This window comes from Microbispora sp. CL1-1 (assembly GCF_012034195.1).
Taxonomy (GTDB): domain Bacteria; phylum Actinomycetota; class Actinomycetes; order Streptosporangiales; family Streptosporangiaceae; genus Microbispora.
In genome coordinates, this window is the sequence record NZ_JAATEK010000051.1 from 1 (window position 1) to 50,165 (window position 50,165).

General features: G+C 71.7%; 51 protein-coding genes. 24 read left to right on the top strand and 27 right to left on the bottom strand.

From position 1 onward, the window contains the following. The 8 genes from HCK04_RS35570 to HCK04_RS35605 form a co-directional block, all read right to left on the bottom strand. The coding region (locus tag HCK04_RS35570; protein ID WP_168066532.1) for a hypothetical protein at positions 1 to 390 on the bottom strand (390 nt) is incomplete at its 3' end. 1,139 nt (positions 391 to 1,529) lie between these two features. Continuing rightward, positions 1,530 to 2,669, bottom strand: coding sequence for a cysteine--tRNA ligase (locus HCK04_RS35575; RefSeq protein WP_142651743.1), 1,140 nt, complete (start codon positions 2,667 to 2,669; stop codon positions 1,530 to 1,532). A gap of 153 nt (positions 2,670 to 2,822) precedes the next feature. Continuing rightward, entirely contained in the window at positions 2,823 to 4,688 is a 1,866-nt protein-coding gene (locus tag HCK04_RS35580; protein WP_142651744.1) for a sigma factor-like helix-turn-helix DNA-binding protein, read from the bottom strand. 55 nt (positions 4,689 to 4,743) lie between these two features. After that, positions 4,744 to 6,804 (bottom strand): UvrD-helicase domain-containing protein, encoded by a 2,061-nt coding sequence (locus tag HCK04_RS35585; protein WP_142651745.1) that lies wholly within the window; start codon positions 6,802 to 6,804, stop codon positions 4,744 to 4,746. Positions 6,805 to 6,807: 3 nt separating this feature from the next. Next, positions 6,808 to 8,490: a hypothetical protein gene (locus HCK04_RS35590; protein ID WP_142651746.1), complete on the bottom strand. Its 1,683-nt coding sequence runs from the start codon at positions 8,488 to 8,490 to the stop codon at positions 6,808 to 6,810. A 47-nt stretch (positions 8,491 to 8,537) separates the two neighbouring features. Next, a complete protein-coding gene (locus HCK04_RS35595) occupies positions 8,538 to 9,314 on the bottom strand; it encodes a class I SAM-dependent methyltransferase (RefSeq protein WP_142651747.1) in 777 nt (258 codons plus the stop codon). A gap of 136 nt (positions 9,315 to 9,450) precedes the next feature. After that, on the bottom strand, positions 9,451 to 10,548 hold the full coding sequence (locus HCK04_RS35600; protein ID WP_260617526.1) for an ABC transporter substrate-binding protein: 1,098 nt from the start codon (positions 10,546 to 10,548) through the stop codon (positions 9,451 to 9,453). 86 nt (positions 10,549 to 10,634) lie between these two features. Beyond that, entirely contained in the window at positions 10,635 to 10,862 is a 228-nt protein-coding gene (locus tag HCK04_RS35605; RefSeq protein WP_142651749.1) for a hypothetical protein, read from the bottom strand. Positions 10,863 to 10,959: 97 nt separating this feature from the next. Here HCK04_RS35605 and fdxA point away from each other — a divergent pair, with 97 nt between their 5' ends. The 7 genes from fdxA to HCK04_RS35640 all read left to right on the top strand — a co-directional run bounded on the left by fdxA (position 10,960) and on the right by HCK04_RS35640 (position 16,574). Then, complete coding sequence (gene fdxA / locus HCK04_RS35610; RefSeq protein WP_030507471.1) at positions 10,960 to 11,286, top strand: ferredoxin; 327 nt, start codon at positions 10,960 to 10,962, stop codon at positions 11,284 to 11,286. Between the two features lie 71 nt (positions 11,287 to 11,357). Further along, on the top strand, positions 11,358 to 12,437 hold the full coding sequence (gene dapC / locus HCK04_RS35615) for a succinyldiaminopimelate transaminase (RefSeq protein ID WP_142651750.1): 1,080 nt from the start codon (positions 11,358 to 11,360) through the stop codon (positions 12,435 to 12,437). A gap of 11 nt (positions 12,438 to 12,448) precedes the next feature. After that, entirely contained in the window at positions 12,449 to 13,096 is a 648-nt protein-coding gene (locus HCK04_RS35620; protein ID WP_142651751.1) for a DUF4178 domain-containing protein, read from the top strand. A 48-nt stretch (positions 13,097 to 13,144) separates the two neighbouring features. After that, a complete protein-coding gene (locus tag HCK04_RS35625; protein WP_142651752.1) occupies positions 13,145 to 13,918 on the top strand; it encodes a hypothetical protein in 774 nt (257 codons plus the stop codon). Positions 13,919 to 13,942: 24 nt separating this feature from the next. Next, the gene (dapE, locus tag HCK04_RS35630; protein WP_142651753.1) at positions 13,943 to 14,998 is read left to right on the top strand and encodes a succinyl-diaminopimelate desuccinylase; all 1,056 of its coding nucleotides are present in this window, start codon (positions 13,943 to 13,945) and stop codon (positions 14,996 to 14,998) included. Between the two features lie 241 nt (positions 14,999 to 15,239). Further along, on the top strand, positions 15,240 to 15,986 hold the full coding sequence (locus HCK04_RS35635; protein ID WP_142651754.1) for a TIGR00730 family Rossman fold protein: 747 nt from the start codon (positions 15,240 to 15,242) through the stop codon (positions 15,984 to 15,986). 9 nt (positions 15,987 to 15,995) lie between these two features. Then, a complete protein-coding gene (locus tag HCK04_RS35640; protein WP_142651755.1) occupies positions 15,996 to 16,574 on the top strand; it encodes a TIGR00730 family Rossman fold protein in 579 nt (192 codons plus the stop codon). A gap of 10 nt (positions 16,575 to 16,584) precedes the next feature. Here the strand turns inward: HCK04_RS35640 and HCK04_RS35645 are convergent, their stop codons facing one another. Next, on the bottom strand, positions 16,585 to 16,857 hold the full coding sequence (locus HCK04_RS35645) for a hypothetical protein (RefSeq protein ID WP_142651756.1): 273 nt from the start codon (positions 16,855 to 16,857) through the stop codon (positions 16,585 to 16,587). A 43-nt stretch (positions 16,858 to 16,900) separates the two neighbouring features. Here HCK04_RS35645 and HCK04_RS35650 point away from each other — a divergent pair, with 43 nt between their 5' ends. Beyond that, positions 16,901 to 17,338, top strand: a complete 438-nt coding sequence (locus HCK04_RS35650) for a hypothetical protein (RefSeq protein ID WP_142651757.1) — start codon at positions 16,901 to 16,903, stop codon at positions 17,336 to 17,338. Next, on the top strand, positions 17,332 to 17,916 hold the full coding sequence (locus HCK04_RS35655) for a DNA-3-methyladenine glycosylase I (RefSeq protein WP_142651758.1): 585 nt from the start codon (positions 17,332 to 17,334) through the stop codon (positions 17,914 to 17,916). Before HCK04_RS35650 ends, HCK04_RS35655 begins: the two co-directional genes overlap by 7 nt. 50 nt (positions 17,917 to 17,966) lie before the next feature. Here the strand turns inward: HCK04_RS35655 and HCK04_RS35660 are convergent, their stop codons facing one another. Beyond that, positions 17,967 to 18,761, bottom strand: coding sequence for an enoyl-CoA hydratase-related protein (locus tag HCK04_RS35660; RefSeq protein ID WP_142651759.1), 795 nt, complete (start codon positions 18,759 to 18,761; stop codon positions 17,967 to 17,969). Continuing rightward, the gene (locus HCK04_RS35665; protein ID WP_142651760.1) at positions 18,748 to 19,521 is read right to left on the bottom strand and encodes a PaaX family transcriptional regulator C-terminal domain-containing protein; all 774 of its coding nucleotides are present in this window, start codon (positions 19,519 to 19,521) and stop codon (positions 18,748 to 18,750) included. Before HCK04_RS35665 ends, HCK04_RS35660 begins: the two co-directional genes overlap by 14 nt. A 180-nt stretch (positions 19,522 to 19,701) precedes the next feature. Here HCK04_RS35665 and HCK04_RS35670 point away from each other — a divergent pair, with 180 nt between their 5' ends. Beyond that, positions 19,702 to 19,869: a DUF3117 domain-containing protein gene (locus HCK04_RS35670; protein ID WP_076433904.1), complete on the top strand. Its 168-nt coding sequence runs from the start codon at positions 19,702 to 19,704 to the stop codon at positions 19,867 to 19,869. 79 nt (positions 19,870 to 19,948) lie between these two features. Then, the gene (locus HCK04_RS35675) at positions 19,949 to 21,385 is read left to right on the top strand and encodes a leucyl aminopeptidase (RefSeq protein ID WP_142651761.1); all 1,437 of its coding nucleotides are present in this window, start codon (positions 19,949 to 19,951) and stop codon (positions 21,383 to 21,385) included. 39 nt (positions 21,386 to 21,424) lie between these two features. Here the strand turns inward: HCK04_RS35675 and HCK04_RS35680 are convergent, their stop codons facing one another. After that, on the bottom strand, positions 21,425 to 22,054 hold the full coding sequence (locus HCK04_RS35680; protein ID WP_142651762.1) for an O-methyltransferase: 630 nt from the start codon (positions 22,052 to 22,054) through the stop codon (positions 21,425 to 21,427). A gap of 185 nt (positions 22,055 to 22,239) precedes the next feature. Here HCK04_RS35680 and sigE point away from each other — a divergent pair, with 185 nt between their 5' ends. The 4 genes from sigE to HCK04_RS35700 all read left to right on the top strand — a co-directional run bounded on the left by sigE (position 22,240) and on the right by HCK04_RS35700 (position 25,244). Continuing rightward, positions 22,240 to 22,848, top strand: a complete 609-nt coding sequence (gene sigE, locus HCK04_RS35685; protein ID WP_142651787.1) for an RNA polymerase sigma factor SigE — start codon at positions 22,240 to 22,242, stop codon at positions 22,846 to 22,848. Continuing rightward, a complete protein-coding gene (locus HCK04_RS35690) occupies positions 22,845 to 23,408 on the top strand; it encodes a zf-HC2 domain-containing protein (RefSeq protein ID WP_142651763.1) in 564 nt (187 codons plus the stop codon). The genes sigE and HCK04_RS35690 overlap by 4 nt, the downstream gene beginning before the upstream one ends. Before the next feature lie 106 nt (positions 23,409 to 23,514). Continuing rightward, complete coding sequence (locus HCK04_RS35695) at positions 23,515 to 24,804, top strand: trypsin-like peptidase domain-containing protein (protein ID WP_142651764.1); 1,290 nt, start codon at positions 23,515 to 23,517, stop codon at positions 24,802 to 24,804. A gap of 89 nt (positions 24,805 to 24,893) precedes the next feature. Then, positions 24,894 to 25,244, top strand: coding sequence for a sec-independent translocase (locus tag HCK04_RS35700; protein ID WP_142651765.1), 351 nt, complete (start codon positions 24,894 to 24,896; stop codon positions 25,242 to 25,244). Positions 25,245 to 25,265: 21 nt separating this feature from the next. Here the strand turns inward: HCK04_RS35700 and HCK04_RS35705 are convergent, their stop codons facing one another. The 3 genes from HCK04_RS35705 to HCK04_RS35715 are packed head-to-tail and all read right to left on the bottom strand — an operon-like array spanning position 25,266 to position 28,119. Next, entirely contained in the window at positions 25,266 to 26,405 is a 1,140-nt protein-coding gene (locus tag HCK04_RS35705) for a P-loop NTPase (protein ID WP_030507453.1), read from the bottom strand. Between the two features lie 17 nt (positions 26,406 to 26,422). Then, entirely contained in the window at positions 26,423 to 26,917 is a 495-nt protein-coding gene (locus HCK04_RS35710; RefSeq protein ID WP_142651766.1) for a DUF1003 domain-containing protein, read from the bottom strand. Then, entirely contained in the window at positions 26,914 to 28,119 is a 1,206-nt protein-coding gene (locus HCK04_RS35715; RefSeq protein WP_142651767.1) for a CBS domain-containing protein, read from the bottom strand. The genes HCK04_RS35710 and HCK04_RS35715 overlap by 4 nt, the downstream gene beginning before the upstream one ends. 85 nt (positions 28,120 to 28,204) lie before the next feature. On the opposite strand from HCK04_RS35715, the gene HCK04_RS35720 reads away from it, so the two are divergent. Then, complete coding sequence (locus HCK04_RS35720; protein WP_142651768.1) at positions 28,205 to 29,149, top strand: DMT family transporter; 945 nt, start codon at positions 28,205 to 28,207, stop codon at positions 29,147 to 29,149. Here the strand turns inward: HCK04_RS35720 and HCK04_RS35725 are convergent, their stop codons facing one another. After that, entirely contained in the window at positions 29,150 to 29,539 is a 390-nt protein-coding gene (locus HCK04_RS35725; protein WP_240972136.1) for a hypothetical protein, read from the bottom strand. It abuts the gene before it with no gap. A 49-nt stretch (positions 29,540 to 29,588) separates the two neighbouring features. On the opposite strand from HCK04_RS35725, the gene HCK04_RS35730 reads away from it, so the two are divergent. The 3 genes from HCK04_RS35730 to HCK04_RS35740 all read left to right on the top strand — a co-directional run bounded on the left by HCK04_RS35730 (position 29,589) and on the right by HCK04_RS35740 (position 35,223). Then, complete coding sequence (locus HCK04_RS35730; protein ID WP_142651769.1) at positions 29,589 to 30,527, top strand: CoA ester lyase; 939 nt, start codon at positions 29,589 to 29,591, stop codon at positions 30,525 to 30,527. Positions 30,528 to 30,555: 28 nt separating this feature from the next. Continuing rightward, entirely contained in the window at positions 30,556 to 31,665 is a 1,110-nt protein-coding gene (locus tag HCK04_RS35735; protein ID WP_142651770.1) for a type II CAAX endopeptidase family protein, read from the top strand. A 135-nt stretch (positions 31,666 to 31,800) separates the two neighbouring features. Beyond that, entirely contained in the window at positions 31,801 to 35,223 is a 3,423-nt protein-coding gene (locus HCK04_RS35740) for a sialidase family protein (protein ID WP_142651771.1), read from the top strand. Positions 35,224 to 35,321: 98 nt separating this feature from the next. Here the strand turns inward: HCK04_RS35740 and HCK04_RS35745 are convergent, their stop codons facing one another. Then, positions 35,322 to 35,729, bottom strand: coding sequence for an NUDIX domain-containing protein (locus HCK04_RS35745; protein WP_142651772.1), 408 nt, complete (start codon positions 35,727 to 35,729; stop codon positions 35,322 to 35,324). 72 nt (positions 35,730 to 35,801) lie between these two features. Between HCK04_RS35745 and HCK04_RS35750 the strand changes: the two genes are divergently transcribed. Genes HCK04_RS35750 through HCK04_RS35760 form a run of 3 tightly spaced genes read left to right on the top strand, consistent with a single transcriptional unit; the run spans position 35,802 to position 38,198 of the window. Beyond that, positions 35,802 to 36,446: a DUF6758 family protein gene (locus HCK04_RS35750; protein ID WP_142651773.1), complete on the top strand. Its 645-nt coding sequence runs from the start codon at positions 35,802 to 35,804 to the stop codon at positions 36,444 to 36,446. A 41-nt stretch (positions 36,447 to 36,487) separates the two neighbouring features. Beyond that, on the top strand, positions 36,488 to 37,201 hold the full coding sequence (locus tag HCK04_RS35755) for an MBL fold metallo-hydrolase (RefSeq protein ID WP_142651774.1): 714 nt from the start codon (positions 36,488 to 36,490) through the stop codon (positions 37,199 to 37,201). A 4-nt stretch (positions 37,202 to 37,205) separates the two neighbouring features. Beyond that, positions 37,206 to 38,198 (top strand): PD-(D/E)XK nuclease family protein, encoded by a 993-nt coding sequence (locus tag HCK04_RS35760; RefSeq protein WP_142651775.1) that lies wholly within the window; start codon positions 37,206 to 37,208, stop codon positions 38,196 to 38,198. Here the strand turns inward: HCK04_RS35760 and HCK04_RS35765 are convergent. The 3 genes from HCK04_RS35765 to HCK04_RS35775 form a co-directional block, all read right to left on the bottom strand. Continuing rightward, complete coding sequence (locus tag HCK04_RS35765; protein WP_142651776.1) at positions 38,146 to 39,060, bottom strand: oxygenase MpaB family protein; 915 nt, start codon at positions 39,058 to 39,060, stop codon at positions 38,146 to 38,148. The genes HCK04_RS35760 and HCK04_RS35765 overlap by 53 nt on opposite strands. 10 nt (positions 39,061 to 39,070) lie before the next feature. Further along, entirely contained in the window at positions 39,071 to 39,955 is an 885-nt protein-coding gene (locus HCK04_RS35770; protein WP_142651777.1) for an alpha/beta hydrolase, read from the bottom strand. 303 nt (positions 39,956 to 40,258) lie between these two features. After that, positions 40,259 to 42,298 (bottom strand): DEAD/DEAH box helicase, encoded by a 2,040-nt coding sequence (locus HCK04_RS35775; protein WP_205831123.1) that lies wholly within the window; start codon positions 42,296 to 42,298, stop codon positions 40,259 to 40,261. A gap of 434 nt (positions 42,299 to 42,732) precedes the next feature. Between HCK04_RS35775 and HCK04_RS35780 the strand changes: the two genes are divergently transcribed. Next, the gene (locus tag HCK04_RS35780) at positions 42,733 to 43,392 is read left to right on the top strand and encodes a ferritin-like fold-containing protein (protein WP_142651779.1); all 660 of its coding nucleotides are present in this window, start codon (positions 42,733 to 42,735) and stop codon (positions 43,390 to 43,392) included. A gap of 458 nt (positions 43,393 to 43,850) precedes the next feature. Here HCK04_RS35780 and HCK04_RS35785 read toward each other — a convergent pair whose 3' ends face one another. From HCK04_RS35785 to ligD (HCK04_RS35805), 5 genes are all read right to left on the bottom strand, one after another. Further along, the gene (locus HCK04_RS35785; protein ID WP_142651780.1) at positions 43,851 to 44,081 is read right to left on the bottom strand and encodes a DUF3107 domain-containing protein; all 231 of its coding nucleotides are present in this window, start codon (positions 44,079 to 44,081) and stop codon (positions 43,851 to 43,853) included. A gap of 94 nt (positions 44,082 to 44,175) precedes the next feature. Next, positions 44,176 to 44,796, bottom strand: a complete 621-nt coding sequence (locus tag HCK04_RS35790; protein ID WP_142620227.1) for a TetR/AcrR family transcriptional regulator — start codon at positions 44,794 to 44,796, stop codon at positions 44,176 to 44,178. A 72-nt stretch (positions 44,797 to 44,868) separates the two neighbouring features. Next, the gene (locus HCK04_RS35795; RefSeq protein WP_142651781.1) at positions 44,869 to 45,069 is read right to left on the bottom strand and encodes a hypothetical protein; all 201 of its coding nucleotides are present in this window, start codon (positions 45,067 to 45,069) and stop codon (positions 44,869 to 44,871) included. 66 nt (positions 45,070 to 45,135) lie between these two features. Next, complete coding sequence (gene ligD / locus HCK04_RS35800) at positions 45,136 to 46,017, bottom strand: non-homologous end-joining DNA ligase (RefSeq protein ID WP_142651782.1); 882 nt, start codon at positions 46,015 to 46,017, stop codon at positions 45,136 to 45,138. Continuing rightward, positions 46,014 to 46,970, bottom strand: coding sequence for a non-homologous end-joining DNA ligase (ligD, locus tag HCK04_RS35805; protein WP_142651783.1), 957 nt, complete (start codon positions 46,968 to 46,970; stop codon positions 46,014 to 46,016). The genes ligD (HCK04_RS35800) and ligD (HCK04_RS35805) overlap by 4 nt, the downstream gene beginning before the upstream one ends. Positions 46,971 to 47,047: 77 nt before the next feature. Between ligD (HCK04_RS35805) and HCK04_RS35810 the strand changes: the two genes are divergently transcribed. Then, on the top strand, positions 47,048 to 47,938 hold the full coding sequence (locus HCK04_RS35810; RefSeq protein ID WP_142651784.1) for a Ku protein: 891 nt from the start codon (positions 47,048 to 47,050) through the stop codon (positions 47,936 to 47,938). Positions 47,939 to 48,219: 281 nt separating this feature from the next. Here HCK04_RS35810 and HCK04_RS35815 read toward each other — a convergent pair whose 3' ends face one another. Continuing rightward, positions 48,220 to 48,516, bottom strand: a complete 297-nt coding sequence (locus HCK04_RS35815; RefSeq protein ID WP_142651785.1) for a hypothetical protein — start codon at positions 48,514 to 48,516, stop codon at positions 48,220 to 48,222. Between the two features lie 689 nt (positions 48,517 to 49,205). After that, on the bottom strand, positions 49,206 to 49,748 hold the full coding sequence (locus HCK04_RS35820) for a hypothetical protein (protein WP_142651786.1): 543 nt from the start codon (positions 49,746 to 49,748) through the stop codon (positions 49,206 to 49,208). Positions 49,749 to 50,165 lie beyond the last annotated feature (417 nt).

A 50,165-nucleotide genomic window follows, 5' to 3' on the forward strand; every position in this document is an offset into this window, starting at 1 on the left:
GACCCCGACCACGACCACGGCCACGATCACGACCGCCCACACCATCGGAAGCACCCCCACCCGCACCCGCACCAGCACTCGGGCCGGCCGCGCCAGGGTCATTCGCGCCAGTGCCGTTTGTGCCAGCAGCGTCCGCGCCGTCGGCAGCCCCCTGCGCGCCATTCGCGCCAGAGCCATTCGCACCGGCGGCAGCCGCGCCATCGGCAGCCTCACGGGCGGCACCCGCGTCAGATCCCGCGCTGTCGGCGGCGCAACGCGCGGCATTCGTGCCAGCGGCATCCGCTCCAGCGCCGTCCACGCCAGCAGCAGCCGCACGATCGGCAGCTCCACTCGCGGCATTTGCGCCAGCGCCGTTCGTGCCGGCGGCATTCGCATCGACGGCAGCTCCACGCGTGGCATCCGCGCCGTCGCTATCTGCCCTGTCGGTATGCGTGCCTGGGGCGTCCGCGCCCGGGGCGTCCACGCTCTCGACAACGGGTGCGTCGGCGCGCTGCCGGGGCCCGAAGTTGATGATCGGGAAGGGCTCGCGGGCGGACGAGCCGTCGGACGACCACAGCGGCGAATTGGCGATCAGACGATCCCACCAGCCGTCGTCAGGGCCATTCGAGTGGTGAGGGCGCTCAGGATCGAAGTCGAACAGATCCATCACACCCTCCTCACTTGATTCGAACTGATGTATGGATTCTCTCACACTCTGTGAGCGAGTGACAACTGTGCGAAGCGAGTGGTTGGAGCCTCAGGTAAACCCCAGAAGGGCGTGCCAGTCGCTGGAGGGGTTGCCCAGAAGGCAGCGAAGGGGGCCGTTCGGAAAGCGCGAAAGGCGCTGCCGGGAAAGTGGCGATGGGGCTGCTCGGAAAGCGGCGACAGGGCTGCTCCACAAGGCGGCATCGGCGCGCAGGACGCGGCCGAGCTGGACGGCATGGTCGGCGATCACGCCCTGAATGGGATCACCGGCGCGGATCCTGTCGGTGCCGGCGACGTACGCGGCGCAGGAACCGAGGCGCAGGAGCCGAGGTGTGGCGGCGGGGGCGGCGGGGTGTGGCAGCGCAGTGTGTTGGTGCGGAGCACGGTGGCGCAATGGGCGGTGGCGTGGCGGGCGAACTCGCGGGCAAGCAGCCGACGGCCTGAGGCTCAACCGATGCGGCCCAGCCGGATGTGGACTGGCCTGTAACGCGCGAAATCTGTGCCAGAACAAGGCTTCAGGACCCGCCGACAGCCTGACGCGCGCTGGCTGTCAGTCGGCCGTCAGTTTTCCGGAACGGGGCCCGTTCACGTGGGGAGGCGCTGGTCATGGCGGGCGTTGGGGTGGTGCTGGAAGGGGGCCCGTTCACGAGGAGAAACGCCGTCCATGGCGAACGTCAGGGCGGTGCCGGTGGAAGGGGGGGCTGTTCGTGTGGGGAGGCGCTGGTCGTGGCGGGTGTTGGGGTGGTGCTGGTGGAAGGGGGCCCGTTCACGAGGAGAAACGCCGTCCATGGCGAACGCCAGGGCGCGACCGCGGAACAGGGCCCGTTCGCACAGGAGAACGCTCGTCAGATGCGGCCGATGTCGGCGGGCAGGTCGAGGGCGAGCACGTGGTCGAAATGGAGGAAGGTCTCGAACTTGGACCCGGGCTCGATCGACTCGTCGGCCTCCAGTTCGCGCAGGAGGCGTAGCGCCGCAGGAGTGTCGAGGTCGTCGTCCAATGCCTGCTGGACGCGCTCGGCGTGGGCGCCGTTGATCGGGCGGCTCGGTGACTCCGCCCATTCGGCCACCCGACGCCGAAGCCGCCGCAGCTCCTCGTCGGCGGCGCGCAGGGCGTCCCAGGTGAGGTCGACCGGCCGCCGATAGTGGTGCTCCAGCAGGGCCAGCCGTACGGCGAGGGGATCGAGACCTGCGGCGATGACCCCGGAGAGCGGCACGACGTCGCCGGTGCCGGCTGGGCGGCCCTCGAACAGCAGGTGTCCGGAGTGCGCCCAGTGGACGGCGGCCTCCTGGCCTGTGGCGGCGTTCGACTGGGCCCGTGCCCTCTCGTGGTGGGGGAAGCACAGGTCGGCGCGGCCCACGTACAGGTCGAAGCGAGGGCCGAGGAACCGCAGGGGCGTGGCCGAGCACTCCAGGTCGTGGCCGGGGAGCCCACGGCCCCAGGGCCCGTTCCAGACCGGTCCGGCGTCGTCGCCGGCCGAACCCTGCGGCGGTTCCTGCGCCGGCTCCCAGAGAGGCCAGTCGGACGCCGAGCCCGGCTTTCCGGAGATCTCGCCGTACGTGGGGAAGGACGCCGCGTCGAAGAACACGGCCCCCTCCGGGGTGGCGTACGCGTGGCCGCGCTCGATGAGCCGCCCGATGAGCTCGATCACCAGGCCCATGGTCTCGCTGGTCCTGGGGGAGTGCTCGGGAGCGCGCATGTTGAGCGCGAGCGCGTCGGCGTCGAAGGACGCGCTCTCGCTGTCACGGTCGCCGTTGACACCGCGACCGCCGTTCCTGCGGGCGAGGTCGGAGACGCTGCGGCAGGCGAGCACCCGCAACCCGGCGCGTTCGGCGACGCGGCGGACGAGGTCGGCGAGCAGGGCGGGGCGCAGGTCGGCGAGGCCGGAGGGCTCGTGTGCGGTGCAGGTGTACATCCGCAGGATTCGCGAACCGGCCGGGGCGACGGGCACGACCTGCCGGGTCAGGGTGTCGTGGAGCCGCAACATGCTCCGAGCCTACGTGCTGCCACCGACATCCCCGCCCGGCCCTTGAACCGGCCCGGCCCTTGAACCGGCCCGGCCCTTGAACCGCTGAACCGCCCCTGAACCGGTCCGGCCCTGAGCACCCGCTCCGGTCTCGGACCCCGACGGAAGCCGGAATCAGGTGAGGAAGGTCAGGATGTCGCGGTCGCCGCGGTCGCGCAGGCGGTCGAGGACCTCCTCGCGACCTGCCCCCTCGGGCAGGCCGATGCGGGCGCCGATGAGCCGCAGGCCCTCGGCTTCCGACGCCACCGGGGCGGTGTAGCCGATCAGGTGCAGCGCATGGTTGATGGCGGGCAGCCCGGCCACCGCCGCGGGCAGGAAGCGCGTCAGCAGCTCGCCGCCGTCGGAGACGGTGAGGAAGACGTGGTCGCCCTCGGAGGCGTTGTATTCGGCGAGAACGTTCCTGATCGAGCCGATGGTCGGCTGGTTGTGCCAGCTGATCACCACCTCGCCGGACGCGGTGGAGGCGGTGAGCTGCCCCCCGGGCGCCATGCCGAGGTGGGCGGCGAAGCCGGTCGGCAGCGGGGAGCCCGAGCCGCGCAGGTGCTCGGCGTTCACGTCGACGCGGTGCCACCAGCGGCCGTCCCTGCTGCGGAAGCAGCGGCGGGTCATCGACACGTCCCGGCGCGGCTGGTAGGCCTCGGCCTGCTCGGGGACGGCCACCCTGATGTAGCCGCGCTGGGTCCGCTCGAACCCGGGCCCTCCGGCGTACGCCCTGATGGAGCTCTCGCTGACGTCGTAGCGGGAGGTCAGGTTGTCCACGACCGTGCTCACGGACGCCTCGCCGCCCGCGCGCTCGATCTCCCGGATGATCATCTCCCGGATGCCGAGGTATTCGTCGCCGCCCCAGCGCCGCAGGCCGTACTTGCTGCGGTCGAGCCGGATGAACCGCTCGTCGGAGGCGAGCTGGTTGCGGATGCCGACGAGGCTGTAGTCCTCGCCGATGCGCGACTGGATGTCCTCGGGGGTGAGCGGGGCGTGGGCGACGGCCAGCACGGCCTCCGCCTTGTCGCCCATGCTGCGCGGCCAGAGGACGACGTGGCCGTCCATGACCCGAAGCTGCGGCACCGACGCCAGCCAGCGCTCGGCGACGTCCTCCCGGATGCCGAGCTGGGCGACGAGGGTGACCGCCTCCTCCAGCGGCCGGGGGCCGTCGGCGAACAGCTGCCGGGTCTTCTCCCTGAGCTCGTCGGCGCCGCCCGCGATCATCCAGCCGTCCACCTGCTCATAGCCGGTCAGGAGCGTACGGACGAACCGCCAGGCGGGGATGGCGAGCGTGATCAGCTCGGTGCGGTGCCACGGCACGGCGGCGGCGAGGTCGTCGGCGGGTACGGCCGAGCCCAGCCGGGTCCGCAGCCAGGCGAGGTGGGCGTTCAGCGGCGCGGCGGACGGGCCGTTCAGCCACTCCATCACGTGGTCGCGCAGGTCGCGCTCGATCTGCCGGATGCGCTCGCGGGTGACCGAGAAGCGCTGGGCCAGCTCGTCCAGCGTGGCCCGCTGGGCCTGGCCCGGGTGCTGCGAGGCGTCGAAGTAGAGCCGGTCGCGGGCGATGGCCCGCTGGCGGTCGTCCAGCCGGGCGAAGATCCCGTCGATGATCTCGGGCATCGGCCGCTCGGGGAGGGCCGGCGGAACGGCCGCCCCGGCCGGTTCGCTCGCGGGCTCCGTGGCGAGCAGCTTGTCGATCACGTCGACGTACAGCTCGTGGACGTTCTCCCGGGGGCCGGGCGTCTGCAGGCTCTCCTCGGGGTGCGTGAACCTGAGCAGCGGGAGGATGTCGCCGAGAACCAGGTGCGCCCAGCACGCGGTGGTGAGGTCGGCGAGCCGGGAGGCGACCTGGCCGGTTCCCACCGCCGCGCAGGCCCGGTCGAGAGGGAGCGCCTGCCACCACGCGTCGGGAAGACCGGGGTCGCTCGCGATCGGCTCTACCTGGCTGGGCGCGGTCCAGCGCAGCGGAGGCACGATGTCGCTAAGGCTGAGGTTCATGCAGGTCCAACCGGCAAGGGGAATATATCCGCAGTTCAGACTAGGGGATCGGACGTCAGGCCGGGATGAATGGACTGGCGCGCCCCGAATAGGACACGTAGAGGACTTCCCCCGCCCGCGTACATGCCACGTAGAGCAGCCCCCGTTCGCGTTGCAGATCGTGCGCCCGGGCCGTCGGGTCCTCGTCGGCCGGGGTCAGCGCGTCCGGCGCCGGCACGATTCCGTCAGCCACGCCTATCACGGCCACCCGACGGAATTCCAGCCCTTTCATTCCATGGAGAGAGGTGACCTTGACCGTGATGCCCGCTTCGCGTAGTGCGGTGCGCGCGGTACGCACGAGGTCCGAGGTACGCGCGGCCACCGCTATCTGGGCGGTCGGCACACCCTCTTCCAGCCATTCGGCCACGGTGGAGACGAGCCCGGCGATCTCCGCCTCCGCGTCCACGTATCCGCGCACCATCGGGCGCAGGCCGTTGTCCAGCGCGCGATAGCCGTACATCGCGGCATTGCCCGCGACGAGCCCGTCGGCGGGGCCACCGCCGCGCAGGCGCACTCCCCACGACAGGATCTCGGCCGGCAGCCGGTGGGAGATCTTCAGACGGAAGTGGCGGGCGGGGATGCCGAGGTCCGTCAGCGCCACCCGCGTGTCGAACATGCGCTGGTGCGGATCTCCCACGATGAACAGGTCGTTCGGGGCGACGGGGACCGCCGCCCGCAGCAGCCGCCACTGGGCCGGGTGCAGGTCCTGCGCCTCGTCCACCACGATGTGCCGGTACGGCTCCCGCCCCGGCGCCTCGTCGCCGAGCAGGTCGCCCACGGCCCGCCCGAGCAGGCCCGCCGCCTCCGAGGCGAGCTGGAGAAGGGTCCGCCGCCCGGACTCGCGCAGGCGCCGTACGACGTGCTGGACGGCCTCCCACACCAGCGTCCTGGCCTCGGGGTCGAGCCGCACGCCACGGCCCGGCCTGCGCGCGGCCTGATACTCCTCCAGCGTCCGCAGGTCCTGCGCGAGGATCACCTGCTCCCACTCGCGCAGCAGGAACGCGCTGCCGAAGCGTCCGGCGGCCGCCTCCTGCCACAGCTCGGACAGATCGTCGGAGGAGACGAGGGCGGGTGCGCGGCCCTCCGCCTCGGCGACGATGCGGTGCGCGAGCCTGTCGACGTTGCCCACCTCGACGCGCTTGCGGACCACCTCGTCGTCGATGATCATGTCGAGCCGCGCGGACAGCTCGGTCGCGAGGCTCTGGGAGAACGTCACCAGCAGCACCGGGCCGGTGGCCGCCCGGGCGAGCAGGGCCGCCCGGTGCAGCGCGATGACCGTCTTCCCGGTGCCCGCGCCTCCGGTGATCAGCACCGGCTGCTCGTACGCCGGCCAGTTGGCGTACGTGTGCTGCGGCGGATAAAGGAACGTGCACCAGCCGGGCAGCGTGAGGACGCGTTCGAGCTCGGCCGCGTCGGCGACGAACACGGCCCGGTCGGGGCTGCGCCGCAGCGCCGCGAGGAGGTCCTCGGGGTCGATCTCGTCGGCGGCGCGGGAACGGCAGGCGTCCAGCTCGCGCCAGGCCGCCGCGAGCGAGTCGCCGCGGGCGAGCGCCGCGAGCGGCGCGTACTGGCTGTACGGAAGCAGGGGCTCCACGGCCGCGAGATGCGACTCCGACGTCATCAGCCGCAGCAGCGGCAGCAGGTGGGCGTCGACGCCGATGTTGAGCAGGTCGGCGTCGCACCAGTTCTCGAACAGCGGCCGGCCGCCGCTCGCCGACGCGCGGCGCAGGGCCGGCTCGATCCGCTCCAGGGCCTCGGCGTCCCAGGTCTCCACGATCCCGATGGCCGTGTTGACCCCGAACCTGTAGCGCTGCGCGTACGACCACGCCTCGGCGTCCGGCAGCACGGTGAGCAGCCAGTAGACGTCGTCCTGCCGCACGACCACCCCCCGGTGGCGGTCGGCGAGCCGCAGCGTGGCGACGCGGGGATCACGGCTGTTGCGCACCTTCTCGGGGTGCGGCGCGGCGGACGCGTTCAGCAGGAACCGGCGCATCGCGACGGCGACGTCCTGGCGGACCGGCCGGGTGAGCGCGCCGAGCCCGCGCAGGAACTCCGGGGAGATGGCGAGCCGGGGCATCGGCTATCCCAGCAGGGACAGCAGGTCGCGGTCCCCGCGTTCGCGCAGCCGCGCGAGGAGCTCGGGCCGCCCGACGGGCGCGGAGAGGCCGACGCGGGTGGCGATCACCCGCGCCGCCTGGTCGGGCGTGCCGCTCGGCGCGGTGTAGCCCACCAGGCGCAGCGCGCGGCTCGTCTCGTCGCCGCCCTCGGCCGCCGGCAGGTGCCGTACGCGCAGCATGCCCTCCTCGGACAGGGTCAGGAAGATGTGGCTGCCCTCCTCGGCCGCGACCTCGCCGAGAATCCGCCGGAGGGAGCCCAGGACCGGCCGGGCGTGCCAGGAGAGGCCGACCTCCCCGGCCGCGCTGCGCACCATGCGGTCCTCGCCCGGCGCGAGACCGACGTACGCCGCGAACCCGCTCGGCAGCGGCACCTCGGCGCCCTGGAGGTGGTCGGCGGTGACGTCGACCCTGAGCCACCACCTGCCGTCCGGCTGCCGGAAGCACCGCCGGGTCAGCGCGACGTCCTTCAGCCCGCCCTGCTGACCACCCTGCTGACCACCCTGTTGACCACCGTGCTGCCCGCCCGGCTGCCGGTCGGGGTCGATCTGGGACGCCTTCTGGGCGCGCAGTTGCGGCACGCTCTCCAGCCACTGCCTGGCGACGTCGGGACGGATGCCGAGAGAGCCGATCATCTCCAGCGCCCGGGGGACGGTCGGGGGGCGCTCGGCCGAGGCGATCAGGCTGCGCGTCCGCTCCCGCAGGTCCTCGATGTCGCCGTCCACGAGCCAGTCGCCGGAGAGGCGATATCCGGGGAGCGTGGCGAGCACGAACCGCCAGGCGGGCACCTCCAGCGAGCGCAGTTCGCGTTCGTGCCACTCGGCCGCCGCGACGAAGCGGTCCTTCGGGACCGCGGTGCCGAAGGTCTCGGTGAGCCGGGTCAGATGCTCGTTGTACGGCTTCGCCTCCGGCAGCGCGAGCCAGCGGGACAGCCGGTCGCGCAGGGCCGCTTCGAGGTCGTGGATGACGGTGGGATGGACGGCGAGCAGCCTGGCCAGTTGGTCGGGGTCGGACGGCTCGTCGGCGAAGACCCGGTTCTGCGCCACCATCCAGGTCTGGTCGTCCAGGTCGCCGAACGCCGCGTCGATCAGTTCGGGGATCTCCGAGACCGGCTCTTCCGGTGGAACCTCCACCAGTTCCGGAACAGACTCGGGAACAGGTTCCGGAACAGACTCGGGGACAGGCGCGGCGGCCGGCTCGGGGACCGGCTCGGGGACCGGCGCCTCTTCCGGGGACATCCGTAAGAACACGGCGGTGAACAGCGCGGTCAGCACGGGGCGGGCCTTGACGAACGGCTGGTCGGCCAGCTCCCTGCCGGACAGCGCGAGCAGGCCGTGCCACGACCCTGCCCGGTCGAGCGCGATCGCGACCTGGGGGTCGTCGGCCTCGTCGGGGTCGAGCACGTGCAGCGCGGGCAGCACGTCGCCGACGGCCGCCGCCGGCCAGTGGTCGAGCGCGAGCCCGGTGAGCAGGTCGCCCAGCGCCTCGGCGTCCAGGACGGCGAGCACCCGGTGCAGGGGAAGCGTGCGCCACCAGGCGTCCGGCAGGCCGGGCCGGTCGGCAAGGGCCGTGATGCGGGCAGCGTCACTCCAGCGCAGCGGTGGCACAAGGTCACTCAGGCAGAAGTTCATCCGTTCCCCATCACTCACGAAGACCAGTCCATAGTCTGGCAAACCGCTCCGTCGCGGAGGAGAGGTCAGTGGCGTTCTGCGGCGAAACGGAGGCGGACGTAGTCGGCCATCCAGCCGGTCTCCCGGCGGAGCGCGGGGGCGGCCAGCTCGTTGACCCGGTGCAGCAGCGGCTCCACGGCCGCCGGGGGGACCCGGTCGAGCAGCGAGCCGGCGAACATCCTGACCCAGTCGGCCGCGCCGTTCGGGCACTCGTCGAGCGGGGTGGGGCGGTCGAAATACTCCAGCAGCCGGACGGTGAACCCGCCCTTCTCCAGCCGGAGGGCATACTCGGCGGGGCTGGGGAAATACCACGGCAGCTCGGGCTCGGGCAGGCCGTACTCCCGCCAGGCGGTGAGCACGGCGGAGGTGAGGGTCGCGCAGTTGCCCGCGCCGCCCATCTCGGCGACGAACCGGCCGCCCGGCCGCAGCGCCTCCCGCACGCAGCCGATCACCGCATCGGGGTCGCGGCTCATCCAGTGGAGCGCGGCGTTCGAGAAGACCGCGTCGTACGGCTGGGCGACGGTGAAGTCGTATCCCTCGCCCACCGTGAAGTCGAGTCCGGGATGGTGCGCGATGGCCTGCTCGATCATCGAGTGGGAGCCGTCGATGCCCAGCACGTGGGCGCCGCGCCTGGCGATGTCGGCGGTGAGCACGCCGGTGCCGCACCCGAGGTCCAGCACGCGCTCACCGGGGCGCGGGTCGAGCAGTTCCACCAGTGGCGCGCCCTGAGCCGAGACGTAGCCGAAGGAGCTGTCGTAGGCGCGAGCGTTCCACCGGCTGAGACTGGGGGTTTCGTACCTCAAGATCGGCTCGCATTCTGACACGTGGTGCCCTGTGTCGGGATTGCCGCAATCTCATGCCGACTTGTGAGACTGCTGAGATAACGACACACTTTACGGCTTCCGTCGCGTCTGCGAGATCGGGAGGCGATCGGCGGGCTCAGCCGACCATCTTGGCCCAGTGCTCGGCCACGTACGACTTGGCCTTGTCCTGCTCGGGGATGCTCAGGATCACCGGCTCGCCGGACGCCTTCGGCAGCCTGGCGGCGGCGTCTCCGTCCAGCGCGTCGCGCATCTCCATGGCCTCCATCCGGGCGGGCCGCGCGTACGCCTTGAGGAACAGGTTCTGGCCCTCGTCGGACAGCAGGAACTCCTCCCACAGCCGGGCGGCGGCGGGGTGCGGCGCGTCGGCGCTGATCGCCTGCATGTAGTAGGAGGCGAGCACCTCGTTCTTCGGGATCGTCACCCGCCAGGCCGACTCGCCGCGGCCGGAGGCGGTCCGCGCCGCGTTCATGAAGTCCCAGTCGACCACCGCCGACGCCTGGTCGGGCCGGCCGAGCAGGCCGCCCTTCTTCAGCCGCGCGAACAGGTCCACGCCCCGTGCGGCGTCCGGCAGCCCGTGGCCGAGCGAGGCGGCCATCACGGCGCTGAACGCCGAGGCCATCGTGCGCGGGTCGCCCGGCAGCGCCACGATCGTCCCCGGCCTGACCAGCGCGCCGTACGACGCGGGGGCGGGGACCTTCTTCGAGTCGTAGCCGATCGACATGTATCCGCCGTAGGCGGCGAACCAGCGGCCCCGCTGCTCCTTGGCCTCGTCGGGGATGTCCGCCCAGCCGGTCACGCGGTAGGGGGCGAAGAGCTTGGCGTTGGCGACCGCGACCTCCAGGCTGAGGTCGAAGACGTCCGGCGCCTGCGTGGTGCCCTTCAGCCGGGCCGCGGTGTCGATCTCCTGCTTGCTGCTCGCCTCCGGCACGATCGAGGTCACCTTGATGCCGTACTTGTCGGAGAAGCGGGCGATGATCTCCTTGTAGCCGACCCAGCCGCCCGGCAGGCCCACGACCGTGAGCGCGCCCTCCTTCTTGGCCGCGTCGACGAGCCTGTCCATGGTGCCGAACCCGGACTCGAGGCTGTCGGCGCGGGGGTTCAGGGGAGGCAGCGGCTTGTCCGAGGAGGACGACGTCGGCTTCGAGCACGCGGAGACCGCGAACAGGAGGAGGGCGGCCGAGGAGATCGTCACGGCGCAGGCACGTATCGTCACGTCGCGTATGCTCCCCACGCGGCGGCGGCCGTTCGCCACGGCACGCTGGGGCATTACCGAGTCGGCCCCCGGATCAGGCCAGGGGATTACCGGGCGGGCGGCGGCACGACCTTGGCCGCGGCCAGGGTGTCCTCGGCGATCTCCACGAGGCTTCCGTCCCGTTTGCGTATGGTGAGCACCCCGTCGCGCCAGGATTCCAACACGCCGACGGCGTCCCGGTGCCCACCGGGCACCCTGCGCCGTGTCGTCACCCTTTTGCCCACGTCGGCGGGGCTGATGGCGACCACGAGACGGGCTCCGAGCCGAGGGGCCACGACGTTTGCCCCCCTCCTGTTCCGGCTAGTCGGCAGGCACCGCAATACTAGGGCTAGCAACCCGCGGTCGAGCCGTGCAACCCAGAAGGAGCCCGAGGTGACGTACGTCATCGCGCAGCCTTGCGTGGACGTCCTGGACAAGGCGTGCATCGAGGAGTGCCCCGTCGATTGCATCTACGAGGGCGAACGCATGCTCTACATCCACCCCGACGAGTGCGTGGACTGCGGTGCGTGCGAGCCGGTGTGCCCCGTAGAGGCGATCTTCTACGAGGACGACCTTCCCGAGCAGTGGAAGGACTTCTACAAGGCCAACGTCGATTTCTTCGAGGAGCTGGGCTCGCCCGGCGGCGCCTCGAAGGTCGGCAAGATCAACAAGGACCACCCGCTCGTCGCGGCGCTCCCGCCGCAGGGCGAGGACCACTGAGCGACCACCGACCGGCACGGCGCCCGACCGGCGCCTGACCGGCACGGACCGTGACGACTGGGGGATTCTCTTTGCTTGCCTTGCCGGACTTCCCATGGGATCGGCTCGTGCCCTATCAGGACCTGGCGCGGGCGCATCCCGGCGGGATCGTCGACCTGTCGGTCGGCACGCCCGTCGACCCGGTTCCCCCGGTCGCCCGTGAGGCGCTCGCCGCCGCCGCCGACAGCCCCGGCTATCCCCTGACGTACGGCACGCCGCGGCTGCGTGAGGCGGCCGCGGGCTGGCTGCGGCGGCGGCACGGCGTCACGATCGATCCCGCCGACGTGCTGCCGACCATCGGCTCCAAGGAACTGGTGGCCTGGCTGCCGACGCTGCTCGGCGTGCGGCCCGGCGAGCGCGTGGTCTTCCCCGAGCTCGCCTATCCCACGTACGACGTGGGCGCGCGGCTGGCCGGGGCCGAGCCGTACGCGACCGACGGGCTCCTCTCACTGGGCCCCGAGCGGGTGCCCCTCGTCTGGGTGAACTCGCCGTCCAACCCCACCGGGCGCGTCCTGCCCGCCGAGCACCTGCGCAAGGTCGTCGCGTGGGCGCGCGAGCGCGGCGCGATCGTCGCGTCCGACGAGTGCTACATCGAGCTGGGCTGGGAGGCGCACCCGGTCTCCGTCCTCCACCCGGACGTGTGCGAGGGCTCTCACGAGAACCTGCTCGCGGTCCACTCCCTGTCGAAGCGGTCGAACTTCGCCGGATACCGCGCGGGCTTCGTCGCCGGCGACCCCCGGCTCGTACGGCGGCTGCTGGAGGTGCGCAAGCACGCCGGCATGATGATGCCCGCCCCGGTCCAGGCCGCGACGGCGGCCGTGCTCGACGACGACGCGCACGCCGACGAGCAGCGGGAGCGGTACGCCCGGCGCAGGGCGGTGCTGCGGCCCGCGCTGGAGCGGGCAGGCTGGCGGATCGAGCACTCGACCGCCGGGCTCTACCTGTGGGCCACCAACGGCACCGGCTGCTGGGACCAGGTGCGCGCGCTGGCCGAGCTGGGCATCCTCGTCGCGCCGGGCGAGTTCTACGGCGAGGCCGGGCGTGAACACGTCCGCATCGCCATCACCGCCACCGACGAGCGCGTCGATGCGGCGGTGAGCCGCCTCCAGTAGGATCGCGCGCCATGACGACAGCGATCGTGATCGTGCTTGGCCTCGCCACGGTCGTCGTCGTGCTGGGCGCGGTCGTGGGCGCGGTCGCCGCGACCCGGCGCGCACGCACGCGCGAGCCGGTGCGCACGCCGGCCGCCGATCCGGGAGAGGCGCAGGCGCACGACCCCGCGGCCGAACCGGACTTCTTCGACCCTCGCACGATCCGGGTGGGCGACACCGTCTATGTGGAGGCCGCCCGTTATCGGGCCGCCGGGGCCCTGCACTGCACGATGCAGGGCGAGAAGTGGACGGAGTATCTGCTCGACGAGGGCGCCCGGCGCTACAACTGGCTGTCGGTCGAGGAACGGCCGGGCACGGAGGGCGAGTCCCTCCACCTGGAGGTCCTGTTATGGACCGACGTGCCGACCCAGGGGATGGTGCCGGCCAGGCACATGCTCATCGTGGACGGCCTGGAGTTCTATCCCGTCGAGCGCGGCACGGCCGCCTTCCGCTCCGAGGGCAACACGGGGCTGCCCGAGCGCGGCCTGCTCGACTTCGCCGACTATCGGACGGGCGACGGCCGCCTGCTGTCGTTCCAGCGTGTGCAGGGCGGCCAGTGGGAGGCGTCCTACGCCCGGCCGCTGACCCCGGGATCGATTCGCGTGGATCGGCTTCCCTGATCATCCGGGTAGGTTCTGCTTGTGGAACGGCGCCTTACCAAACCTGTCGTGACCGTCGTGGTCATCGTGGCCCTGCTGGGTGCGGCCATCTTCTATGGCGCCTATCACCTGCTGAAGCGGACAAAGCCGTTCGCTCTGGGCGAACACTGCATGGTCAAGACCCCTGACGGCACGCTCGACCTCGACATCGAGCAGGCCCAGGTGGCCGCGACCATCGCCGCCGTCGCGGTGCGGCGCAGGCTGCCCGAGCGCGCCCTCCAGATCGCCTACGTCACGGCGATCCAGGAGTCCAAGCTGGCCAATCTGCCGTACGGCGACCGCGACTCGGTGGGCGTCTTCCAGCAGCGGCCCTCGATGGGCTGGGGGACGCGCGAGCAGCTGCAGGACCCGGTCTACGCCGCGCGCAAGTTCTTCGCCGCCCTGGAGAAGGTGCGGCACTACACGACCCTGCCGCTGCACGAGGCGGCACAGGCCGTGCAGCGCTCCGCCGACGGCTCGGCCTACGCCGAGCACGAGTACAACGCCAGGATCCTCTCGGCGGCGTTCAGCGGGCGCGTGCCCCAGGCCGTGCACTGCTGGTATCCGCCGTCCGACAAGCCGGTCACGCCGCAGCCCGAGGCCGCGCGCAAGCAGCTCGTGCGCGCCCTCGGCACGGACTCCTCGACCAAGCGCGGCTGGCTGATCGCCGCCTGGTATGTCACCTACGCCCAGAAGTACGGCCTGCGCCAGGTGCGCTACGAGGGCGTCACCTGGACGGCCGAGAGCGGGCACGACGGCTGGCGCAAGGCCACCAAGCCCGTCGCCACGGTCCAGATCGCGTGAACCGGTGGATTAGGGTCGGGTGACATGCGGCTTGACCTTTCCCAGGATGTGGGCGCGCTGACGGCGCGACTGGTGGACATCGAATCGGTGAGCGGCGCGGAGAAGGCGCTGGCCGACGCCATCGAGGAGGCGCTCGCTCCGCTGCCCCACCTGACCGTGCTGCGTGACGGCGACGCGGTGGTGGCGCGGACCGATCTCGGCCGGGCCGAGCGCGTGGTGATCGCCGGGCACATCGACACGGTGCCGGTGGCAGGCAACCTGCCCAGCAGGGTCGAAGACGGCGTGCTGTACGGCTGCGGGACGTCCGACATGAAGAGCGGCGTGGCAGTCCAGCTCAAGCTCTGCCTGCTGGCCGAGCCGAACCGCGACCTGACCTTCGTCTTCTACGACTGCGAGGAGGTCGAGGCCGAGCGCAGCGGCCTGCTGCGGCTCACCCGCACCCATCCCGAGTGGATCACGGGTGACTTCGCGGTCGTGATGGAGCCGACCGACGGGCTGATCGAGGGCGGCTGCCAGGGCACGCTGCGGGCCGAGATCACGGTGAAGGGCGTGCGCGCGCACAGCGCCCGGTCGTGGGAGGGCGTCAACGCCATCCACGACGTCGCGCCGGTGCTGGACATCCTCCGCCGATACGAGGCGCGGCAGCCGGTGGTGGACGGCCTGCGGTTCCACGAGGGCCTCAACGCGGTGGGCATACGCGGTGGGGTGGCCGGCAACGTCATCCCGGACGAGTGCGTGGTGACCGTGAACTACCGCTTCGCCCCCGACCGCACGCTGGAGGAGGCGTTCGCCCACGTCCAGGAGGTCTTCGACGGCTTCGACGTGCGGCTCACCGACGGAGCGCCGGGCGCACGGCCGGGGCTGACCCACCCCGTCGCCGCGGCGTTCGCCGCCGCGATCGGCGGCACGCCCCGGGCCAAGCTCGGCTGGACCGACGTCGCGCGTTTTTCCGCCCTCGGGATGCCCGCCGTCAACTGCGGCCCCGGCAACCCCGATATCGCCCACACGGCGGGGGAGAACGTGAGCCTCGCCAAGATCGTCGAGAGCGAGCGCCGCATGACATCCTGGCTGACCGAATAGGTAAGCCGCAGGTAGAGCCCGCAGATAGAAGAAAGTGGCTTTCCTCGCCGGCCATTTGGCGGGGAAAGCCACTTTCGTCCCGAGCAGCACCCTCGTTTCTTAGACGGGGCCTCGGCGACGACCGGTTCCATCCTTCCGAGGATCTTTTTCAAGATTCTTCCGGTGCGATTTGGAACGCGGGGCGCCGGGGCAGCCCGTGCGTCCAGCACCATGTCCGACCCCGACCGTTAGCGTGACCGTCATGAAGCACACCCGTCCCGAACGCCGGCAGGGCCCGTCGCTGGTCCGCGGCGGACTCGTCCCCGATTCGACCCACGACCAGCGCCTGCTCGACCGACGCGGCCCGACCGGCTGGCTGCACGAGGACCCCTGGCGCGTGCTGCGCATCCAGTCCGAGTTCGTCGAGGGTTTCGGCGCCCTCGCCGACCTTCCCCCGGCGGTGACCGTCTTCGGATCGGCCCGCACCGGTCCCGACAGCCCCGAGTACGAACTCGGCGTGAAGGTCGGCTCGGCGCTCGCCAAGGCGGGCTACGCGGTGATCACCGGTGGCGGCCCCGGGGTGATGGAGGCGGCGAACAAGGGCGCGCTCGAAGCCGGCGGCATCTCGGTCGGCCTCGGCATCGAGCTGCCGCACGAGCAGCGTCTCAACGACTACGTGGATCTCGGCATCGAGTTCCGCTACTTCTTCGTGCGCAAGACGATGTTCGTCAAGTACGCCAGCGGGTTCGTGGCCCTGCCCGGCGGGTTCGGCACGCTCGACGAGCTGTTCGAGGCGCTGACCCTGGTGCAGACGCGGAAGGTCACGTCGTTCCCGGTGATCATGATGGGCGTCTCGTTCTGGTCGCCGCTGATCGACTGGATCCGCGACTCGCTGCTGGCCACCGGCAAGATCTCGCCGCAGGACGTGGAGCTGGTCTCGGTCACCGACGACCCCGACGAGGCCGTGCGCATCATCGTGGAGTCGGACCGGCGCGCCGGCACTCAGTAGGGTTGCGACGTGTTCGTCTGCGTTTACTGCTCGTCCAGCCAGAAGATCGACCGCAAATACCTCGACCTCGCCCGGGAGGTGGGCACCGAACTGGCCCGCCGCGGCCACGGTCTCGTGAGCGGCGGCGCCATCGTCTCCTGCATGGGCGAGGTCGCCCGGGCCGTCCGCGACGGCGGCGGCCACACGGTCGGGGTGATCCCCCAGGCCCTCGTCGACATCGAGATCGCCGACACCGACTCGGGCGAGCTGATCGTCACCGCCGACATGCGCGAGCGCAAGGGGATCATGGACGCCAGGTCCGACGCGTTCCTCGTGCTCCCGGGCGGCATCGGCACCCTGGAGGAGCTCTTCGAGATCTGGACCTCCCGGGTGCTCGGCATGCACGAGCGGCCGCTGGTCGTCCTCGACCCGTGGGGTCTGTACGGCCCGCTGCGCGACCTGATCGACCGCATGTACGAGCAGGGCTTCACCCGGCCGAACGTGTTCGACGCGATCTCGTGGGCGACCACGGTCGAGGAGGCGCTCGACCTGCTGGAGCGGCCCGCCCTCCACCTCAGCCCCACCGGCGAGGAGCTCGGCGAGAGCTAGAAGCGCTCCGTCAGGCCAGGCCGCGGCGGGTCAGGGCGGGGGGCCGGCGGCCCAGCAGGGCCTCGGTCATGTCGAGGGCCTGCCGCACGTCGTGGGACGTCCGGAAGACGGCCGCCCCCGCCCAGGCGTACGCGGCGGCGGCCGCGATGGCCTCGGTCTCGTCGCCGGGGAGCGTCACCACGACGGTGTGCCCCGCCCGGGCCAGCGCGGACACCTCCGGCAGCGAGGCGGCCTCGACCCAGGCGGGCTCGATCTCGTCGTCGGGCCCGATCACGCGCGTCATGCTTCCATGCTCGCACGCAAAAGAGTTGTGGCACGATTCGTATGTGCTGGTCGTACTCGTCATCGCCGGACTCGCCGTGATCGCCTGCGTGGTCATGGTCTCGCTGGGACACGGCGGCGAGATGGCGGAGTTCCCCCCGGACGTGCCGCCTCTCGAACTGCCGGCGGCCGGCCAGGTGACTCCCGCCGATCTGATCGCGCTCCGGCTCCCGATCGGTCTCGTGGGCTACAGCACCCAGGCGGTGGACGAGACGCTGCACCGCGTCTCGGTCGCCCTCGGGGAGCGCGACACCCGCATCGCGGTGCTGGAGCAGCGCGTGGCCGAGTTATCGTACGCACGGCCGCAGACCCGCGAGGAGACGACGCGGCTCGAAACGACGCGGCCCGAGACGACGCAGCCAGAGACACAGCGGTTCGAGACGCAGGAGCCCGAGGCGGCCGACGTCCGGGCCGAGCGCGTCGACGCGGAAGAGGCATGGTGACGGCACACGACGACGGGCTGGTCCGCTGCGGGTGGGCGGGCACCACACCCGACTACGTCGCCTACCACGACGACGAGTGGGGCCGTCCCGTCCATGGAGACGACCGCGTCTTCGAGCGGATCACCCTGGAGGCGTTCCAGTCCGGCCTGTCGTGGCTGACGATCCTGCGCAAGCGCGACAACTTCCGCAAGGCGTTCGCCGGGTTCTCGATCCCGGCGGTGGCGGCCTTCGGCGAGGACGACATGGCGCGCCTGCTCGCCGACGCGGGCATCGTGCGCAACCGCGCCAAGATCGAGGCGGCCGTGGCCAACGCCCGCGCCGCGCTTGAGGTGCCGGGCGGGCTGTCGGCGCTGGTGTGGAAGTACGCCGAGGAGCCCGGCAGGGTCCCCACCACCCTCGCCGACGTCCCCGCCCGCACTCCCGGGTCCACGGCGCTGGCCAAGGACCTCAAGAAGCACGGCTTCCGCTTCGTCGGCCCCACCACGGCGTACGCCCTGATGCAGGCCATCGGCCTGGTCAACGACCACGTCGCCGACTGCCACGTCCGCGAGGCCGTCACCGCCCTGCGCCGTGTTTGATTGCTTCGAAGCGCCTACCGGCCTTCGCTGTGCCGATTGCTTCGAAGCGCCTACCGGCCTTCGAAGGTAGGTCGTTCCTTGTCGAGGAACGCCTTGGTCGCCGCCGCGTGGTCGGCGGTGGCGACGCACTCGTCCTGAAGCTCCGCCTCCCGCTCCAGCGCCTCGGCGAGGGAGGACGACGCCGCGTGGTTCAGCGCCGCCTTGGTCGCGGCGTACGCCCGGGTGGGCCCCTGCGCCAGCCGTACGGCGAGGTCGCGGGCGGCGGACGCCAGCCGGTCGGCAGGCACCACCTGCCCGACCAGGCCGAGCTCCAGCGCCCTGGCCGCGTCGACGACGTCGCCGAGCAGCAGCATCTCCCGGGCGCGGGCGGGGCCGACGAGCCGCTGCAGGGTCCAGGACGCGCCCGAGTCGGGGGCGAGCCCGATCCCGGTGAACGCCATCGAGAACTTCGCGTTCTCGGCCGCCACCCGGAAGTCGCACGCGAACGCCAGCGAGGCGCCCGCCCCCGCGGCCACCCCGTTGACGGCGGCCACGACGGGCTTGCCCATCGTCGCGATGGCCAGCACGACCGGGTTGTAGTGCTCGCGCACGGTGTTCGCCAGACCGAGGCCACGGTCGAGGTTGGCGGCGTGTTCCCGCAGGTCCTGTCCCGCGCAGAAGGCCCGGCCCGCGCCGGTCAGGAGCACGGCCCGCACCGACGCGTCGTCGGCGGCGCGCCGCACGGCCGCGAGCAGGTCGGTCTTCGTCGCGAGGGTCAGCGAGTTCATCGCGTCGGGGCGGTTGAGCGTGATCGTGGCGACGGCTTCGTCGACGTCGTAGGTCACGGTCATGTCAGGCTGCTCCATTCAGTGTGCGGTCCACGAACGCGGCGGCGGCCGGCAGCAGCCGAGTGGCCTCCTGCTCGAAGAAGGTGCGGGCCTTCTCGCCCGGCCAGCCCGGCGGCAGCAGGTCGGCGGGCAGCCCGGGGTCGCGGAACAGGAAGTTGCGCCAGCCGTGCACCAGCCTGCTGCGGACCGCGAAGACCCGGTCGTCCGAGGCGTCCTCCGGCAGCGAGCCCACCAGCTCCGCCGCGCTGGCCAGCCAATCCTCGTACGCGCTGCCGATGCCGTCCAGGTCCCACGCGCGGGCGAGCAGGTCACGCGGGTCGCCCTCGTACACGGCGTCGAACCGGTGGCCGGGAATCCGCAGCGCGTCGAGCTCGGGCGAGGGCCTCGGACCGATCCAGGTCGTCTCCGACAGCGGGGCGTACCCGAGGAAGGCGAGGTCGGCACGCAGCCGCTCGCGCCGGGCCCGGTCCCTGACCGGTTCGAGCACCAGGACGTGCCAGCGGCCGGCCCATGGCGCGTCGCCCCGCCGGTAGACGCGGGCCGCCGTCTCGTCGAGCCGGCGTTCGCACTTCGGCGTGACCGCGTATCCCGGCCCCTGCGGCAGCCGTACGGGGTCGAGCCAGCCCTGTCTGACCATGCGGGATATCGCGGTCCTGACGGCCGGGGCCGCGATGTCGAGCGGCGAGAGCAGCCTCACGAGCGCGGCCACGGAGGCACGGCCGCCACGCGCGAGAAGGTGGTCCCCATAGAGATCGAAAAGCGCGGCTCGGGCGTTCACCCCACCCAGTGTGGGGTCACGTCCGGTCCGTCCACAACGAGTGTCTCACCGCATTGATCCACTGACCGGATCCAGGCCGTTACCTTTTTGAGCTCGGAGGCGGGATAATAGAACATCACAGAAACGTGAATACGCCGGTTACCCTCCGGGGCGGCCGACAACGCGGGAAGGGATACACGCATGGCGGCGATGAAGCCGCGGACCGGTGACGGTCCGCTGGAGGTCACCAAGGAAGGACGGGGCATCGTCATGCGGGTCCCTCTCGAAGGTGGCGGCCGACTCGTCGTGGAGCTGTCCGCGGACGAGGCCAGCGCCCTCGGTGACGCGCTCAAGAAGGTGGTCGGCTGACCTCGTCGGCCGACCCGTTCGATCTACGGCCCTGGCGGCGGGTTGTTCCCGCCCCGGGGCCGACCTATTGGAGGTGGACGTGCCCATCCAGACCACGCCGGTCCTCACCGGTCCTGACGGCGCCGGGCCCGCGCCGGACGCCGACCTGGTGGCCGTGCCGTTCGGACCCGGACCGGACCTCGCCCCGGCGCCCTGGCTGGAGTCTCCCGTGCCGGTCGACGCGCTGCTCGCGCACTACGAGGCCAAGGGAGAGCCGGGCGAGGTCGTGGAGGTGCCCACCCTCAGGGAGGGCGGCGTGCGGCGCGTCCTGCTGTACGGCACCGGCGACGGCTCGGCCGCCGCGCTGCGCAAGGCCGGGGCGGCCCTCGCGAGGCGGGCGAAGGGCCGGGCGTCGCTGTCGGTCGTCGTCCCGCCCAAGGGAGAGACGGCGGCACTGGCGGAGGGCGCGCTGCTCGCGGCGTACACGTTCACCATCGGCAACGGCGGCAAGAAGCCGGTCGGGGAGATCGTCTTCGTCGGCGGGGACGAGCGGGACCTGAAGCGCGGCGAGGCGGTCGCGCGGGCCACCGCGCTCGCCCGCGACCTCGTCAACACCCCGTCGTCGGTCAAGACGCCCGCCTGGCTCGCCGAGCAGGCCAAGGCGATCGCCGCCGAGTCGGGGCTCGGCGTACGCGTGCGGGAGGGGGCCGAGCTCGGCGAGTTCGGCGGCATCCGGGCCGTCGGGCAGGGGTCGGTCAGCCCGCCGTGCCTGGTCGAGCTGTCCTACACGCCGGAGAACCCGCGCGCCCACGTGGTGCTCGCCGGCAAGGGCATCACGTTCGACACCGGCGGCCTGTCCCTGAAGCCCAACGAGGGCATGAAGACGATGAAGACCGACATGGGCGGCGGCGCCGCCGTCATCGCCGCGATGAGCGCGCTCGCCGCCTTCGACGTGCCGGTGCGGGTCACCGGCCTCGTGGCGTGCGCGGAGAACTCCATCTCCGGCTCGGCGCAGCGGCCGGGAGACGTCATCACCCAGTACGGCGGGCGCACGGTAGAGGTGCTGAACACCGACGCGGAGGGTCGTCTCGTGCTGGCCGACGCGCTGGCGTACGCGCACGCGGAGCTCGACCCGGACATCGTGATCGACGTCGCCACGCTGACCGGCGCGGCCAAGGTCGCGCTCGGGACGAGCCTGGGCGCGCTCTACGCCACGGACGAGTCGCTGGCCGCCGACCTGATCGCCGCGGGCGAGGCCGGCGGGGAGCGGCTGTGGCGGATGCCGCTCGTCGAGGACTACCGCACGATGCTCGACTCCGACGTGGCCGACCTGGCCAACGTCGACAGGACGAAGTCGGGCGCGGCGGGGTCGATCGCCGCCGCGCTGTTCCTGCGGGAGTTCACCGGCGGGCGGCCGTGGGCACACCTCGACATCGCGGGGCCCGCGCGGGCCGCCTCCGACGACGGCGAGACCACCAAGGGCGGCACCGGCTTCGGCGTCCGCCTGCTGCTCCGCTACCTCACCGCCACGTCCTGAACGGCCCCTGAACGGCCCCTGAACCCGATGTGAACGGGCTCAGACGAGCTTGACGGCGGCCAGCAGCCCGGAGCCGAGCGGCAGCATCAGGGGCCGCAGCCGCTCGTCGTTCCTGACGAGCTTGCCCAGCTCCCGGAGCGCGACCGTGTCGGGGTCGCGCTGGGTGGGGTCGGCCACCTGGTCGTCGCAGAAGGCGTCGCCGAAGACGACGACCCCGCCCCGGCGCAGCAGCCGCACCGACTCGGTGAGGTAGTCGATGTACTCCTGCTTGGCCGCGTCGCAGAAGACCATGTCGTAGCCGCCGTCGGCGAGGCGGGGAAGGACGTCGAGCGCGCGCCCGCCGATCAGGCGGATGCGGCTGCCGGAGAACCCCGCCTCCGCGAACGTCTGCCGGGCCATGCGCTGATGCTCCGGCTCCACGTCCACGCTCGTGAGCGTGCCGTCCGGGCGCATGCCGCGCAGCAGCCACAGGCCGGAGACCCCGCACCCGGTGCCGACCTCCACCACCGAGCGTGCGTTCACCACGGTGGCGAGGAAGCAGAGCGCCGCTCCGCACCCGGGCAGGATCGGGCGCGCCCCGACCTCGATGCCACGCCGGCGCGCGGTTCGCAGGATGTCGTCCTCCGGGACGAACTCCTCCGCGTACTCCAGGCTGGCCGGTGTCGCCATCGGCCTCTCCCTCCCCTGCTTCATCTTGGACGCAGCCTAGGGGAGTCGGACCGGAACGGGAACTCACGCCACAACGGGGACGTTGCACGCTTTGAACGGTCTTTGTAAGAGACCGCTCAGCCCGCGGTGCGCAGGAAGGGGCGAAACCAGGCACTATGGCTGTAGCGACGATCCTGCAGAGAGGAATGCCGGTGGACGAGCACGACCACCAGGCGGAGACTTCGGTGTCCGGCTGGACGCCTCCCACCTGGGAGGAGGTCGTCCGAACTCATTCCACTCGGGTCTACCGGCTGGCCTATCGGCTGACGGGCAACGTCCACGATGCCGAGGACCTCACTCAGGAAGTCTTCGTCCGGGTCTTCCGGTCCCTGTCGAGCTACACCCCGGGCACGTTCGAGGGGTGGCTGCACCGGATCACGACGAACCTCTTCCTCGACATGGCGCGGCGCAGGCAGCGCATCCGCTTCGAGGGGCTGGCGGACGACGCCGCCGAGCGGCTGCACGGCCGCGAGCCGTCGCCCGCGCAGGCGTACGACGACGCGCATCTGGAGCCCGACATCCAGGCCGCGCTCGACGCCCTGGCGCCGGAGTTCCGGGCGGCCGTGGTGCTGTGCGACATCGAGGGACTGTCCTACGAGGAGATCGCCGCGACGCTCGGCGTGAAACTCGGCACGGTGCGCAGCCGCATCCATCGCGGCCGCGCCCAGCTGCGGGAGGCGCTCGACCACCGGGCGCCCTCCGCGAACCGGAACGGCGATCAAACCCCCCCTTCTATCAGCAGGGAGGGACTGTGAGTCATCTTGGCGAGCGCGTCTCCGCGCTCATCGACGGCGAACTCAGTCACAACGAGCGGGAACGCGCGCTCGCGCACCTGACGTTCTGCGCGGACTGCCGCGCGGAGGTCGACGCGATGCGCGCGCTGAAGACCCGCCTGCGGTCCATGGATCCGCCCGCCATGCCGGCGGACCTCACCATGTCGCTGCTGCGCATGGCGGAGCCCGGAGGGCCGTTGCCGCCGCGGATGCGGCCCTTTCCCGACCATCCGGCCTTCGGCGCCGGGCGGCTTCCCGGCATGCACGCCGCCGGACCCATGGACAACCGGCCCAGGGGCCGGGACGAGGGACGATCGGGACCGGGGCGGTCCGGAAGGGCCAGAAGGGCGGGATACGTCGCCGTGGGAATGGCCGGCGCCGCCGTCGCCCTCGGCACCATGCTCATGGCCGGGGGATCCACGGCCAACCCGAACCCGACACCCGGGCAGATGTTCGTACAGCATCCCGCGCAGAACAAGGCGCCCGTGGTGAGCGTGTCACCCACCCCGTCACCGAGCGTCACCAGGGGTCTTTCGCGCTGATCCGAGGGAACGGCATACGATCGGACACCGCAGCCGTCGTGTGCCGTCTTCCTCGTTACCGCGGCTGCCCAGCGGATGACGCCGTGTGCGAGGAGTGACTGCCGCGATGACCGACAATTCGCGTCCGTACGGCGCGTCGGACCGGCCCGAGTTCCTGCCCGCGGGCGAGGAGCCGCAGGGGCCTCCCGACGGCCCCGCGCCCGCCACCGGTCCGTACGGCATGGGCCCCGGCTGGGCCCCGCCGCCGCTCTATCCTGTCGGGCCGCAGCGGGAGCCGCGCGGCCCCAACATCGCGCTCTTCGCCGCCCTGGCCGTGGTCATCGCGCTGGTGGCGGGCGGCGTGGCGAGCTGGGGCACGTTCCTGCTGACGCGCCCGTCCTCCGGCATCGACCCCTCCTACACGCTGAGCACGCCGTCGAAGCAGCCCACGGCCCGGCCGCCGGACTCCGTGGCCGGGGTGGCCGCCAAGGTCCTGCCCAGCGTGGTCTCACTGGAGGTCAAGGGCAACAGCGAGTCGGGCACCGGATCGGGCTTCGTCGTCAAGGGCGGCTACATCGTCACGAACAACCATGTGGTGGCCGTCGCGGGGCAGGCCGGGGAGATCCGCATCCGTTACAACGACCGCAGCTCCTCGGGGGCGCGCGTCGTCGGCCGCGACCCCAACTCCGACATCGCGGTCGTCAAGCCGGACGGGACCGTCCGGGCGCCGGAGCTGCCCCTCGGCAACTCCGACGGCGTGGTGGTCGGCGACCCGGTCATCGCGGTCGGCTCGCCCCTCGGGCTGAGCGGCACGGTCACCACGGGCATCGTGAGCTCGCTCAACCGGCCCGTCGAGGCGGGCGGCAGCACCGGGTCCGACTACGCGCTCATCAACGCGATCCAGACGGACGCCGCCATCAACCCCGGCAACTCGGGCGGCCCGCTGGTCAACGCCGCGGGCGAGGTGATCGGGGTGAACTCGGCGATCGCCACCGTCGGCGGTTCCCTGCTCGGCCAGCAGTCCGGCAGCATCGGCCTCGGCTTCGCGATCCCGGTCAACCAGGTGCGCCGGATCGCCCAGGAGCTCATCACCACCGGAACGGCCCGCACCTCCAGGATCGGCATCACGATCGACCAGAGCTACCAGGGCAAGGGGGTGCGGATCGCCACCCGGACGGAGAGCGGCGCCGTGCCGGTCACGCCGGGAGGCCCGGCCGCCAAGGCGGGCCTGCACGCGGGGGACGTCATCCTGGAGGTCGACGGCCAGCCCGTGAGCGACAGCCGGGAGCTGATCGTCACCATCCGCAGCAAGGCCCCCGGCGACCAGGTGCGGATCAAGTTCCGGCACGACGGCGAGGTGCGGACGGCGACGGTCACGGTCGGCGCGGCCCCCGCCCCCACCGCGCGACCCTCATGAGCGCGTCCTGAGAGCCGGGCGTCCCCTGTCCACAGTGCGGGGAGCGGGCATTAGTCTGAATTCAGTCGTACGTGCAGGAGGAGATCGCCATGTTCGGACTCGGCTGGGGGGAGGCCCTGGCGTTGGTGGTGATCGCCCTGGTCGTCTTCGGGCCGGAGAAACTGCCCCAGGCCGCCTCACAGGCGGGCCGTACGCTGCGGCAGCTCCGGCAGATGGCCAACAACGCGAAGGCGGACCTGCAGGCCAACATGGGGCCCGAGTTCGCCAACTTCGACCCGGCCGACCTCAACCCCAAGAACTTCGTGCGCAAGCACCTGCTCGACGACCTCGAGAAGGACTGGAACGACACCTCGACGACGACCGTGGCCGAGCCGGTCTCCGCCCCCACGCCGGAACTGGGCGTGGGGGAGATCCCGCCGTACGACAACGAGGCGACCTGATCGGGCTGGTCAGCGCTCGAGTCAGTGCTTGACCGGTGAGATGTCGAGCTTCAGGCCCTTGAGGCTGGTCGACTTCTTGCCGAGCCCGGCCGCGATCCGGCGCAGCTCCGCGGCCGCCGGGGCGTCGGGGTCGGTCAGCACGAGCGGCTTGCCCTCGTCGCCGCCCTCACGCAGCCGCATGTCGATCGGCACCTGGCCGAGCAGCGGCACACGCGCGCCCAGTGTGCGGGTCAGCGCGTCGGCCACGGTCTGGCCGCCGCCCTCGCCGAACACCGAGATGCGCTCGTCGCAGTGCGGGCAGGGCAGCCACGCCATGTTCTCGATGACGCCGGCGATCTGCTGGTGGGTCTGGGCCGCGATCGACCCGGCGCGCTCGGCCACCTCTGCGGCGGCCTGCTGCGGGGTCGTCACGACGAGGATCTCGGCCGTGGGCATGCGCTGGGCGACCGAGATCGCGATGTCGCCGGTGCCCGGGGGCAGGTCCATGAGCAGGACGTCGAGGTCGCCCCAGTAGACGTCGGTGAGGAACTGGTAGAGCGCGCGGTCGAGCATCGGGCCGCGCCACACCACCGGGGTGTTGCCCTCGGGCTTGAACATGCCGACCGAGATGACCTTGATGTCGTGCGCGACCGGCGGCATGATCATGTCTTCGACCTTGGTGGGCCGCTCGCTCACGCCGAGCATGCGCGGCACCGAGTGGCCGTAGATGTCGGCGTCGACGACGCCGACCTTCAGGCCCTGGGAGGCCATCGCGGCGGCGAGGTTCACCGTGACCGACGACTTGCCGACGCCGCCCTTGCCGCTCGCCACCGCGAACACGCGGGTCAGCGAGCCGGGCTTGGCGAAGGGGATCTCCTTTTCGGGCCCGCGGTCGCCGCGGAGCTTCGTCTGCAGTTCCTTGCGCTGCTCGGCGCTCATGACGTCCATGTCGACGTGGACGCGGGACACGCCGTCGATCCGCGACACGGCGCCGGTGACGTCGCGCGTGATGGTGTCCTTCAGCGGGCAGCCGGCGACGGTCAGGTACACGCCAACGCGCACCACCCCGTCGGGGGAGATGTCGACGTTCTTGACCATGCCGAGCTCGGTGATCGGCCGGCGGATCTCCGGATCGTTCACCGTCGCCAGCGCGGCCATGACCAGTTCAGGGGATGGTGCCATGAATCCATGCTATGGACTCAGCGGGAATCCTCCGAACCCGCCCCACGCGATCTCGTCCCGATCTCGCTCAGCTCCTCCTGCAGGCGCTGGAGCTCCGAGCGGATGTAGTCGCGTGTGGCCACCTCGCCGAGCGCGATGCGCAGCCCGGCGATCTCGCGGGTGAGGTACTCGATCTCGGCCTGGTTGCGCTCGGCCGCCATCCTGTCCTGCTCGTACTGGACGCGGTCGCGGTCGGCCTGCCGGTTCTGCGCGAGCAGGATCAGCGGCGCGGCGTACGACGCCTGGAGCGAGAGCATCAGGGTCAGGAAGATGAACGGGTAGGGGTCGAACTTGTACGGCGCGAACACGTTCCACAGCAGCCAGAACCCCACGAACACCGTCATGTAGACGATGAACCGGGCGGTCCCCAGGAACCGCGCGATCCGTTCCGAGAGCTGGCCGAACGCCTCGGGGTCGTAGTAGAGCCGCAGGCGGGGCGTCAGCTCGCGCGGCTGGTCGAGGCGTTCGGTCATGGGCGCTCCCGCCAGTCCTCCGGCAGCATGTGGTCGAGCACGTCGTCGACGGTCACCGCGCCGAGCAGCCGGCCCAGCTCGTCCACGACGGGGACCGCGACCAGGTTGTACGTCGCGAGATACGACGCCACCTCGCGCACCGTGAGCTCGGGCCTGATCGGGTCCACCGTGATGTCTACCACGCTGCCGAGCAGTGTCGACGGAGGCTCCCGCAGCAGGCGCTGGAAGTGCGCCACCCCCAGGTAGCGCCCGGTCGGGGTCTCGGTCGGCGGGCGGGTCACGTACACCTGCGCGGCGATGGCGGGGGTCTGCTCCTGCTGGCGGATGTGCGCGAGGGCCTCGGCCACGGTCGAGGTCGGCGGGAGGATGACCGGCTCGGTCGTCATCATGCCGCCGGCGGTGAACTCGCCGTAGGTCAGCAGCCGCCGCACCGGCGCGGCCTCCTCCGGCACCATGAGCCGCAGCAGCCCCTCGGCCTGCTCCGCGGGCAGCTCCTGCAGGAGGTCGGCGGCGTCGTCCGGGCTCATCTCCTCCAGCACGTCGGCGGCCCGCTCGCGGTGCAGCCGGCTGAGCACGAGCACCTGGTCGCGCTCGGGCAGCTCCTCCAGGACGTCGGCGAGCCGGTCGTCGTCCAGGGCGGCGGCGACCTCGGCCATCCGCTTGGTGGGCAGCTCGTGCAGCATGTTCGCCAGGTCGGCCGGGCGCAGCGCCTCGAAGACGGCGAGCAGGTTGGCCGCGCCCTGGTCCTTCTGGATCCCGGTGAAGCCGGTGACCTCGTCCCAGTCCACGATCAGCGTCTCGCCCCTGCGCCGCGTGCCGCGGCGTATCGCGACCTTCGTGATGAGCCACTCGGACGGCCGCGGCTGCTCCATGGCGAGGTCCTGTACGGTCACCCGCTCGCCCTTGTATTCGACGGTGCGGTCGAGCATCTCCCCGATGGCCAGCGTCTCGGTGTCGCGGCGCTCGAACCTGCGCATGTTGAGCTTGCCGGTGAAGATGAGGGCGCGGGCCTCGATGCTGGTGATCCTGGTGATCGGCAGGAAGACCCGGCGGCGTGGCTGGACCTCCACGACGAAGCCGTGGACGCGAGGGAGCAGCGGCCCCCGCAGCGAGACGACGACGTCCCGGATCCGGCCGATCTGGTCGCCGGCCGGGTCGAAGACCGCCAGCCCCGCCAGGCGGGCCACGAAGATCCGATCCACTCTGTCAGGTTACGCAAGGATGCGGACCGCTCCCGGTTATGACAGGATCAAAGCCGTTTATTGGTAATTACATGGGCAGGTGACGATGAGGGCTGTCAGCCTGGCGATCGCGGGCGTCTCGGCCTTCTGCTTCGGGTTCTCCGGACCGATGGCGAAGATCCTCGGCGTGGCCGGGCTCGCGCCGCTGGAGGCCGTCTGGATCCGCATGGCGGGGGCCGGCGTGCTCCTGCTGGCGGTCCTGGCCGTCGTGAAGCCGCGCGCGCTGCGCATCCCCCGCGACCGCCTCCTGTTCTTCGCGGCGTACGCCGCGATCGCCGTGGCGGCCGTGCAGGCCCTGTATTTCGTGGCCATCACCCGGCTGCCGGTCGGCGTGACGCTGCTGATCGAGTACACCTCGCCGGTGCTGGTGGTCCTGTGGGTGCGGTTCGTCCGGCGGCTGCGGCTGCCGCGCTCGGCCTACCTGGGGGCGCTGATCGCGGTCGTGGGGCTCGCGATCGTCGTGCAGGTCTGGGAGGGGCTGCGCCTCGACGCGCTCGGACTGCTGCTCGCCCTGCTCGCCGCCGCCTGCTGCGCCGGATATTTCCTGATGAGCGATTCGTTCGGCGACGACGTGGACACGCTGGGCCTGATCGGCTGGGGCATGCTCGGCTCGGCGGTGGTCCTGCTGCCCGTCTCCCGGCCCTGGAACATCGACTGGGCGGCGTTCACCCGCGCCGCCGAGGTCTCCGGCCGCACGATCCCCGTCGCCGTGGCCGTCGTGGTGCTGGTCGTGGTGGCCACAGTGGTCGCGTACGCCACCGGGGTCACGGCCGTGCGGCGGCTGTCGGCCGCGGTCGGCTCGACGGTCGCCTCGGTGGAGGTCATCGCGGGGGCGCTGGTCGCCTGGGTGCTGCTCGGCGAGCGCCTGGGAGCCGCCCAGATCGCCGGAGGCGTCATCGTGCTCGCCGGGGCCCTGCTGGCCCAGACCGCGACCGTACGGCTCGGCTCCGAGCGCCACGCGGCCGAGACGGTGGAGACCGTACGCGTCTGATCAGGTCTGAGGGTTGATCCGAGGGGTGAGCCGTACGACGGTGGACCCCTCGGCCCAGCGGGTGGTCAGACCGGCGGCGTCGCGGGCGTTGAGGCGCTCCTTGGCCAGCGCGGCCACGGCCTCCGGGGCGGCCGCCTGGTCCACCACCTCGGCGGCGGCAGGGAAACGGACGAGCTCGGCGCCGTTGTCCTTGCTGCGCAGGACCACCTCGATCTCGCCCCGGGCGGCGGCGAGCTCGGCCAGCCCGGGAAGCGACTGCTCCTGTCCGCCGGTCACCACGTAGATCGCACCGTCGTGCCAGGCGTGCCAGGCCAGCCGGACCCCGGACGGCAGGCCGAGCCACAGCACGTTGGACTTCTTCGCGCCCTCTTCGATCACCGGCAGGGTCATGCGCCCCAGCCTAATCAGCACCGCCTGACGACCACGCTACGGTGTGCCCATGCGCGCTCGACGATCGTGCCTGGCGGTGCCCGGCAGCAACCCGCGTTTCCTGGAGAAGGCCCAGAGCCTCGCCGCCGACGAGGTCTTCCTCGACCTGGAGGACTCGGTCGCCCCCGGGGCCAAGGACGAGGCGCGCCGCAACGTCGTCGCCGCGCTCAAGGAGGGCGACTGGGCGGGCAAGACGGTCGTCGTCCGGGTCAACGACCTCACCACCCACTGGACCTACCGCGACGTCATCGAGGTCGTCGAGGGCGCCGGAGACCGGCTCGACTGCCTCATGCTGCCGAAGGTCGCGGACGCCTCCCACGTGGCCTGGCTCGACACCCTCCTCGGCCAGGTCGAGCGGGCCACCGGCCTGCCCGAGGGCGGCATCGGCATCGAGGCGCAGATCGAGGACGCCCGGGGCCTCGTCAACGTGGACGACATCGCCGCGTCCTCGCCCCGGCTGGAGACGCTGGTCTTCGGCCCGGCCGACTTCATGGCCTCGATCGGCATGCGGACGCTGGTCGTGGGCGAGCAGCCCCCCGGCTACGGCGAGGGGGACGCCTATCACTACATCCTCATGCGCATCCTGATGGCCGCCCGCGCGCACGGCCTCCAGGCGATCGACGGGCCATACCTGCAGATCCGCGACCTGGACGGCTTCCGCCGGGTCGCCAGGCGGTCGGCCGCGCTGGGGTTCGACGGCAAGTGGGTGCTCCACCCGACGCAGGTGGAGGCGGCCAACGAGGTGTTCTCGCCTTCGCAGGAGGACTACGACCACGCCGAGCTCATCCTCGACGCGTACGAGTACTACACGACGGTCGAGAAGCGGGGCGCGGTCATGCTGGGGGACGAGATGATCGACGAGGCGTCACGGAAGATGGCCCTCGTGGTGGCGGCCAAGGGTCGCGCCGCGGGCCTGTCCAGGTCGAGCTCCTTCACCCCGCCCAGCTGATCACCCGCGGCACGCGAAGAATGGACATATGAACGAACCACAGCCGGGCCCGGACCAGGCCCGCGGCCCGGACCAGCTGCCCGGTCCCTACCTGGCGCCCGGGCCGTACGCGGGCGGGACCGCCTGGCCGGCCGGCCCGCCGCAGCCGCCGCCTTCCGTGGCGGGGCCGCCTCCCGTGGCGGGGCCGTATCCCGGGCCCTATCCCGGCCCCTATCCGTGGGGGCCGCCGCCGCGTGCCCGCTGGGACGTTCCGCCTCCGCCCGGCACTCCTTACGACCGCCTGGCCCGTACGCCCTTGCACCGCTGGTGGCGGCCGATCGCCGGCACGGTGGCGATCATCGCGGCCTTCCTGGCGCTCTCGATCGTCGTCGGCCTGGTGGCCTTCGTGGTCTCGCTCGTCACGGGCGTGCCCATGGCGCGGACGGGGACCCGGCTGTTCGCCGACCCCGTCCTCGACCTCGGGTTCCAGCTGGGGGTCATCGCGCTGCTGCTGCCGCTGGTGCTCGGCGCCGCGTGGCTGTTCCAGCGGCGGCCGCCGGGATCGCTGTCGTCGGTGGCGCTGCGGCTGCGCTGGCGGTGGCTGGGGGCCTGCCTGCTGGTCGCGCTGGTGGCGGTCGTGCTCGGCCAGGCGGTCGAGGTGGGGACGCTGATGTTCGCCGGGGTCGATCCCGGCTTCAGATGGGCGGGCTGGGATGAGTTCCTCCCGGCCATCATCGTGATCCTGCTGCTGGTGCCGTTCCAGTCGGCGGCGGAGGAGTACGCCTATCGCGGCTGGATCATCCAGGGGTTCGGAGCGTACCTGCGCACTCCGTGGCCGGGGATCCTGGTCGGCGCGGCGGCCTTCGCGGCCTCACACGGCTACACGGGCTGGGGGATCCTTTACGTCTTCGCGTTCGGCACGCTCATGGGGTGGCTGGCGGTCCGTACGGGCGGTCTGGAGGCGCCGATCGCCCTGCACGCGACCAACAACGTCGTGGCGTTCGGAGTGGTCGCGGCCTCGGGGGACATGGGAAGCGCCCTCGAACAGGGCGAGGTGCCCTGGGAGTCGCTCATCGGATCGGCCGTCCAGTTCGCGGTTTTCGGCATTGGTGTGCTGATAATCGCCCGAAAGTGGGCAATTCAGACTCTCTCCCGATAAATCTCACTAGAGAGGTATGGTCCCCGCGCGCTTCCCGTGTTGCTCTGGATTCGTGTTGGGGTATCACTGTGATCGCTTTGCCGTACGACAGGTGGAACGGTCCGGATTGACCTCTCCGGGGAGGAGGTGCTGAGTGTGACCTCAGGCCCCCACGAGCACGAGCGCGACCACCGGCGCGACGCCGGCGAACCCTCCTCTCTGCCCCCGCCGGAGCTGCATCACCGGCCGCCCGTCCCGTCCCCGTGGGCGCTTCCGCCGTTCGCGGCCCCTATTCCCGAGGACGCGGTTCCCGAGGACGCGGTTCCCGAGGACGCGGTTCCCGAGGACGCGGTTCCCGAGGACGCGGCTCCCGACGACACAGGCCTCGACGACGCAGCCCCCGACGACCCGGCCTTCAACGACGCGGGCGAGCCGGCGGACGACGAGGACACCCGGCCCTACCGCAAGATCGCCGGATCGCACTCACGCGACCCGGACTTATCCGGCGGCATCTGGGCTCCGCGCCCAGGATCGGACGCGGCCCACGGGCCCAGGGCGGGCCGCAATCCGTACGCCGCGCCGTACGGGACGGGCGAACCGCGCCACAGCCGCTCCGGCGGCCGAAGACCCGGGGACCCCGGCGGGCCCGGTGATCCGGGCGCCCCCACGACCTGGCACGGCGAGGGTGCCAGGTCGGCGGGGGAGCCGGTTCAGGAACCGGTGCAGGAGCCGGTTCAGGGGCCGGTGCGGGAATCGGCGCAGGAGGACGGCCCGCGTCGCCGGATCGTGAACCGGCCGGACAAGCTGGTCGCCTCCGGCCCGCCCCGGCCGCGGCGGGCCCAGATCCCCCGCGAGAACCCCGACGGCCCCGGCGCCCCCGAGCTCGACACCCCACCGTCCGGACCGCTGCGCGAGCACGTTCCCCCGGAACAGGTCCACTCCCCGGAACAGGTCCACACAGAGCATGTGTGGACGCACATGCCGCCCGAGCCCGCCCCCCGCTACGGCCTGGGGGAGTCCGGCGGCATCCGCATGAGCCCCCAGATCCCGGTCGAGCCCGAGCACGACGGCCCGCCCGTCGGCCCGCCCGTCGAGCCGCCCGTCGAGCCTGGCGAGCCGGTCGGGCCCGCCGAGCCGGTCGAGCGCATCGGGCGTCCGCCGGGGGGCCGCCCGGCCCGGTCCGACGTGCTCGTGGCCTCGGGCCCGCCCCGGCCGGGCGGCGGACGCCGCCACAGGCGGGTGCTGCCCCGGCGGTTCCCTCCGCGCCTGCCCCCGATGGTGCGGCCGGCGGTGATCGCCGTGGTCCTCGTGGCGGCCGCCGTGCTGGGCGTGGTCGTCGTCAGGTGGGCGGGCGGGCCGTCCACGGCCGGGCTGCGCCTCGCCGCGGGCGACGGCCAGTCGGGCGACGCCGCGTTCTCGGCGCCCGGGCTGCCGGGCAACGGCTCCAGCCAGGTGCTCAACGCGTTCGCCGCGGCGGGCGCGACGGTGGTGGCGGCGGGCAGCGACACGACGAGCCCGCTCACCCGGCCGCTGTTCCTCGTGTCCGCAGACGGAGGCGCGCACTGGCAGACGGGCCGGGTCGCCGACGCCCCGGGCTACGAGTCCGCGCCCGGGGCGGTCGGCAGGGTCGCGGGCGGCGACGGCCGCTGGCTCGCCGTCGGCACCGACGCGCCCGGCTCGGCGGGCCCGGCCGCACGCGGCATGTGGGTCTCGTCCGACGGCCGGTCCTGGACCGCGGTGGACCCCGCCCGGCTGACCGCGTTCTGGAGCCAGGACCGGATCACCGACGTGGCGCGGACCGCGACCGGCTTCCTCGCCGTGGGCGCCACGACCCTGCGGGACGGGACGGCGGGCCCGGTCGCCTGGGTGTCGCCCGACGGCGTCGGCTGGACGAGGGTGGACAGCGACCAGATCGGCACCCCGGACAAGATCAGGGCGATGCGGGCGGTGGCCGCCAGGGGCGACCGGGTGGTGGCGCTCGCCGACCCGGGCTCGGGCGACTCCGTCTCTGTCGTCCTGCGCTCCGACGACGGCGGTCGCACCTGGCTGCGTACGGCCGCGGCCCTGGCGGACGTACGCGCCGAACCCGGCGCGCTGGCCGTCACGAAGAAGGGCTTCGTGCTCGTGCCCACCCGGCAGAAGTCGGACGCCGGCGAGGTGCGGGTCTACTGCTCGCCCGAGGGCGCCGACTGGACCCAGTGCGGCACGATCGGGCCGCTCGGCGCGGAGGGGACGGGCGTGCGCGGCCTGGCGGCGTCGGCGGCGGGCCTCGCGGCGGTGGCCGAGTCGGGCTGGGAGCGGTATGCCGTCTACACCAGCCAGGACGGGCGCAAGTGGACCAGGAGCGCCGATCTCGGCGCGATCCCCGGCACGCTGCGCGGGCTGGCCGTCACCGACGCCGGGATCCTCGTGGCGGGGGGTGACAAGCGCGGGCCCGGCGACGTGGAGAACCTCCCCGTGCTGATCACGGCGGGGAAGGGCGAGGCGGCGCGCGCCGTGCCGCTCAAGGAGATCGCCGGGCTCAACCGGCTCGCCAGGGACACCGCGGACGTCGCGGCCTCCGGCGGCACCTTCGTCGCCGTGGGCGCGGCCAACGGCGACGCCGCGATCTGGACGAGCGGCAACAACGGGGCCAACTGGAAGGACGCGGTGTTCCCCGACCTGCTGGGCGGGCCGGGACGCCAGGCGCTCAGTGGCGTGGCGCACGGCCCCAAGGGGTGGCTCGCCGTCGGCAGCACGACGACCGACCCGGCGGTGACCCGGCCGCTGCTGGTCACCTCGCCCGACGGGAAGAGCTGGCGGCCCGGTCCCGCGATCGAGGTGCCGGCGGGCCACTTCCTGCTCGCGCCCGCCGTGGTGGCCGCCGGGCCGAAGGGCTACGTCATGGCGGGGGAGGACAGGTCCGCCACGGGGACGCTGCCCGCCCTGTGGTTCAGCCCCGACCTCAAGCGGTTCACCCGTTCCGCGCCGGGCAGCATGCCCGCCGGAGGGGCGGGCGTGCGCCTCTACGACGTCACGGCGACGCCCGGCGGGTTCATGGCGGTCGGCGGGTCGGGCACGGCCGACCGCGAGACCGGGGTGGTCTGGGTCTCCTCCGACGGGGTCAACTGGAACGCCCGCGGCCGGGTGCTGCCGCCCGAGACCACCTCGGCCGGGCTGCGTCACGTGGTCGCGACCGAGGCGGGTGTGGTGGTCGTCGGCACCGCGATGACCGACGACGGCCCCCGCCCGTTCTCCGCGCTGTCCACCGACGACGGCGCGAGCTGGGAGTACGGCATGCTGCCCGCCGACGCCGCCGCCTCGGTGCTCGACCTGACCGCGACCGGGCGGGGGCTCGTCGCCGTCGGATCGCATCGGTCGCCTGAGGAGGGCGGCGAGACCGACAGCGCCGCGTGGGTGTCCGAAGACGGGGTGGACTGGGCGCGCCGGACGCTCACCCAGGACGGCCTCGGCGGCCAGGGGGCGCAGTGGCTCGGGGCGGTGGCGGTCTCGGGTGACCGGGTGGTGGCCGTCGGCAGGTCGGCCGGCTACGCCGACGACCACCTGACGATCTGGCGCAGCACGGTCACGCAGCACTGATCACGGAGCCCCGATCACCGGGCCCCGATCACCGGGCGCCGATCACCGGGCGCCGATCACCGGGCGCCGATCACCGGGCGCCGATCACCGGGCGCCGATCACCGGGCGCCGATCCCGGAGACGATCCCCCATTCGGTGAGAGCGTCGATGAGGCCGTCGGTCAGCGGGAGCCGCGCGAGGTCGGCCGGCGCCCACCAGCGGGCGTCGGCGGCGTCGTCCCCGGCGACCGGCACGCCGGAGGCGGTCGCCACGTAGTCGTGGATCTCGAAGGTCGCGCCGCCGGGGGCGGGCCGCAGCACGGTCCCCGCGAGCCGTACGACGGCGACGTCGAGGCCGGTCTCCTCGCGCAGCTCGCGGCGCAGCGCCTGCTCGTCGGTCTCGCCGGGCTCGACCCGGCCGCCCGGCAGCGACCACAGCCCCTCGCCGGGAGGGCGTCCCCGCCGCACCAGCAGCAGCCGCCCTTCGGCGTCGGAGACGATCGCGCCCACACATCTGATGCACCGCACATCACCAAGATTACGACTAGATAACGGGCAGACTCTTGACGTACGGACATCACGGAAGCACCGTGAATATTTGTGAGAACCGCGCCAACATGTCCGCGGTGCTTCGGGCCGCTACACGAACCGAACGTCTGGTCGAGTTCCTGGCGATGCGCCGCTCACGGTGACGTCCTGCCCTACCAGCCGCCCCGGCGGCCCTCTGAGGCCGCACTGGAAGCCCTGTGCGAGGCGGCGCGGGTGCCCGTCTGGCTCCCGTGGCCGCTGCCCTCCGGATGGCTGGTGACCGGCTTCGGGGAGGTGGGTGACGAGCGCACCGGCGTGAGGGCGAGCGTCGTCGCCCTCTCCGGTCCCTCGGTCACCCAGGGCCCCGCCGACATGCTGCTCATCGCCGAGGAGCCCGGCATCGGTCTCGGGGCCGCGTACGCCGGGCTGCCGGGCCCGGACCCCGGCGCGGGCTTCGACACCGGCCCCCCGCACGCCAAGATCGACGCACGCGGCCATCCGACGGCGCTGTGGTGCGCGGGGCGGGGAGTGCCGGGAGACCGGGCCGTCTATGTGGGCGAGGCTCTCGGCAACTGGTTGTGGACGGTCGCCTGGCCGGTCGAGGCCGGTTGCTTCATCGCCCTGGCCAACCTGTCGCTGCGTGACCTGCGAGACCAGGACCAGGCGCTCGACCTGCCGTTCGGCGCCTTCTCGCCGCGTCTCGACGGGGATGTCTGAACGGCGGGCTGGATCCGCGAGAAATAGTAAGGTTCTGAGCCGTGACAGCGCGCATCGAACGAGTGGTGACCTCGGGCCTCGTGGACATCGAGGGCGACGAGCACAAGGTCGAGAACAACACCTGGATCGTGGGCGACGACGACGAGGTGATCGTCATCGACCCGGCGCGAGACGCCGACAAGATCCTGGAGAAGGTCGGCGACCGCGAGGTCCTCGCCGTCATCTGCACCCACGGCCTGCCCGACCACGTGGGCGCCGCGATCGAGGTGGCGGCCAGGGACGAGGCCGTGATCGCCGTCCACCCCAAGGACAAGCGCCTGTGGAGGCAGACCTGGGAGGAGACCTGGCCCGACATCGACATGGAGGACGAGGGGCTGTTCTCCGTGGCCGACGTCGAGCTGGAGGTGCTCGCGACGCCGGGCGTCACGCCGGGCGGCGTCTCGCTCTACTGCGAGGGCCTCGGCGCGGTCTTCACCGGCAAGACCCTGCTCATGGACGGCCCCGGCAAGCTCGGCGGGGAATACCCCGCGCTCGCCGACCAGCTCACCTCGATCGGCGAGCGGCTGTTCACGCTGCCCCACGAGACGAGGGTGCTGCCCGCGCACGGCGAGGAGGGCAGCATCGGCGACCTGGAGCCCGAGTTCGACCGCTGGCTGTCGGGGTCGCTGACCGGCGCCCAGGAGGCCGAGGCGGCGCCGCCGCCGCTCGTGGACGGCACCGCGGCGTCCGGCATCAAGCTGAACCTGGACGAGTAGGACCGTGGAGCAGCTCGGCCTCGACGGCATGCCGAGGCGGCTCTACACCTGCACGCCGTCGCGCCTGAACACCTGGCTCGACTGCCGGCGTCGCTATCGCTTCACCTATCTCGACCGGCCCGCCCCGCAGAAGGGGCCCCCGTGGGCGCACAACAGCGTGGGGGCCTCCGTTCACAACGCGCTGGCCGCGTGGTGGCGGGAGCCGTACGACCGGCGTACGCCGGTCATGGCGGCCGTGCTGCTCACCAACGGCTGGATCCGCGAGGGGTTCAGGGACGAGGAGCAGTCGGCCGCGTGGCGGGACCGTGCCCGCGCGATGGTCTCCTCCTACGTCGCCACGCTCGACCCCGGCGACGAGCCGGTGGGCGTCGAGCGCACGGTCGCCACGCGCACGTCCGTCATCGCCGTCTCGGGCCGGGTCGACCGGCTCGACCGGCGCGGGGACGAACTGGTCGTGGTCGACTACAAGACCGGCCGCCGCCCGCCGACCTCCGACGACGCCCGTTCGTCGATCGCGCTCGCCGTCTACGCGATCGCGTCGTCCCGCATGATGCGCCGCGCCTGCCACCGGGTGGAGTTACACCACCTGCCCACCGGGACGGTCGCCGAGTGGGAGCACACCGACGAGTCGCTCGCCCGTCACCTGCGCCGCGCCGAGGACATCGCGACAGAGGCGGCCGACGCCGACGACGCCTACCGTGAGTGGGCCGGACGCGGCAGCAAGGGCGTGCCGGCTCCACGGCGGGAGGCCGGCGCCGGGCCGGTCACAGGGCCGGTCACGGGGCCGGTCACAGGGCCAGTCACGGTGCCGCCTGAGATCGACCGGCTGTTCCCGCCGGAGCCGGGCCCCATCTGCTCGTGGTGCGACTTCCGCCGCCACTGCCCCGAGGGGCGGGCGGCCTCCCCGGACCGGCTGCCCTGGGACGGCCTGGCGGAGACGCCGGTCAGCCCGTCGCCGTCCGCCCCGGACGCCGCCGAGGATCGACCAGCGCCCTGAGGCCGTTGCCGACGTCATATCCGGCGGCGCCCAGGCGTTCGCGTGAGGCCCGCAGCATCGCCCTGGTGCCCTCGTCGAGCACCTGCTGGTGCACGGCGTCGGGGATCGTGTTCATGGCCAGCCGGAAGGCCCGCAACGCCGCCGTCACGGCGATCTGCGGCACCTCGGGCAGCGCGCCGTACATGCGGCGGGCCCAGCCGGGCAGCGTGTAGTAGCACAGCGCGCCGAACGGGAAGTAGACCGGCTTGGCCGGGGACAGGAAGCGCATGCTCTCGGGCAGGCGCGGCCAGAGCAGGAACCGCACGGCGGCGGCCGACTCGGGGATGACCCGCAGGACCGGCCGCATCCGGGCGAAGTAGTCGTTCATCTCGGCGACCGTGCCGGGCACGTCGTCGGCGTGGAGCCCGACATACGTGGCGCTGCGCCGCTGCTCCGTGAGGTACTGGTCGGCCTGCCCGTCGTTGATCGGGACGCCCGCGCGGCGGACGACCTCCAGGTAGGACATCACCTCGGCGCAGTGGACCCACAGCAGCAGCTCGGGGTCGTCCACCCGGTGGGTCCTGCCCGTGTCGGGGTCGCGGATGCGCAGGGCCCGGTGGATCGCGCGCACCCGCCTGCCGATCTCGTCGGCCTCCTCGGGACTGCCGTACGTCACACGGCCCACGAAGTCGGCCGTACGCCGCAGACGGCCGAAGGGGTCGTCGCGGAAGTTGGAGTTCTGCCACACGCCCCGCATCGCCAGCGGATGCAGGGCCTGCAGCATCAGGCCGCGCACGCCCGCCACCCACATGGTGCGGTCGACGTGGACCAGCCACGTCGCCGATTCCGGGGGCTGGGCGGTCAGGCCGCCGGTCGCGGGCATGGCGGCCGGGTCATCCGTGCTGGTGCTGGAGCAGCCGGCTCTCCGCCGCGTTCCAGAACCGGGTCAGGGCCGCCGCGGTGGTCTCGGGGGCCTCGACGGCCGGCGAGTGGAGGGCCCCGGGCACCACGACGCACTCCGCGTCGAGCCTGCGGGCCATCTCCGCCTGCAGCACCGGGGGCCAGCCATCGTCGTGCTCGCCGTACAGGACCAGGAGATCGAGGTCGCACTCGGCCAGCTCCGCGCAACGGTCGGGGGCGCCGAGCACCTCGTGCGCCATCGCCACGAGACCGGTGGGGTGGTTGGAGAGCAGCCGCTTGCGCAGGAACGCCACGATGTCGTCGGGGACGCCCGCCGCCAGGGCCTCGGGCTCCATCCGGTTCGACCACATGTATTCGAGGCCGTACTCCGGAAGCTCGGCCAGCAGGACCCGGCCCATGCGCTCGCGCGGCCCGACGATGCCCGCGGGGCCCGAGCTCATGAGCGTGAGCGAGGCGAGCTTGGTGGTGCCGTTCAGCGCCGTCTCGCGGGCGACCAGGCCGCCGAAGGAGTGGCCGAGCAGGTGGACGGGCTCGCCCTGGCCGACCACCGCGGCGAGCGCGTCGATGTCCGCGCCCAGGGCCGCGCACGAGTACGCCGCCGGATCGTCCGGGCCCGGCGTCTCGTACTGCCCGCGCATGTCGACCGCGATCACCTTGCGACCGGCCTGCGCGAGCGTCTGCAGCACGGCGATGAAATCCTCCTTCGACCCCGTGAAGCCGGGGACGAGAAGGGCGGGCCAGCGCTCGGGGACACCGCTGACCGGAAGCGCTTCGAGCACCGCGAACGAACCGAGCGGCGTCTCGATCTGCTCACTGCTGACACCTGGAGGAAGCGTCAGGAACCGTGGCGTGCTCACGAGGCCTCCTTCACCTCACCCCGGATCCCGGGAACCGATGGGCCGGACCGGCCCCACGTCCTGGACCGTCTGCTGAAGGCTCGCTCACTCACGTGGCATCACGATACCCAGGGAAGATCCCAGCGACACTACCGAAGCGACTATGAGGGTTTCGGACGGTCATTGCGCATGCCTCCTGTCCAGGTCATACCCACTGTGGGCAAAGCAGCCCTCAAAGAACTGGGGCAGGAAGAGCGCCGGTTGTCCGGTGCTCCTCCTGCCCCTGCGGTCGTGCTCATCGCCGGGCGGGCCTGTGCCGGCCCCTCACCCCGTACGGCGGGGCCGTGGCCGGGGCGGGCGGCGCCGCTGCTGGGCGCGCTCGGTCGCGGCGGACGGCGCGGGATCGTCGTCATCGGTCGCGAGGTCGGGAGACTTGAACACGATCATGAACGGGCTGGCCGGGATGATCCGTTCGGGCTCCGGCTTCGGAGCCGGCCGCTGCTCGGCGGGCTCGTCGGCGATCTCGCTGACAGGTGCCGCCACCGTCGGCTCCGCCTCCACCAGGAGCGCCTGGTCGGCGCTGTCGGCGGCGCGGCTCCTGCGGCGGCGGGCCGGGCGCTCCTCCACCTGCTCCTCGGCCGCGGCCGAGGCCACGGGCGCGGGCGCCGGGTCGGTGGCGCGGGCCCTGCGGCGGGTGGTCCTGCGCGGGGCCGCCTCCGGCTCCGTCTCCGGTCCGGCATCGACTTCGGAGCGGGTCTCCGCGTCGATCACCGTGTCGATCACCGTGTCGCTCACCGTGCCGGGCGCCGTGCCGGGCGCCGTGCCGGGGGCCGTGTCGTCCGCAGGGGACGTCACGGCCGAGACGTCGGCCAGCGCGCCGGTCAGGGCCGCCGTGTTCGCGCCCCTGCGGCCACGACGCTTCGGCGCGGCCTCGGCGGTGGCCTCCACAGGTGCCTCCACCGTGACCTCGGCAGGGGTTTCCGCGAGAGCCTCCACGGGAGGCTCCACCGGCGCCTGGGTCTCCGGGGAAGCCGCGGCGTCCTTGAGCCGGCCGCCACGGGTCCGCCGCCGCTCGCGGGTGCGGGCGGGGCGCTCGCGCCGCTCCTCGGCAGTGTCACGGGCGTCGTCACGGGCGTCGCCCCGGGCGTCGCCCCGGCGGGACTTGCCACGGGAGCGAGTGCGCCCGGTCTCCCCGAGGTCCTCGATCTCCTCGGCCTCCAGACCCGCCCGGGAGCGCTGGGCGCGCGGGAGCACGCCCTTGGTCCCCTCGGGGATGTCGAGGTCGGCGTACAGGTGCGGGGAGCTCGAATAGGTCTCGACGGGCTCGCTGAAGTCGAGCGAGAGGGCGCTGTTGATGACCTTCCAGCGGGCCAGCTCGGTCCATTCGACGAAGGTCACCGCGACGCCCGTGCGGCCCGCCCGGCCCGTGCGGCCCGCCCGGCCCGTACGGCCGATCCGGTGGACATAGGTCTTCTCGTCCTGCGGGCAGTCGTAGTTGACGACGTGGGTGACGTCGTCGATGTCGATGCCGCGCGCCGCGACGTCGGTCGCCACCAGCACGTTGATCTTGCCGTTGCGGAACGCCCGCAGCGCCTGCTCGCGCTGGCCCTGGCCGAGGTCGCCGTGGACGGCCGCCACCGCGAAGCCCTTGTCCTTGAGCTGCTCGGCGACCATGTCGCAGGCACGCTTGGTCTCGCAGAAGACCATCGTGAGCCCGGCGCCCCTGCTCTGCAGCAGGCGGGCCACGATCTCGATCTTGTCCATGCGGTGCGTGCGATAGACGTGCTGCGTCGTCAGCGTGGTCGTCTCGGCCTCGGCCGTGCCGCTCTCCGCCCTGACCCGGGTGGGCCGGGTGAGGTAGCGGCGGGACAGGTTCACGATCTCGCCGGGCATGGTGGCCGAGAACAGCATGGTCTGCCTGTTCTCCGGCACCAGCTTGATGATCCGCTCGATGTCCGGGAGGAAGCCGAGATCCAGCATGCGGTCGGCCTCGTCGAGGACGAGCATGGTGATCTGGCCGAGGTCGAGGTGCTTCTGCTTGACCAGGTCGAGCAGCCGCCCCGGCGTGCCGACGATCACGTCGACGCCGTTCTTGAGCGCCTCGATCTGCGGCTCGTACGCGCGCCCGCCATAGACGGTGAGGATGCGCGACCCCAGCTTCCCGGCGGCGAGGACCAGGTCCTCGGTCACCTGGAGGGCCAGCTCGCGGGTCGGGACGAGGACGAGACCGCGTGGCTTCTTGCGGTTCTTCCTCGGCTTGCCGACGAGCTGCAGCATGGCGACGCCGAAGGCATAGGTCTTGCCGGTGCCGGTGCGCGCCTGTCCGATGACGTCCTGGCCGGCCAGCGCCAGCGGGAGCGCCATCTCCTGAATTGGGAATGGTGAAGTGATGCCCTCGGTCTCGAGCGCATCGGCGATCTCCGGGATGACTCCCAGGTCTCGGAACGTCGTTGTCAGCGTGGCCTGCCTCAATCAGTGCGAAGGCGACCCTCCGGGACAGCCGGCCGGCAGAGCCTCCCCGGTCCGGGTCCTCGCGGACAGTCACGCCCTCGTCGTGAATCAGCGACCGCGGCATCCAGTGGTTCCTGGGGTCCGGGGGTTGGCCCCGGATCGACACAGGGATCGATACGGTGAGTGACACAGTCTCGATCCACACAGTGCGGTCGCACTTCCACGAAGCAGTCTACTCGATACCACAACACGGAACCGATTTCTGCGTCTTCTCGCTAAAAGCTCTTGCTGCGCCGGTCATGAGCGAGGGCTCCGGCGGGAAAGCCGGGGAGCCGTACGCTGCACCCATGAGTGATTCCTCTCCCGGGATTGTGGACCTGCTCGGCGTCCTCGCGTACGCCGAGCTCACCGCCTTCCTCCGGCTGGCCGAGGACGCCGCCCTGCTGGCTCCGACGCTGAACGACAGGGCCGCCCTCGGGGACGTGGCCGCGACCGAGTACGGGCACTTCCGGGTGCTGCGCGACCGGCTGGCTTCGCTCGGCGTCGATCCGGAGGAGGCCATGGCCCCCTTCGTGGAGGCGATCGACGCCTGGCACGCCCAGACCAGGCCGAAGGACTGGTACGAGGCGCTGATCAAGGCGTACGTCGGCGTGGGGATCGCGGGCGACTTCTACCGCGAGGCGGCCCGGCAGGCCGCTCCCTCGATCAGCGCCCTGGTCGAGGAGGTGCTGGCCGACGAGAGCCGCGGGGAGTTCGCGGTGGAGCGGGTGCGCGCCGCGCTGGAGGCCGACCCGCGGCTGCGCGGCCGCCTCGCGCTGTGGGCGCGCCGCATGGTCGGCGAGGCGCTCAGCCAGGGACAGCGGCTCGCCGCCGCCCGGCCGCAGCTCGCCGCGCTGCTGGTGGGCGAGGAGGGCGAGAACCTGGCGGAAATCGGGCGGATGTTCGCCAGGCTGACCGAGGAGCACGGCAAGCGGATGGCCGCGCTCGGCCTCACCCCCGGGCCGTGATCTTCACGGGTTCGCGCGGGGGTCGCCGGTGCGGCGCTTCGCATCCGCGATCCCCCTGACCTGGCCGGAATCCCCGGACGGCGAGGATCGGGAGGGCGGGGAACAGGTCGCGGGCACCGGCCGGTCCTGCGTTCATGGGTCGCGCACGTGCCAAACGGATGTACGGTGCGAGCATGAGGGCCTCGCGCCGCTACGGCACTTCCTTGACGAGATGTGGGCCGAACCCCTGGACTCCGCGTGCGGTGTTGCGGAGAGGAAGCGCGGGCTGTCCGACGATCAGCGGGAGGCGGGATCCCCATCACGCGGATCTGACCCGCCGTCCCCGCGGATGCGGTTACGGACGCTCCTGACCTCGCACGCACCCGATCCCGGGTGGAATGAATCATCGCCGGCCGCCGGGACGGCGCGCGTTGTGGGCGCGTGCCGTCCCGGCCGGCCGGCGGCGATGACGGAGGTGCTCAGAGCGTGCCGCCGAAGCCGACCGGACGCGTCACGTCCTCGCCGATCTCGACGAACCCGAGCGAGGCCACGGGGACGAGCACACGGCGGCCCTTGGTGTCGGTGAGGGAGAAGACGCCCTTCTCGGAGGCGAGCGCCTTGCGGAGTTCCTCCTCTATCTCCTCGGCCGACAGGTCGGTCTCCACCACGAGCTCACGGTGCACCGACTGCACGCCGATCTTTATTTCCATCGGGCTCCCCTTTCACGAGGGCTGGTCCCTACCCATCGTCGCCGCCGCAGGGAGCGACCGGCTCTGTGATCGCGTGAAGCGAACAAGATTCCGGTCAGCCGGTGCGCGGGAAACCGCTGATCCCCCGCCAGGCCAGGCGCGCCATCAGCTGGGTCGCCGCCTCCTTGGGGATCGAGCCGTGGCTGCTCAGCCAGTAGCGCGCGCTCACCTCGGCCATGCCCACCAGGCCGACGCCGAGCAGGTGCGCCTCGTCGCTGGAGCAGCCGGTGTCCTCCTGGATCACCCGGCTGATCGCCTCGGCGCTCTCGTGCAGCGAACGCTCCATCCGCTGCCGTACGGGCGCGACGTTGCGCAGGTCGGATTCGAAGACGAGCCGGAACGCCTCGCCCTGGCTGGAGACGAAGTCGAAGAAGGCGCCGATGGCGGCCTGCACCCGCTGCTTGTTGTCGGTGGTGGACTCGAGCGCCTGCCGGCACCGGCTCACCATGTCGTCGACGTGCAGGTCGAGCAGCGCGAGGTAAAGCTCCAGCTTGCCCGGGAAGTGCTGGTAGAGCACCGGCTTGCTCACACCGGCCCGCTCGGCGATCTCGTCCATCGCCGCCGCGTGGTAGCCGTTCTCCACGAACACTTCCTGCGCCGCGCTCAGCAACTGGCGGCGGCGGGCCATCCGGGGTAGCCGGGTGCCCCGGGGCTTGGCGTCCGGGGTAGCGGTCACGGCAGTCTCCTTGCAAGATGCGCATCGGGGGCTCCCGCCCCGCGGCCTCATCCTACGTGTCGGTAAATCGGATCAGCGATAGTCGTCGTCATCGAGGTCGACCGTACGCTCCTGCTCGGCCACGTCGGCCGGGTCGGCGTCGAACGGGACGTGCTCGGGCCAGCGCCTGTCTTCGGCCACCTTGACGAGCTGGTGCTGCTCGACCGCGTCGGCCTCCGGCGCCTCGATCGAGATCTCCTCGGCCGTCTCGTCGAGGGGGTCCATCTCAGGCATCTGCTTGTCCTTCCGTTCGACGGTCGGCTGCGACAGGTCCACACTACGGCCAGGGCGGCGGCGCAACTACGCGGTGAGGGGTGCGAACAGGTCGCCGTGTTCCGCCACGCGCTCCAGCACGTCGGGCGCGGTGAACACCAGCCGGTCGGGGCTGTCGCACGCCTCGACCTCCTCCCACAGCAGGGGGGTGGACACGGCCGGCCGCCCGGCGGCGCGCAGCGAGTAGGGCGCGACCGTCGTCTTGGCCGGGTTGTTCTGGCTCCAGTCGATGAAGACCTTGCCGGGCCGCTCCTTCTTCGCCATCACGCTCGTCACGAACGGATGCTCGGCCTGCATCCGCTGAGCGAGCGCCTTGGCGTAGCCGGAGGTGTCCGGGCCACGGTCCCATGGGACGTAGAGCTGCATGCCCTTCTGGCCGCTGGTCTTGGGGAAGCTCTCCAGGCCGTCGTCGGCCAGGGCCCGCCGCAGCAGGACGGCGACCCGGCAGCAGTCGACGATCGTGGCGGGGGCGCCGGGGTCGAGGTCGAAGACGAGCGTGTCGGGCGGCTGCGGCTCGCCGTCCTTGGCCACCCTCCACATCGGCACGTGGATCTCCAGGGCGGCCAGGTTGGCGTAGTAGACCAGGGTCGGCAGGTCGTCCACGACCGCGAAGTCGATCTCCTCGCGGTTCTTCGTGCTGCCCGGCGCGGGCAGGGTCACCGTACGGACCCAGTCGGGCGTGTGCTCGGGGGCGTTCTTCTCGTAGAAGAACTGGCCGTCGACGCCGTTCGGATAGCGCTTGACCGTGAGCGGGCGCCCCTTGAGGTGCGGCAGCAGGGCCGGTGCGATCCGGGTGTAGTAGTCGATCACCTCGGCCTTGGTGAACGCGGCGTCGGGATAGAGCACCTTGTCCAGATTGGTCAGGACAAGCCGGCGGCCCTCCACCTCCACCCGCACCTTCTCCGTCATCGCAGCTCCTCCCGCCGCACCTCCGCCGGGATCTTGTCGGGGCGCAGGCCCCGCCAGACCGGGTTGCGCAGACGGCCGTCACGGGTCCACATGGTGAACGCCACCTCGCCGGCCAGCTCGGGCCTGACCCATCGGGCGTTCCGGGAGATCTCCCTCGGAAGCCCGTCAGAGAAGGGGCTCTGCCCGATCTCGAGCGGCTCAATCAGGCGGAGGACGTCGCCGAGCATCGCGTCGGTGAACCCGGTGCCCACGTGGCCGACGAAGAGGAACCCGGCAGGGGACGGCCCGGCGTACATGCCGAGCAGGAGCGAACCGACGCCGCCCGCCCGGCGGCCCTTGCCCGGGCGCCAGCCGCCGACGACCACCTCGGCGGTGCGCAGGTTCTTGATCTTGATCCACCACTCCGCCCTGCGCCCCGGCCGATAGGGGGAGTCGAGGCGCTTGGCGACCACGCCCTCCAGTCCCTGCAGCCGGGTCGCCTCCAGCACCGCGGGTTCGCAGGGGAGGTAGGGCGGCGCGCCCAGGCCGAGCGAGTCGAGCAGCGCCCGCCGGTCCAGGTAGGGGAGGTCGAGCAGTGTGCGCCCGTCGAGATGGAGCAGGTCGAAGGGCAGATAGGAGACCGGCAGCCGGCCGAGCAGGTGGGCCGCGGCGGGATCGGTGACGTGCATGCGTCTTTGCAGCCGGGCGAAGCTGGGCCGGCCCTCGGGGTCGAAGGCCACCACCTCGCCGTCGACCACCGCCCTGCGCCCGGCCAGCGGGGCCATGGCGGCGGAGATCTCGGGATAGCGGGAGGTGAAGTCGGCGCCGTGCCGCCCGGTGACCCGCACGCCGCCGTCGACGTACGCGAGTGCGCGGATGCCGTCCCACTTCACCTCCAGCGCGTACGCGCCGGGGTCGGAGGGGATTTCTCCTGGAATGGCAAGCATCGGCTCGATCGGATACGGCACCGCCATAGTGGGTACCTGCCCATGAGGTAACTCCCTTGAATCCCACCATAGCGTCGTTCGAACACAGAGACGAGAATGTGGCTATGCGCAGCATCTGGAAAGGCGCGATCTCGTTCGGTCTTGTCACCATCCCGGTGAAGCTCTACTCCGCGACCGAACAGAAGGACGTCACGTTCCACCAGGTGCACCGCAAGGACGGCGGCCGGATCAAATACAAGAGGATCTGCTCGATCGACGGCGAAGAGGTGCCCTACTCGGACATCGCCAAGGGCTACGAGCTCGCGACCGGCGAGATCGTCGTGCTGACCGACGAGGACTTCGCCGGTCTGCCGTTGACCACCTCCCGCAGGATCGACGTGCTGCAGTTCACCCCCGCGGACCAGATCGACCCCATCTACTTCGCCAAGTCCTACTACCTGGAGCCGGACGCGCAGGGCGCCAAGCCGTACGTGCTGTTGCGGGACGCCCTGGAGCGGTCGGGACAGGTGGCGGTGGTGAAGGTCGCCCTGCGGCAGCGCGAGTCGCTCGCCGCCCTGCGCGTCCGCGACGGCGTCTTCGTGCTGGAGACCATGCTCTGGCCGGACGAGATCCGCGAGGCCGACTTCCCGTTCCTTGAAGAGGACATCGACGTACGGCCCCAGGAACTGAAGATGGCCGAGTCCCTGATCGAGACGATGGTGGCGGACTTCGACCCCACCCAATACACGGACGCCTACCGGGAGGCGCTGCAGGAGGTCATCGAGGCCAAGGTGGCGGGCAAGGAGGTCGTCGCCCCGGAGACCCCGGCCGAGGAAGGGCCGGCCGTCGACCTCATGGCCGCGCTGCGGGCCAGCGTGGAGGCGGCCAAGCGGGAGCGCCAGGGCGCCGCGCCCGCCAAGTCGACCGGCAGAACCGCCAAGGCCAAGGCCGCGCAGGACGGCGCGGACGAGGAGGAGAAGGCGTCCAAGAAGCGGAAGACCCGCCGCTCCGCCTGACCGGTCCGATTCTGGGCTGTGGCTCTGCGCTGTGGTTTTGCACTGTGGTTTTGCACTGTGGTTTTGCACTGTGGTTTTACATGGAGGGCCCCGGCGGGCGGTTTCCGCCGGGGCATTCTTCACGGTACGGAAGTGGGCGATCCGTACAGGGCCGCGAGCTCTCGGCCGCCCGTTCACCGCCGCCCGATCGCCACGAGGGTGGCGGAGGCGTGATCAGGGCGGGTCCGGACACCGCGGCCTCGCGCCGACGGCCCCGTACGAGTGGGTGTCACCCGTCAGTGTCAGTCGTCGCCGTCGATGTCGATGACGGCGTCACCGGATGCGAAGGCCACGTTCTTCCGGTTGACCTTCTTCTCCTTTTCGTACTTGAAGAAGCGGAAGTCGTTGCGGTTGACGGCCGTGTTACGGCAGCCGCGTCCGTGACGCCCGCAGTGGCCCTTGCCGTGACCCCAGTGGGAGCTGATCGTCGGGGTGCCGGAGGTCGAGGCCTGAGCGGTGGTCGCGCTCAGGGCGAGCGCGCCGCCGGCCATTACGGTGCTGACGGCCAGACCGGTGATGACGTTCCGGAATTTGGGCATTGAGGTCCTCCTCGAAGGATGGAGTGCCCGAGTGCGACATTCCCGGTAGCTGCCGGAAATGTCGAGCGATGTCCTGTATGTCCGGTCATCGCCCTGGCGTCTTAATTGCCGATGCGGCCTGGCGGCAAACGGGGCCGGTGGGAATTTGGGCCCGCGTTGTGGCACGCCGTCCCAGGTTAGGGGAGCGCTGACCCGATCGACGTTCATGTCTGACGTGCCCGTGCGGCATCGGGGGTAGGGCGGACGGCGGTTCCCCGCCGTGGTGTTCCTCAATCCCCGGTTCTCGTTCGCTTCGGCCCGTGGATCCCGGTCGCCGGGGGCGGCACATGAGGCTGGTGCCGGACCGGGATCGGACCGGGATCGGACCGGGATCGAGCGGGATCGAAGGGGACGAGCGAGGTTCGGTGTTGAGGGGATGGGTGAGTCTGTCGGGGAGCTGCGGGGGATCCGCTGGGGAAAGGGCCAGGGCTCCGGCGAGGATCTCGCCGGAGCCCTTTTCATGCCATCTGGTGGAAGGCGTTTCCAGGCTCCCCGTCGCTCGGCGTGGAGACGCACTGGACGCACCCGGCTGCACTTACCCGCGCCGTCGCCCCCGGCAGGTGGTGGAGAGACACGTGTGGGCGGTTGTGCCCACCGGATTCCGTCACCCGACCGGATAGCGCGGTGTCGCGCGAGGCGTCACGCCTCGCTTAGTCGACGTTCTTGTTCTTGTTCTCGTTGATGTGCTCGCGGTCGTTGCGGTTCCACCAGTCGTTGTTGTTGTGGTCCCACCAGTTCTGGTCGGCGTACCAGTTGTTGTTGAGCCAGTTGAATGCGCGGTCGTCCTTCTCCTGGAAGCCGAACGCGACATCCTTGGCGACGAGGCCGAAGGCGTCGTGCCCCGACTTGTCGTCCTTGTAGAAGTTCTGGCCCCACCAGTTGTTGGTGTCCCACCAGTTGTTCTGGTTGCGGTCGTTGATGTTGTGGTTGCGGTCGTTGCGGTCCCGGGTGATGTCCGGGGTGAACGTCTGCGGGAAGAAGTCGTCACCCTTCTTGTTGTCCTGGGCGATGCCGCCCTTGCTGTCGTCGACGCCGTTGGCCGCGCCCTCCTTGGCGATGGGGCGCGAGTCGCTCTTCTTGAAGAAGAAGGGGTTGTCGTCGGCGCTGGCGGCCGTGGCGCCCATGGCGACGGCTCCGCCGACGACCGCGGTGCTGAGCGCGAGCCCTGCGAAGATCTTGTTGAGCTTGGGCATTATTGTTCCTCCCTGACAGGATTCGATTTCGAATTGCCCTGCGTCTATCGGCTTTTCCCGTCCGCCTGCAGTGGGCGGGAATTCCTTCGTGGCTCCTATTGAGCCTTGCTTCCGACGCTAGTGGTGATTTCCTGCCGGGCGGTCCGACAAACTGACGCCTGCTGCTTTTAGTTAATGATTAGCTGCGTATAGGATTGATTCGATGGATAATGCGCCTTATGTAGGGATAGGTACGATTTGCCCCCCTGGTGTGGCGCTCGCCGGGGAGGGTTCGGGGAGCGGCTGCGAGTCGTAGGCCGGAAAAGCCCGCCGCTGAGGGAGAGCACTGACCAAAGCGCTGAGGGGAGAGCGCTGAGGGGAGAGCACTGAGAAAGGGCGCGGAGGAAAAGCGCGGAGGAAGGGTGGCCCGTAGGGCGC

What these genes read in the sequence shown, in the direction of transcription:
- HCK04_RS35820 (WP_142651786.1), bottom strand. Translation starts at nt 49,748, where the DNA reads ATGCCCAAGCTCAACAAGATCTTCGCAGGGCTCGCGCTCAGCACCGCG.
- HCK04_RS35810 (WP_142651784.1), top strand. Translation starts at nt 47,048, where the DNA reads ATGCGCAGCATCTGGAAAGGCGCGATCTCGTTCGGTCTTGTCACCATC.
- dapE (WP_142651753.1), top strand. Translation starts at nt 13,943, where the DNA reads ATGCGGCTTGACCTTTCCCAGGATGTGGGCGCGCTGACGGCGCGACTG.
- ligD (WP_142651782.1), bottom strand. Translation starts at nt 46,017, where the DNA reads ATGACGGAGAAGGTGCGGGTGGAGGTGGAGGGCCGCCGGCTTGTCCTG.
- HCK04_RS35695 (WP_142651764.1), top strand. Translation starts at nt 23,515, where the DNA reads ATGACCGACAATTCGCGTCCGTACGGCGCGTCGGACCGGCCCGAGTTC.
- HCK04_RS35710 (WP_142651766.1), bottom strand. Translation starts at nt 26,917, where the DNA reads ATGACCGAACGCCTCGACCAGCCGCGCGAGCTGACGCCCCGCCTGCGG.
- HCK04_RS35700 (WP_142651765.1), top strand. Translation starts at nt 24,894, where the DNA reads ATGTTCGGACTCGGCTGGGGGGAGGCCCTGGCGTTGGTGGTGATCGCC.
- HCK04_RS35780 (WP_142651779.1), top strand. Translation starts at nt 42,733, where the DNA reads ATGAGTGATTCCTCTCCCGGGATTGTGGACCTGCTCGGCGTCCTCGCG.
- HCK04_RS35730 (WP_142651769.1), top strand. Translation starts at nt 29,589, where the DNA reads ATGCGCGCTCGACGATCGTGCCTGGCGGTGCCCGGCAGCAACCCGCGT.
- HCK04_RS35660 (WP_142651759.1), bottom strand. Translation starts at nt 18,761, where the DNA reads ATGGAGCAGCCTGACATGACCGTGACCTACGACGTCGACGAAGCCGTC.
- HCK04_RS35585 (WP_142651745.1), bottom strand. Translation starts at nt 6,804, where the DNA reads ATGCCCCGGCTCGCCATCTCCCCGGAGTTCCTGCGCGGGCTCGGCGCG.
- HCK04_RS35765 (WP_142651776.1), bottom strand. Translation starts at nt 39,060, where the DNA reads ATGCCCGCGACCGGCGGCCTGACCGCCCAGCCCCCGGAATCGGCGACG.
- HCK04_RS35815 (WP_142651785.1), bottom strand. Translation starts at nt 48,516, where the DNA reads ATGCCCAAATTCCGGAACGTCATCACCGGTCTGGCCGTCAGCACCGTA.
- HCK04_RS35795 (WP_142651781.1), bottom strand. Translation starts at nt 45,069, where the DNA reads ATGCCTGAGATGGACCCCCTCGACGAGACGGCCGAGGAGATCTCGATC.
- HCK04_RS35735 (WP_142651770.1), top strand. Translation starts at nt 30,556, where the DNA reads ATGAACGAACCACAGCCGGGCCCGGACCAGGCCCGCGGCCCGGACCAG.
- HCK04_RS35720 (WP_142651768.1), top strand. Translation starts at nt 28,205, where the DNA reads ATGAGGGCTGTCAGCCTGGCGATCGCGGGCGTCTCGGCCTTCTGCTTC.
- sigE (WP_142651787.1), top strand. Translation starts at nt 22,240, where the DNA reads ATGCCGGTGGACGAGCACGACCACCAGGCGGAGACTTCGGTGTCCGGC.
- HCK04_RS35725 (WP_240972136.1), bottom strand. Translation starts at nt 29,539, where the DNA reads ATGACCCTGCCGGTGATCGAAGAGGGCGCGAAGAAGTCCAACGTGCTG.
- HCK04_RS35670 (WP_076433904.1), top strand. Translation starts at nt 19,702, where the DNA reads ATGGCGGCGATGAAGCCGCGGACCGGTGACGGTCCGCTGGAGGTCACC.
- HCK04_RS35620 (WP_142651751.1), top strand. Translation starts at nt 12,449, where the DNA reads ATGACGACAGCGATCGTGATCGTGCTTGGCCTCGCCACGGTCGTCGTC.
- ligD (WP_142651783.1), bottom strand. Translation starts at nt 46,970, where the DNA reads ATGGCGGTGCCGTATCCGATCGAGCCGATGCTTGCCATTCCAGGAGAA.
- HCK04_RS35785 (WP_142651780.1), bottom strand. Translation starts at nt 44,081, where the DNA reads ATGGAAATAAAGATCGGCGTGCAGTCGGTGCACCGTGAGCTCGTGGTG.
- HCK04_RS35680 (WP_142651762.1), bottom strand. Translation starts at nt 22,054, where the DNA reads ATGGCGACACCGGCCAGCCTGGAGTACGCGGAGGAGTTCGTCCCGGAG.
- HCK04_RS35645 (WP_142651756.1), bottom strand. Translation starts at nt 16,857, where the DNA reads ATGACGCGCGTGATCGGGCCCGACGACGAGATCGAGCCCGCCTGGGTC.
- HCK04_RS35580 (WP_142651744.1), bottom strand. Translation starts at nt 4,688, where the DNA reads ATGAACCTCAGCCTTAGCGACATCGTGCCTCCGCTGCGCTGGACCGCG.
- HCK04_RS35655 (WP_142651758.1), top strand. Translation starts at nt 17,332, where the DNA reads ATGGTGACGGCACACGACGACGGGCTGGTCCGCTGCGGGTGGGCGGGC.
- HCK04_RS35775 (WP_205831123.1), bottom strand. Translation starts at nt 42,298, where the DNA reads ATGGCGCTCCCGCTGGCGCTGGCCGGCCAGGACGTCATCGGACAGGCG.
- HCK04_RS35575 (WP_142651743.1), bottom strand. Translation starts at nt 2,669, where the DNA reads ATGTTGCGGCTCCACGACACCCTGACCCGGCAGGTCGTGCCCGTCGCC.
- HCK04_RS35705 (WP_030507453.1), bottom strand. Translation starts at nt 26,405, where the DNA reads ATGGCACCATCCCCTGAACTGGTCATGGCCGCGCTGGCGACGGTGAAC.
- HCK04_RS35635 (WP_142651754.1), top strand. Translation starts at nt 15,240, where the DNA reads ATGAAGCACACCCGTCCCGAACGCCGGCAGGGCCCGTCGCTGGTCCGC.